Origin of the sequence: Paenibacillus suaedae (genome assembly GCF_032337355.1) — a bacterium.
Classification (GTDB): Bacteria; Bacillota; Bacilli; order Paenibacillales; family Paenibacillaceae; genus Paenibacillus_B; species Paenibacillus_B suaedae.
In genome coordinates this window covers 1,153,433-1,211,103 of sequence record NZ_JAVYAA010000002.1, presented here as the reverse complement: position 1 = coordinate 1,211,103, position 57,671 = coordinate 1,153,433, and the positions used below count along the sequence as shown (strand labels likewise).

59 protein-coding genes (2 of these 59 running past the window's edge) are annotated in these 57,671 nt (G+C 50.3%); 55 read left to right on the top strand and 4 right to left on the bottom strand.

The genetic code is table 11. From position 1 onward, the window contains the following. The 23 genes from pdhA to RQP50_RS12960 form a co-directional block, all read left to right on the top strand. Window positions 1-19, top strand: the final stretch of a protein-coding gene (gene pdhA / locus RQP50_RS13070) for a pyruvate dehydrogenase (acetyl-transferring) E1 component subunit alpha (RefSeq protein ID WP_394358396.1). The gene continues 1,088 nt to the left of window position 1, outside the view; the window shows 19 of its 1,107 coding nt (coding positions 1,089-1,107); the start codon falls outside the window, past its left edge; the stop codon is at window positions 17-19. Beyond that, window positions 16-999: an alpha-ketoacid dehydrogenase subunit beta gene (locus RQP50_RS13065; protein WP_072730403.1), complete on the top strand. Its 984-nt coding sequence runs from the start codon at window positions 16-18 to the stop codon at window positions 997-999. Before pdhA ends, RQP50_RS13065 begins: the two co-directional genes overlap by 4 nt. 22 nt (window positions 1,000-1,021) lie before the next feature. After that, window positions 1,022-2,371: a dihydrolipoamide acetyltransferase family protein gene (locus RQP50_RS13060; protein ID WP_315745704.1), complete on the top strand. Its 1,350-nt coding sequence runs from the start codon at window positions 1,022-1,024 to the stop codon at window positions 2,369-2,371. Next, entirely contained in the window at window positions 2,372-3,814 is a 1,443-nt protein-coding gene (gene lpdA, locus RQP50_RS13055; RefSeq protein ID WP_315745703.1) for a dihydrolipoyl dehydrogenase, read from the top strand. Further along, window positions 3,807-4,799: a 1,2-phenylacetyl-CoA epoxidase subunit PaaA gene (paaA, locus tag RQP50_RS13050; RefSeq protein WP_315745702.1), complete on the top strand. Its 993-nt coding sequence runs from the start codon at window positions 3,807-3,809 to the stop codon at window positions 4,797-4,799. The genes lpdA and paaA overlap by 8 nt, the downstream gene beginning before the upstream one ends. Next, on the top strand, window positions 4,796-5,140 hold the full coding sequence (gene paaB, locus RQP50_RS13045; protein ID WP_315745701.1) for a 1,2-phenylacetyl-CoA epoxidase subunit PaaB: 345 nt from the start codon (window positions 4,796-4,798) through the stop codon (window positions 5,138-5,140). The genes paaA and paaB overlap by 4 nt, the downstream gene beginning before the upstream one ends. Before the next feature lies 1 nt (window position 5,141). Next, complete coding sequence (gene paaC, locus RQP50_RS13040; protein ID WP_315745700.1) at window positions 5,142-5,975, top strand: 1,2-phenylacetyl-CoA epoxidase subunit PaaC; 834 nt, start codon at window positions 5,142-5,144, stop codon at window positions 5,973-5,975. A gap of 15 nt (window positions 5,976-5,990) precedes the next feature. Next, window positions 5,991-6,491, top strand: a complete 501-nt coding sequence (gene paaD, locus RQP50_RS13035) for a 1,2-phenylacetyl-CoA epoxidase subunit PaaD (protein ID WP_394358388.1) — start codon at window positions 5,991-5,993, stop codon at window positions 6,489-6,491. A 317-nt stretch (window positions 6,492-6,808) separates the two neighbouring features. Continuing rightward, window positions 6,809-8,269 carry an NAD-dependent succinate-semialdehyde dehydrogenase gene (locus RQP50_RS13030; RefSeq protein ID WP_315745699.1) on the top strand — a complete coding sequence of 487 codons (1,461 nt, stop codon included), beginning with the start codon at window positions 6,809-6,811 and terminating at the stop codon, window positions 8,267-8,269. A gap of 55 nt (window positions 8,270-8,324) precedes the next feature. Further along, window positions 8,325-8,627, top strand: a complete 303-nt coding sequence (locus tag RQP50_RS13025; protein ID WP_315745698.1) for an EthD family reductase — start codon at window positions 8,325-8,327, stop codon at window positions 8,625-8,627. Further along, on the top strand, window positions 8,624-9,055 hold the full coding sequence (locus RQP50_RS13020) for a PaaI family thioesterase (RefSeq protein ID WP_142543425.1): 432 nt from the start codon (window positions 8,624-8,626) through the stop codon (window positions 9,053-9,055). The genes RQP50_RS13025 and RQP50_RS13020 overlap by 4 nt, the downstream gene beginning before the upstream one ends. 240 nt (window positions 9,056-9,295) lie before the next feature. Next, window positions 9,296-10,066: an enoyl-CoA hydratase-related protein gene (locus tag RQP50_RS13015; RefSeq protein ID WP_394358395.1), complete on the top strand. Its 771-nt coding sequence runs from the start codon at window positions 9,296-9,298 to the stop codon at window positions 10,064-10,066. 11 nt (window positions 10,067-10,077) lie between these two features. After that, a complete protein-coding gene (locus tag RQP50_RS13010) occupies window positions 10,078-11,433 on the top strand; it encodes a phenylacetate--CoA ligase family protein (protein ID WP_315745697.1) in 1,356 nt (451 codons plus the stop codon). Next, on the top strand, window positions 11,430-12,212 hold the full coding sequence (locus tag RQP50_RS13005) for an enoyl-CoA hydratase-related protein (RefSeq protein WP_315745696.1): 783 nt from the start codon (window positions 11,430-11,432) through the stop codon (window positions 12,210-12,212). The genes RQP50_RS13010 and RQP50_RS13005 overlap by 4 nt, the downstream gene beginning before the upstream one ends. Window positions 12,213-12,226: 14 nt before the next feature. Further along, window positions 12,227-13,033 (top strand): enoyl-CoA hydratase-related protein, encoded by an 807-nt coding sequence (locus RQP50_RS13000; RefSeq protein WP_315745756.1) that lies wholly within the window; start codon window positions 12,227-12,229, stop codon window positions 13,031-13,033. Between the two features lie 3 nt (window positions 13,034-13,036). Continuing rightward, complete coding sequence (locus RQP50_RS12995) at window positions 13,037-13,915, top strand: 3-hydroxyacyl-CoA dehydrogenase family protein (protein WP_174810974.1); 879 nt, start codon at window positions 13,037-13,039, stop codon at window positions 13,913-13,915. After that, window positions 13,905-14,678, top strand: a complete 774-nt coding sequence (locus RQP50_RS12990) for a 3-hydroxyacyl-CoA dehydrogenase family protein (protein ID WP_315745695.1) — start codon at window positions 13,905-13,907, stop codon at window positions 14,676-14,678. Before RQP50_RS12995 ends, RQP50_RS12990 begins: the two co-directional genes overlap by 11 nt. Next, window positions 14,656-15,855: a thiolase family protein gene (locus RQP50_RS12985; RefSeq protein ID WP_315745694.1), complete on the top strand. Its 1,200-nt coding sequence runs from the start codon at window positions 14,656-14,658 to the stop codon at window positions 15,853-15,855. The genes RQP50_RS12990 and RQP50_RS12985 overlap by 23 nt, the downstream gene beginning before the upstream one ends. Before the next feature lie 55 nt (window positions 15,856-15,910). Beyond that, a complete protein-coding gene (locus tag RQP50_RS12980; RefSeq protein WP_072730415.1) occupies window positions 15,911-16,333 on the top strand; it encodes a thioesterase family protein in 423 nt (140 codons plus the stop codon). A 126-nt stretch (window positions 16,334-16,459) separates the two neighbouring features. After that, on the top strand, window positions 16,460-17,314 hold the full coding sequence (gene paaX, locus RQP50_RS12975) for a phenylacetic acid degradation operon negative regulatory protein PaaX (RefSeq protein ID WP_072730416.1): 855 nt from the start codon (window positions 16,460-16,462) through the stop codon (window positions 17,312-17,314). A 588-nt stretch (window positions 17,315-17,902) separates the two neighbouring features. Next, window positions 17,903-18,340 carry an Rrf2 family transcriptional regulator gene (locus tag RQP50_RS12970; protein WP_315745693.1) on the top strand — a complete coding sequence of 146 codons (438 nt, stop codon included), beginning with the start codon at window positions 17,903-17,905 and terminating at the stop codon, window positions 18,338-18,340. 195 nt (window positions 18,341-18,535) lie between these two features. After that, window positions 18,536-19,171: an NAD(P)-dependent oxidoreductase gene (locus tag RQP50_RS12965; RefSeq protein ID WP_044353956.1), complete on the top strand. Its 636-nt coding sequence runs from the start codon at window positions 18,536-18,538 to the stop codon at window positions 19,169-19,171. A 93-nt stretch (window positions 19,172-19,264) separates the two neighbouring features. Then, entirely contained in the window at window positions 19,265-20,032 is a 768-nt protein-coding gene (locus tag RQP50_RS12960) for a DODA-type extradiol aromatic ring-opening family dioxygenase (RefSeq protein ID WP_315745692.1), read from the top strand. 189 nt (window positions 20,033-20,221) lie between these two features. On the opposite strand, the gene RQP50_RS12955 is transcribed toward RQP50_RS12960, so the two are convergent. Together RQP50_RS12955 and RQP50_RS12950 are read right to left on the bottom strand one after the other, a co-directional pair. Beyond that, window positions 20,222-22,606, bottom strand: a complete 2,385-nt coding sequence (locus RQP50_RS12955; protein WP_315745691.1) for a TPM domain-containing protein — start codon at window positions 22,604-22,606, stop codon at window positions 20,222-20,224. 476 nt (window positions 22,607-23,082) lie between these two features. After that, a complete protein-coding gene (locus RQP50_RS12950) occupies window positions 23,083-23,667 on the bottom strand; it encodes a TetR/AcrR family transcriptional regulator (protein ID WP_315745690.1) in 585 nt (194 codons plus the stop codon). Between the two features lie 177 nt (window positions 23,668-23,844). On the opposite strand from RQP50_RS12950, the gene RQP50_RS12945 reads away from it, so the two are divergent. The 20 genes from RQP50_RS12945 (at window position 23,845) to RQP50_RS12850 (ending at window position 44,366) form a co-directional block, all read left to right on the top strand. Next, a complete protein-coding gene (locus RQP50_RS12945; protein WP_315745689.1) occupies window positions 23,845-24,195 on the top strand; it encodes a YrdB family protein in 351 nt (116 codons plus the stop codon). Between the two features lie 173 nt (window positions 24,196-24,368). Continuing rightward, window positions 24,369-25,091, top strand: a complete 723-nt coding sequence (locus tag RQP50_RS12940) for a 4'-phosphopantetheinyl transferase family protein (protein WP_315745688.1) — start codon at window positions 24,369-24,371, stop codon at window positions 25,089-25,091. Between the two features lie 174 nt (window positions 25,092-25,265). Then, window positions 25,266-26,111, top strand: coding sequence for a DUF4097 family beta strand repeat-containing protein (locus tag RQP50_RS12935; protein WP_315745687.1), 846 nt, complete (start codon window positions 25,266-25,268; stop codon window positions 26,109-26,111). Between the two features lie 352 nt (window positions 26,112-26,463). Beyond that, window positions 26,464-27,054, top strand: a complete 591-nt coding sequence (locus tag RQP50_RS12930; protein ID WP_072730423.1) for an RNA polymerase sigma factor — start codon at window positions 26,464-26,466, stop codon at window positions 27,052-27,054. Next, window positions 27,020-27,967 carry a DUF4367 domain-containing protein gene (locus tag RQP50_RS12925; protein ID WP_072730424.1) on the top strand — a complete coding sequence of 316 codons (948 nt, stop codon included), beginning with the start codon at window positions 27,020-27,022 and terminating at the stop codon, window positions 27,965-27,967. Before RQP50_RS12930 ends, RQP50_RS12925 begins: the two co-directional genes overlap by 35 nt. A 409-nt stretch (window positions 27,968-28,376) precedes the next feature. Next, the gene (locus RQP50_RS12920; RefSeq protein WP_072730425.1) at window positions 28,377-29,219 is read left to right on the top strand and encodes a DUF4367 domain-containing protein; all 843 of its coding nucleotides are present in this window, start codon (window positions 28,377-28,379) and stop codon (window positions 29,217-29,219) included. A gap of 271 nt (window positions 29,220-29,490) precedes the next feature. After that, window positions 29,491-31,026 (top strand): MDR family MFS transporter, encoded by a 1,536-nt coding sequence (locus RQP50_RS12915; RefSeq protein ID WP_315745686.1) that lies wholly within the window; start codon window positions 29,491-29,493, stop codon window positions 31,024-31,026. A 92-nt stretch (window positions 31,027-31,118) separates the two neighbouring features. Then, window positions 31,119-31,718, top strand: coding sequence for a TetR/AcrR family transcriptional regulator (locus tag RQP50_RS12910; protein WP_065294068.1), 600 nt, complete (start codon window positions 31,119-31,121; stop codon window positions 31,716-31,718). 257 nt (window positions 31,719-31,975) lie between these two features. Then, window positions 31,976-32,911 carry a sugar-binding transcriptional regulator gene (locus tag RQP50_RS12905; RefSeq protein WP_021256912.1) on the top strand — a complete coding sequence of 312 codons (936 nt, stop codon included), beginning with the start codon at window positions 31,976-31,978 and terminating at the stop codon, window positions 32,909-32,911. 248 nt (window positions 32,912-33,159) lie between these two features. Then, window positions 33,160-33,825 (top strand): deoxyribose-phosphate aldolase, encoded by a 666-nt coding sequence (deoC, locus tag RQP50_RS12900; protein ID WP_072730429.1) that lies wholly within the window; start codon window positions 33,160-33,162, stop codon window positions 33,823-33,825. Window positions 33,826-33,906: 81 nt separating this feature from the next. Beyond that, a complete protein-coding gene (locus RQP50_RS12895; RefSeq protein WP_021256910.1) occupies window positions 33,907-34,308 on the top strand; it encodes a cytidine deaminase in 402 nt (133 codons plus the stop codon). A 99-nt stretch (window positions 34,309-34,407) separates the two neighbouring features. Beyond that, window positions 34,408-35,586 carry a NupC/NupG family nucleoside CNT transporter gene (locus RQP50_RS12890; RefSeq protein WP_315745685.1) on the top strand — a complete coding sequence of 393 codons (1,179 nt, stop codon included), beginning with the start codon at window positions 34,408-34,410 and terminating at the stop codon, window positions 35,584-35,586. Between the two features lie 77 nt (window positions 35,587-35,663). Continuing rightward, entirely contained in the window at window positions 35,664-36,845 is a 1,182-nt protein-coding gene (gene deoB, locus RQP50_RS12885) for a phosphopentomutase (protein ID WP_072730430.1), read from the top strand. Between the two features lie 41 nt (window positions 36,846-36,886). Next, complete coding sequence (deoD, locus tag RQP50_RS12880; RefSeq protein ID WP_028531338.1) at window positions 36,887-37,594, top strand: purine-nucleoside phosphorylase; 708 nt, start codon at window positions 36,887-36,889, stop codon at window positions 37,592-37,594. A 130-nt stretch (window positions 37,595-37,724) separates the two neighbouring features. Then, the gene (locus RQP50_RS12875; protein WP_072730431.1) at window positions 37,725-39,026 is read left to right on the top strand and encodes a pyrimidine-nucleoside phosphorylase; all 1,302 of its coding nucleotides are present in this window, start codon (window positions 37,725-37,727) and stop codon (window positions 39,024-39,026) included. Window positions 39,027-39,207: 181 nt separating this feature from the next. Continuing rightward, entirely contained in the window at window positions 39,208-39,903 is a 696-nt protein-coding gene (pxpB, locus tag RQP50_RS12870) for a 5-oxoprolinase subunit PxpB (RefSeq protein WP_315745684.1), read from the top strand. Next, entirely contained in the window at window positions 39,888-40,865 is a 978-nt protein-coding gene (locus RQP50_RS12865; RefSeq protein WP_315745683.1) for a 5-oxoprolinase subunit C family protein, read from the top strand. The genes pxpB and RQP50_RS12865 overlap by 16 nt, the downstream gene beginning before the upstream one ends. Before the next feature lie 13 nt (window positions 40,866-40,878). Continuing rightward, window positions 40,879-41,643 (top strand): LamB/YcsF family protein, encoded by a 765-nt coding sequence (locus RQP50_RS12860; protein WP_315745682.1) that lies wholly within the window; start codon window positions 40,879-40,881, stop codon window positions 41,641-41,643. A 287-nt stretch (window positions 41,644-41,930) separates the two neighbouring features. Further along, complete coding sequence (pckA, locus tag RQP50_RS12855) at window positions 41,931-43,553, top strand: phosphoenolpyruvate carboxykinase (ATP) (protein ID WP_394358387.1); 1,623 nt, start codon at window positions 41,931-41,933, stop codon at window positions 43,551-43,553. Window positions 43,554-43,715: 162 nt separating this feature from the next. Then, window positions 43,716-44,366: a hypothetical protein gene (locus tag RQP50_RS12850; RefSeq protein ID WP_315745680.1), complete on the top strand. Its 651-nt coding sequence runs from the start codon at window positions 43,716-43,718 to the stop codon at window positions 44,364-44,366. 203 nt (window positions 44,367-44,569) lie between these two features. On the opposite strand, the gene RQP50_RS12845 is transcribed toward RQP50_RS12850, so the two are convergent. Then, window positions 44,570-44,866, bottom strand: coding sequence for a YerC/YecD family TrpR-related protein (locus RQP50_RS12845; protein ID WP_021256900.1), 297 nt, complete (start codon window positions 44,864-44,866; stop codon window positions 44,570-44,572). Window positions 44,867-45,188: 322 nt separating this feature from the next. Between RQP50_RS12845 and hppD the strand changes: the two genes are divergently transcribed. The 10 genes from hppD to RQP50_RS12795 all read left to right on the top strand — a co-directional run bounded on the left by hppD (window position 45,189) and on the right by RQP50_RS12795 (window position 54,822). Further along, the gene (hppD, locus tag RQP50_RS12840) at window positions 45,189-46,301 is read left to right on the top strand and encodes a 4-hydroxyphenylpyruvate dioxygenase (RefSeq protein WP_072730438.1); all 1,113 of its coding nucleotides are present in this window, start codon (window positions 45,189-45,191) and stop codon (window positions 46,299-46,301) included. 30 nt (window positions 46,302-46,331) lie between these two features. Continuing rightward, window positions 46,332-46,943, top strand: coding sequence for a flavin reductase family protein (locus RQP50_RS12835; protein WP_021256898.1), 612 nt, complete (start codon window positions 46,332-46,334; stop codon window positions 46,941-46,943). A gap of 25 nt (window positions 46,944-46,968) precedes the next feature. Further along, window positions 46,969-47,904, top strand: coding sequence for a fumarylacetoacetate hydrolase family protein (locus RQP50_RS12830; protein WP_315745679.1), 936 nt, complete (start codon window positions 46,969-46,971; stop codon window positions 47,902-47,904). Window positions 47,905-47,959: 55 nt separating this feature from the next. Next, window positions 47,960-49,147 (top strand): homogentisate 1,2-dioxygenase, encoded by a 1,188-nt coding sequence (locus tag RQP50_RS12825; protein ID WP_315745678.1) that lies wholly within the window; start codon window positions 47,960-47,962, stop codon window positions 49,145-49,147. Window positions 49,148-49,208: 61 nt separating this feature from the next. Continuing rightward, the gene (locus RQP50_RS12820) at window positions 49,209-49,937 is read left to right on the top strand and encodes a CoA transferase subunit A (protein WP_315745677.1); all 729 of its coding nucleotides are present in this window, start codon (window positions 49,209-49,211) and stop codon (window positions 49,935-49,937) included. Continuing rightward, entirely contained in the window at window positions 49,934-50,608 is a 675-nt protein-coding gene (locus RQP50_RS12815; protein WP_021256894.1) for a 3-oxoacid CoA-transferase subunit B, read from the top strand. The genes RQP50_RS12820 and RQP50_RS12815 overlap by 4 nt, the downstream gene beginning before the upstream one ends. A gap of 20 nt (window positions 50,609-50,628) precedes the next feature. Further along, complete coding sequence (gene hisC, locus RQP50_RS12810; RefSeq protein ID WP_072730444.1) at window positions 50,629-51,747, top strand: histidinol-phosphate transaminase; 1,119 nt, start codon at window positions 50,629-50,631, stop codon at window positions 51,745-51,747. Window positions 51,748-51,961: 214 nt separating this feature from the next. Continuing rightward, on the top strand, window positions 51,962-53,140 hold the full coding sequence (locus RQP50_RS12805; protein WP_315745755.1) for an acetyl-CoA C-acetyltransferase: 1,179 nt from the start codon (window positions 51,962-51,964) through the stop codon (window positions 53,138-53,140). 241 nt (window positions 53,141-53,381) lie between these two features. Continuing rightward, window positions 53,382-54,494: an NADH:flavin oxidoreductase gene (locus tag RQP50_RS12800; protein ID WP_315745676.1), complete on the top strand. Its 1,113-nt coding sequence runs from the start codon at window positions 53,382-53,384 to the stop codon at window positions 54,492-54,494. A gap of 118 nt (window positions 54,495-54,612) precedes the next feature. Beyond that, on the top strand, window positions 54,613-54,822 hold the full coding sequence (locus RQP50_RS12795) for a TetR/AcrR family transcriptional regulator (protein WP_227774885.1): 210 nt from the start codon (window positions 54,613-54,615) through the stop codon (window positions 54,820-54,822). A gap of 209 nt (window positions 54,823-55,031) precedes the next feature. Here RQP50_RS12795 and RQP50_RS12790 read toward each other — a convergent pair whose 3' ends face one another. Further along, the gene (locus RQP50_RS12790) at window positions 55,032-55,661 is read right to left on the bottom strand and encodes a pyridoxamine 5'-phosphate oxidase family protein (protein WP_072730447.1); all 630 of its coding nucleotides are present in this window, start codon (window positions 55,659-55,661) and stop codon (window positions 55,032-55,034) included. 131 nt (window positions 55,662-55,792) lie between these two features. Here RQP50_RS12790 and pdxR point away from each other — a divergent pair, with 131 nt between their 5' ends. Together pdxR and RQP50_RS12780 are read left to right on the top strand one after the other, a co-directional pair. Beyond that, window positions 55,793-57,277 carry a MocR-like pyridoxine biosynthesis transcription factor PdxR gene (gene pdxR, locus RQP50_RS12785; RefSeq protein ID WP_315745675.1) on the top strand — a complete coding sequence of 495 codons (1,485 nt, stop codon included), beginning with the start codon at window positions 55,793-55,795 and terminating at the stop codon, window positions 57,275-57,277. Between the two features lie 166 nt (window positions 57,278-57,443). Then, window positions 57,444-57,671: the 5' portion of a hypothetical protein gene (locus RQP50_RS12780; protein WP_315745674.1), read on the top strand. The gene runs 126 nt beyond the window's last position; 228 of the gene's 354 nt are visible here — the first part of the coding sequence; it begins with the start codon at window positions 57,444-57,446; its stop codon lies off the right edge, out of view.

The window sequence follows — 57,671 nt, the reverse complement described above, 5'->3', positions numbered from 1 at the left end:
AAGGCAGGGTGAAGCATGAGCCGGAACGTAACGATCTTGCAAGCGATTAATGAAGCACTTGATCAGAAGCTGGCGGACGATCAGCGCGTCATGCTGACAGGGGAAGACATTGGCGTCAACGGCGGTGTGTTTCGAGCAACGGAAGGACTATTCGAGAAGTACGGCCATGAACGGGTTGTGGATACGCCGCTGGCTGAAGCCGGCATTATTGGCTCGGCAATCGGGCTGGCGCTGAATGGTTTCATTCCAGTCGTTGAAATTCAGTTTTTGGCCTTCATTTATCCCGGCTTCGAGCAGATCGTCACACATGCGGCCCGCATGCGGTATCGGACGCGGGGACAGTACAATGTCCCTCTTGTTATTCGCACGCCTTACGGCGCGGGAATTAGAGGGCCAGAGCTTCATTCGGAGAGTGTGGAAGCATTCTTCGTTCATACGCCCGGGCTTAAGGTGGTCGTACCGAGCAATCCTTACGATGCCAAGGGTTTGCTTGTTAGCGCCATTGAGGATCCCGATCCGGTCGTATTTTTGGAACCGGCAAGGATTTACCGAGCCTTCAAGGCAGAAGTGCCGGAAGAGATGTACCGCATTCCGCTAGGGAAGGCGAACATTGTCCGGGAAGGCACAGATGTGACGCTGATTTCATGGGGGGCCATGATGCGGGTGGCGCTTGAAGCGGCGCGGCAGCTGGAGCAGGAGAAGGGCTGGTCTTGTGAGGTCATCGATCTCCGCTCGTTGTATCCGCTTGATCGGGATGCAATTGCCGCATCCGTGAAGAAAACAGGCCGCGCGATAATTGTTCATGAGGCGCAGAAAACGGCCGGCGTCGGAGCAGAAATTGTTTCGCTGATCAATGACGAAGCGCTGATGTATTTGCGGGCTCCGATTCAGCGAATTACTGGCTTTGATGTGCCAGTTCCGCAGTTCTCGCTCGAGGATGTCTATGTTCCGACGGTCGGGCGGGTAAGAGAAGGAATCGCTGCAGCGATACAGTTCTGACCGTTCAGGAGGAGGAACGCGAATGATAGAGTTCAAGCTTCCCGACGTAGGAGAAGGCATCCACGAAGGGGAGATCGGAAAATGGCTCATTAAGGAAGGGGAATGGGTGGCCTGCGATCAGCCGATCGTCGAGGTGCAGACGGACAAAGTGAACGCCGAGCTGACCGCTCCGGCGGCCGGCGTAGTGCGCAAGCTGATGTTCGCCGAGGGTGCTGGAGTTCGAGTAGGCGAGGTATTGTTCCTTCTCGAAGCGGAGGGGCGCATTCCTGCGATGGAAGCGGGCAAGGCGGAACAGGCGGCTTCAGTAGCAGCGGTTGTCAACGCTCCTTCGCCATCACCAGCAGTGGCCTTGCCATTGTCTGCAGCGACATCGCCGTCGGTGTCTGCTGAATTACCTGTGGGAAGAGTGCGCGCAGCTCCCTATGTTCGCCAGCTTGCGAGGCAGTTGAATGTCGACATCGAGCAGGTGAAGGGAAGCGGAGCCGCCGGACGGATATCCGAAGAGGACGTACGGCGCTATGCTGCTGCGGGCACGACTAAGGAAGCGGAAAGGGCAGGGGCAGACCTAATATGGGAAAATGCGGTTCAGCCTGCGCTGGAGCGGACGGCTTCCGCTGTCCGGCCGCAGAATGCCGCTGCCGGGTTGCATGGGGCCGCACCGACTTCTTGCGCCGAGGAGCGGCTTCCGTTGCGCGGCGTTCGCTTGAGGATCGCCGAAAGGCTGGTTAAGGCAGTGACCATCATCCCGCATGTCACGCAGGTGGATGAATTGGAAGCCGATGCCCTGCAGGCGCTGCGTGAGCGGCTTCGGCCGCTGGCGGCCGAACGGCAGGTGAAGTTGACATACTTGCCGTTTTTCATCAAGGCAATTGTCATCGCGCTTAAGGAGTTCCCATTCTTCAACGCTTCGCTTGACGACGAGACGAAGGAAATTGTATTGAAGCGTTATTATCACATTGGGATTGCGACCGATACATCGGACGGTCTTATCGTTCCGGTTATCCGGGACGCCGACCGGAAGACAGTATTTGAGCTGGCAGAAGAAATTGGGCGGTTGTCGGAGCGGGCGCGGGAAGGAAAACTGAAGCTTGAGGAAATTACTGGCGGTACCTTCACGATCAGCAATGTCGGTCCGATTGGCAGTCTGCTCGCAACGCCGATCATTAACCATCCAGAGGCGGCCATCCTGGCGCTGCACAAAATGGAGCCGCGCATGGTCGTCCGTAATGGGGAAGGTGTTATCCGCCTCATGATGAATATGGCGCTTTCCTTCGACCATCGGCTTATCGATGGGGCGGAGGCGATTCGATTCACGAATCGGATCAAGCGGCTGCTAGAGCAGCCTGACTTATTATGGGCGGAGATGGTATAGATGGTCGTCGGTGAAATTGCAGTAGAAACGGATGTTGTTGTCATTGGCGGCGGGCCCGGCGGCTATACGTCAGCGATCCGGCTGGGTCAGTTAGGCAAATCGGTCGTGTTGGTGGAAAAGGAGCAGCTCGGCGGAGTTTGTCTTCATTCGGGCTGCATTCCGTCCAAGGCGCTGATTCATGCGGCCGGATTGTATGACGAAGCCAGATCAGCTTCCAAGCTGGGACTGCGGATGGAGTCTGGGGCTCTTTCCTTCAATATGTCCGATTGGCAGTTGTGGAAGTCCGGCATTGTCGGCAGGCTGGGAAACGGAGTGGCGCAGCTCTGCGCCGCTAACGGGGTTACGGTCGTGAAGGGGAGCGCAGTCTTCCTGTCTGATGATCGCGTCGGGGTAGAGACGGAATTCGGCTTCGAGACCTACAAGTTCAAGCAGGCGGTTATCGCAACAGGATCGCGGCCGCATCTCCCAGCATTCGCTGCGGCAGGTGGTTCCCGCATCCTCACTTCCACGGGGGCGCTGGAATCGGACAGTATACCGGAGCATTTAGTCATTATCGGGAGCGGCTATATTGGCATCGAGTTGGGCATGGCATTCGCCAAGCTTGGATGCCGCGTCACACTTATTGAGTGCGAGGAGCGAATTCTCCCCCTTGTAGAAGGCAGCCTCGCTGCGGAAGTGAAGCGGCGCGCCAGCAAGCTAGGGATGGTCATCATGATGGGCACGGAAGTGCGCGCGGTTATTGAGCATGATGATTATGTCGAGCTGCGACTCGAATCGAGGCAGCAAGGGGAGGAAAGCGTCCTCTGCGACAAGGTACTTGTGACAGTCGGACGCATGCCGAACACAGAAGGACTCGGTCTCAGTCAGGCCGGGGTACGTATAGATGAGCGCGGCTATGTTCCGGTCGATGCGGAATGTCGAACCAATGTGCGCCACATTTTCGCCATCGGTGATATTACGCCAGGGCCTGCTCTTGCTCATCGCGCCGCGAGGCAGGGTACGGTCGCCGCGGAGGTGATCGGCGGATTGCCGAGTGCTTTCGACTCGCCGTATGTCCCGTACGTTATTTTTTCTGACCCGCAAATTGCTGGAGTGGGATTGACGCGGGCGGAAGCCGAGCGGCAGGGCATGAAGGTGAAGACGGGCCGCTTCCCTTTCCGTGCCAACGGATACGCACTGGCGGCTGGGAAGATAGACGGTTTTGCGGAAGTAGTCGCCGAAGAGGATACCGGTCTGCTGCTGGGCATGCATGCGGTGGGGGCAGATGCCGGCAGCTTGATTGGCCAGGGGGTCCTCGCCCTCGAAATGGCTGCGAGAGCGGAGGATGTGGCTATGACGGTGCATCCGCACCCGACGCTCAGTGAAGGCTGGCTGGAAGCCGCCGCCGCCGCTTTGGGGCATGCCATACACATTGTGAACGAGAGGAGGCTGGAAGATGAGTAATCGGAAGGGCCAGGATGGATCGCTGGACGACGAGCGTTTGGCGCATTTTCTGAACCGAATTGACCGGGGCGACAAGATTGAAGCGGACGATTGGATGCCAGACGATTACCGCAACCAGTTAATTAAGCTGATATCGATGCATGGCGTTAGTGAAATAATGGGGGCGCTTCCGGAGAAGGAATGGGTTCCGAAGGCGCCGACGCTGCGCCGCAAACTGGCGATTATGGCCAAGGTGCAGGATGAGATGGGGCATGGACAGCTGCTGCTGCGGGTCGTGGAGGATCTAATGGCGCCGCTCGGCCAGACTCGTGAGGATCTGCTGCGCAATCTGTTCTCGGGAAAGCTGAAATTCCACAACGTGTTCCATATGGAGGCGCCCACATGGGCTGATGCAGGCGTCATCGCCTGGCTCGTTGACGGAGCCGCGATCATTACCCAGTCTATGTCGCTCGAGACATCCTACGCGCCATATGCCCGCGCGCTCCAGCGCATATGCGCGGAGGAGAAATTCCATGCCCAGCACGGTGAAAGCATTGTATTGGGGCTGGCTGAAGGAACGCCGGCGCAGCGCCGGATGCTGCAGGAGGCTGTAAACCGCTGGTGGCCTTCCTTGCTGATGTTCTTTGGCCCGCCAGAAGGCGGAACCGTGTCCAGCAACCAGCAGATGAACATGCGTTACAAGATTCGCACGCAGACGAACGAGGAGCTGCGGCAGGCCTTTTTCCATAAATATGTGAACCGGATTTATCATTTGGGCTTGACGCTTCCGGACGACACGATTCGTTACGACGAAGCGGAGGGCGTCTGGCATTACCAGCAGCCCGATTGGGATCTCTTTGTACAAATTGTGCGTGGAAACGGGCCTTGCTCAGTACAGCGGCTGCGGCTGCGGAAAACGTCCTACGAAGAGGCGGAATGGGTGCGGGAAGCCATGGTGGCGCCTCCGCCCCGTACATCCTATGCGGCTGGAGGAGGGGCGATATGAGCAGCGAACGGAAAGAGAAATTTGCCGTCTATGAGGTATTCAGCCAAAAGAGCCCGTCTGCCGGCTTCGTGCACCAGTTCAGCTTGTTGGCGCCTAACCCGGAAGCCGCGCTCCTGATGGCGCGGGAGAACTTCATGCGCCGCGAGCCCTGCATCAACATCTGGGTTGTGAACCGCAATGATATTTACGGACTGACACCGGAGGAACGCGAGAGCCTCGAACGGCTGGACAACAAAAGCTACCGCGAAACAAAGGGATATGGCGACATCCAATCGAGGTGGCGGCGCCACAAGGAAGAGTATGAGGGCAAGGTGGATATCGCAGCACAGAAGGAGGGGTGAAATGTCGGAGCATATCGAAGTAGCGGCTGCGGAAGAGGCCAAGCGCCGCCCGGATTATACTCGGGCGTTGCAGGAGCTTTTGCTGCAGATTGCAGACGATGACTATATTTTGGCATACCGGGGATCGGAATGGCTTGGGCTGGCGCCTCACATCGAAGAAGATGTCGCTTTCTCCTCGATGGCGCAGGACATGATGGGGCATGCAGCGATGCTATACGAGATGCTGGAGGAATTAGGAGCTGGCAAGGCGGATGACCTGGCGCATTTGCGCAGCCCGGAGGCGTTCCGCAATGCCATACTGCTCGAGCGACCAAACGGACCAGGCGAGTATGCGAATGAGCCGCATTACGACTGGGCGTTCGCGATTGCCCGCTGCAGCCTATACGGCCTATTCAAGGAAATCCGGCTGGAAGTGCTGACCGATTCCTCGTATGTGCCGCTAAGGCAGGAGGCCAGCAAAATGCTGCGCGAGCATCAGTATCACAGCCGGTATTGGCGCTCCTGGTTCACGCGGCTGGCGGGCGGCACGAACGAGGCGCGTTCCCGATTGATTGCGGCTGTAGCCCAGGCGTGGAGCGATATTGGAAGCCTGTTCCCGCTAGGCAGCGAGGAGGAGGCGATCGTACGCTTCGGTCTGAGCATAGGTGGCGATGAATTGGCACGGCGCTGGAAGACATCGGCGCAGAGCTTGTTCGAAGCGAGTGGGCTCGCATGGCCAGGAGACTGGAATACTCCTGTCAGGACTGGACGCGACGGGCAGCATACCGACGATTTGACGCAAGTCGTCGGCATCTTGTCGGAGGTGTACCGGATTGACCCGGCGGCCAGCTGGTAAAGGAGGCGGTTCATCGTGACACAGATTATGCGACAGATGCCAACGGGGCTTGAGGAACGAATTTGGGCACTGCTGCAGGAGGTCAAGGATCCAGAAATCCCCGTCATCAGCATGATCGAGATGGGGATGATTCACAGGGTAGTTGTAGACGAGAGCGTGGTTGAGGTGGAGGTACTGCCGACCTTCATTGGCTGTCCTGCTCTGGAATTGATGAGGAGCGAAATTCAGGAGAAGCTGCTTTCCATCGAGGAAGTGCGCGAGGCGAACGTCCACTTCCTGCGGGAACCAGCCTGGATCTCGGATCGGATTAGCGACGAAGGCCGGGAGAAGCTGCGTTCATTCGGCATTGTTGCACCGCCGCGCGGTTGTACGCCGGGCGAAGAGTGGAAGGTGCGGTGCCCCTACTGCGATTCTCCGTACACACGCATGGACAATATGTTCGGTCCGGCGGCTTGCCGCAGCATTTTATATTGCAGGCACTGCAAAAATCCGTTCGAAGCTTTGAAAGTGTTGTGAGACTGGGATTGGGCTTGTATGGTTCGTAATGCCTTTAATGCTCTAGTGCTTAGTATTTAATGCTTAATGCTTAATCTCTAGTGCTCTAAGGCTTTAAGATTTTAAGGATTGATGCCTGTAGTTTAGCGGGAATGTGATGTTGTTAGACGTTTGGTTTGTTGCACTGCGTTTTTTGTGTGGTATTACAAGGTTCTGTAAGGGTTGATCAAGTTATTTTAAAGGCAACGTCATGAAAGGCAAGAAACACTATTGCGCACATTTGCGCCGCCTTTGGAGCGGAATAAGCTGCAGAGGCAGAGGGAGGGTATCCGATAACGATGGAAAAAAGCATGCAAACTGTTGAATTGAAGTCGATGTTCATCAACGGAGAATGGACGCAAGCACAAGGCGGCGGTATGCTCCGTGTCGTTAATCCAGCAACTGGAGAAGAGGTAGGGACGGTAAGCTATGGTGATCATTTGGACGCAAGAGCGGCCATCGATGCGGCTCATCTGGCATTTCCAAGCTGGTCCCGCTTGACTGCCCGTGAGCGCTCAAAATATTTGTACCAATTATATGAATTGGTGCGCAGCCATCGTGATGAATTGGCGAGCATTATCTCGGCCGAGATGGGCAAGCCGCTGCGGGAGGCCAAGGGCGAGGTGCTGGGAGCTGCCGACAACTTCATGTGGTATGCAGAGGAAGCGAAGCGGGTGTATGGCGAGACGGTTCCGTCCTCTGTGCCGAACAAGCGAATTATGGTCAGCCGCCATCCGGTCGGCGTCGTCGGAGCGATCACACCATGGAACTTCCCGGTTAATATGGTCGCGCGGAAGATTGCGCCCGCACTCGCCGCAGGGTGCACGGTCGTTTTGAAGCCAGCCGAGAGCACGCCGCTAAGCGCAATTAAGTTATTCGAGCTGATCGCACAAGCCGGGTTCCCAGCCGGTGTCGCTAATCTGGTCATCGGCCAGCCGGAGACGGTGGGCCAGGAACTTCTCGACAATCCAAAGGTTCGCAAAATTGCCTTCACTGGCTCGACGCGCGTCGGCAAGCTGTTGATGGAAGGGGCGGCCAAGCACGTGAAGCGGGTCAGTCTGGAATTGGGTGGGCATGCGCCGTTTATTGTGTTCGAGGATGCAGACTTGGACGCGGCGGTTGCAGGGCTGTTCGAGAGCAAGTTCCGCAATTCGGGGCAAATGTGCATCTGTACGAACCGCCTGTATGTGCATGAGTCTGTGGCGGAGGAATTCAGCGCCAAGCTGATCGAGCGGCTGAGCAAGGCGAAGGTTGGCGACGGCCGCAGCAAAGAGACGGAAATTGGCCCGCTCGTCAACCAACGGGCGCTTGATAAAGTGCTGCGCCATATTCAGGATGCACAGGACAAAGGCGGGAAAGTTGTATTTGGCGGCAAGCGCTTGATGGAGGGGGAATACGGCAAGGGCTTCTATTGTGAGCCGACCGTCATTACGGGTGTAACTAAGGAAATGGAGATTGCTGCTGAGGAAACATTCGGCCCAGTTGTGCCGATGATGACCTTCACGAATGAATCTGATGTTATCCAAATGGCGAACGACACATCATATGGCTTGGCTGCCTATGCCTATACGCGCGACAGCAGCCGCTGTTTCCGTCTGGCGGAGGCTTTGGAATACGGCATCGTAGGTATTAATGATGGTTCACCAACACAGACTCAGGCGCCATTCGGAGGCTGGAAGGAAAGCGGACTTGGCCTGGAGGGCGGACGCTACGGAATGGATGCATTTTTGGAAACGAAATTTGTTTCGTTCGGGTTGTAATCATCGTTTGATCGATTTAATGATTGAATATTGAGATATAAGGGAGGATTTATTCATGGTCAAATTAATAGCGATCTACCGCAAGCCTGAGGATGTCGAGGCGTTCAACGAGCATTATTTCAATACCCATTCTCCATTGGCAGCAAAAATGCCTGGACTCGTGAAGATGGAGGTGGGAACGATTTATGGAACGCCAATGGGGGAGAGCGATCTGCACCTGATTTGCGAGATGTATTTTGAATCGAGAGAGGCCTTGAAGGCAGCCCTGTCATCTGCTGAGGGCAAGGCGTCCGGTAAGGATTTGATGGGGTTTGCTGGCAAAGTGGTATCCATGCATATGGCGGAGGTTCATGAGTGAGCAAGCCGACGCATCGCAACCGGTTTAATGATTTGCTTGGAATCGAGATCGTTCGGCTGGATGAAGATGGCTGTGTTATGCAATTGCATACCCACCCTGATCTTCATAACAGCATCGAAGGCTTCGTACATGGCGGCGTGACGAACACGTTGGCTGACGCCGCCATGGGCCATGCGGCTGCACCCCCGATTGACGGGGTGCAGCAGTGTGTAACCGTGGAGAGCAAGATCAATTATTTGTCTCCGGCCATCGGCGAACTTCTCGTTGCGGAGTCTCGGGTGCTGAAGCGGGGGCGCAATTTAATTGTGACGGACGCGCGCATTACCTGCGATGGGAAGCTTGTCGCTGTCGCTTTGGGGACATACGCGCGCGTCAGTCCTAAACGAGGGGAACAAGGCACGGAATTGCCGTCCACGAAGCAGGAATAAGGCGATGGAGTAAAAGCAGTGGGAGGTTGTCGAGCAGACGGATCAGCGGAAAAGAGGGGGCTGAACGAATCGATGGAGATGCAGGAGCAGAGGCTGAGCAAGGTGTCGGTACAAAGTGAGGTACCAGTGCAGGATCAAGAACAGGGTCAGAATCAGAAAAATCTGAAACAGGTAAAAGACCAGGTAAAAGACCAGGTACAAGTTCAAGGTACGCTTCAGGAGCAAGGGACGGAACAGTCAGTGAAGCTGGATCGCCACGGTCATGTTGCCGTCATTACGCTGAATCGGCCTGCCGACTTAAATGCCCTCAATTATGAAACGCTGGTGCGCCTGGGAGAAATCGTCGTTGAAATCCGGGAGGATCGTCATCAGATTCGTGCCGTCATCGTGACAGGCGCGGGCCGAGCCTTCAGCGCAGGGGCTGATCTAAAGGAACGGCGCACGCTGAATGAACAACAGGTGAGACGCAACGTGCGTGCGATCCGGGATGTATTCACCGCCGTGGAGGAGCTTCCGCAGCCGACGATTGCAGCGGTGAATGGATATGCGTTCGGCGGCGGTTTCGAATTAATGCTGGCCTGCGATTTGCGCTTAGCTGTTCGGGATGCCCGTATGGGACTTACCGAGGTGAGTCTGGGCATCATTCCCGGTGCAGGTGGAACGCAGCGGCTGCCGCGGCTTATCGGGCCAACGCGGGCGAAGGAGCTTATCCTGACTGCGCGGAAGATGAACGCCCAAGATGCGCTGCAATACGGATTGCTGAACGGAATAGCCGATGACGCAGAGCAGCTCCACGCAATGACGCTTGATTTGGCGAATGAGATTGCATCTAATGCGCCGCTCGCGGTCTATCAGGCCAAATACGCCATAAACCGGGGAAGCCATGTTGGTTTGTATTCCGGACTAGAAGTTGAGGCACAAGCCTATGAGATGATTATTCCGACGAAGGATCGGGCGGAGGCATTAGAAGCCTTTGCGGACAAACGAAAGCCTGTCTTCCGTGGGGAGTAGGAGGGTAGCGCGTGATATTCAATGTCGAAATGGAAACGATGCCGCATGAACGGATGCGAGCGCTCCAATTGGAGAGGCTCCGCCACGCCGTCAAGCGGGCATATGACCGAGTACCTTTTCATCGTGCTGCGTTGGATCGGGCGGGCCTTGATCCGGAGGACATTCGCAGTTTGGAGGATATCCGCCGCCTGCCGTTCATGAAGAAATCCGATCTGCGCGATTATTATCCGTTCGGATTGTTCGCGACCGAGATGAGCGAAGTTGTACGTATCCATGGTTCATCCGGCACGAGAGGCAAGCCGATCGTTGTGGGGTACACGAAGCAGGATATTGAAGCTTGGGCGGAAATTGTTGCGCGCGCCATTTGCTGCGCAGGCGGTCGGCCCGGGGATATTTTTCACAACGCGTATGGGTATGGCTTGTTCACGGGCGGATTGGGCCTGCATTATGGCATCGAGTGTCTGGGCGCAGTCGCTGTGCCTGTGTCGGGAGGGAATACACCGCGCCAGATTACGCTTATTCAGGATTTCAAGCCGCGCGGGTTGTCAGGTACACCGTCTTATATTTTGAATCTGGTGGAGGAAATGCGCAAGCAGGGCATTGATACGCGATCAACGAGCATCGAGTACGGCATTTTTGGCGCGGAGCCTTGGTCGGAGGAAATGCGCCGCCATCTTGAGGATGCTCTTGGCATTAAGGCGATTGATATTTATGGATTGAGTGAGGTGCTTGGGCCAGGTATCGCTATCGAGTGCCAGGAAGCGCAGGATGGTCTGCATATTGCCGAAGATCATTTTCTGGCGGAGGTGGTCGATCGCCAGACGGGTGAACCGCTGCCGTACGGGCAGGAAGGCGAGCTGGTGTTTACTTCACTGACCAAGGAAGCATTCCCAGTCATCCGCTACCGGACGGGCGATATCGCTTCGCTTCACCCGGGTACCTGCAAATGCGGCCGCACGACGATGCGGATGTCCCGGATTAAAGGAAGAGTAGATGACATGCTGATTATACGCGGCGTCAACGTTTACCCAACCGAGCTCGAGGCTGTGCTGCTTAACTTCTCCCAACTTGCGCCCCATTATCAAGTCGTCATTGAGCGGGACAATGCACTTGACCGCTTCGAGATTCATTGTGAGATTACGCCGGAATTCTGGAATCGGGTAGGCAGCGTTCTGGAAAGCCAGGAGGTTGCCGAACTGGTAAAGGAGATCGGCAAGGCGATCAAATGCTCGCTCGGTGTCTCTGTTTTACTGCATGTGAATGAGCCGGATTCGATTGCGCGCAGCGAGGGAAAAGCAGTACGCATTGTTGATAACCGCAAGCGAGCGGCAGACGTTCAAGAAAGTGAAGGAGTGGGGGCGGGATGACGAAGATGGGCAGTAGGAATGTGACCGTGTCGGTGGACGGCGCTGTAGGTGTGCTTACCCTGAATCGGCCTGACGTGTTGAATGCTTTGAATCGCGAGCTGATGCAGGAACTGGTGGTCGAGCTGGAACGAATGGATCGGGACGATGCTGTGAAGGTGCTAGTTATTACAGGAAATGATAAGGCCTTCGCCGCCGGAGCGGATATTAGGGAAATGGCGGATGAATCCGCTGTATCGCTGCTATTGAAGCGGCAGTTCGATGTCTGGGATCGCATCGGCGGCATCGCTAAACCGATCATCGCCGCTGTGAGCGGATATGTGCTCGGTGGAGGCTGTGAGCTGATGATGAACTGTGATCTCGTTGTTGCCTCGGATACGGCGCGCTTCGGGCAGCCGGAAATTCGTATTGGCGTTATGCCTGGTGCTGGAGGAACGCAGCGGTTGACCAGAGCAGTGGGGCAGCGCAAGGCGATGGAACTGCTGCTGACCGGGGATACGATGCTCGCGGAAGAGGCTCTACGCTGTGGTCTAATTAACAAGGTAGCTCCAGTTGAGCTTTATTTGGAGGAAGCGCTGAAGCTTGCGCGGCGCATTGCCAACCAGCCGCCACTGGCTGTTTCCCTTATTAAGCAGGCCGTTCGCAAGGCGGAGGATCTTTCGCTGGTCGAAGGGCTTGATTTTGAGCGGCAATGTTTCCATCTGTTGTTTGCGAGCGAGGATCAGAAGGAAGGCATGCTTGCTTTTCAAGAGAAGCGAAGTCCCCAATTCAAGGGCAGATAGGAGGAATCATGGCTGTGTACGAGACGATTCTGTACGAAGTATCAGCAGGCGTAGCCCGGATCACGATGAATCGGCCGGATAAGTATAACGCCTTCACCGGGAAGATGATCGCCGAGATCATTGATGCGTTCCGTCAGGCAGGCAAAGATTCCGCGGCGCGCTGTATCGTCCTGACAGGAGCGGGCAAAGCATTCAACGCAGGGCAGGATCTGGGCGATGTGCCGGGTGTCGGCGGTGAGGGGGTAGCCGGGCAGGACGGAGCTGCAAACCACGGCGACATGCTGCGTTCGCGCTACAATCCGCTCATTATGCAAATTCGCAACACGGAGCTGCCGGTTATCGCGGCTGTGAACGGCGTAGCGGCAGGAGCAGGGATGAGCCTCGCCCTTGCTTGTGATATGCGTGTGATGTCTGAGCGGGCTTATTTTGTCAGTGCATTCATTAATATAGGGCTTGTTCCCGATTCAGGGGGATGCTACTTCCTGCCGCGCCTTGTCGGCTTGGCCAAGGCGATAGAAATTGCCACGATTCGGGATCGCGTTACGGCGAAGGAGGCGCATCGGATTGGCTTGGTCAATCGCGTATGCTCTGCCGAACGGCTGGACGAGGAAGCAGCTGAGCTTGCAGCCAAGCTAGCTCAGCTTCCGACGCGGGCGATCTGGCTGATGAAGCAGACAATGAACCGGGGACTGGAAAAGGGGCTGGCGGAGACACTGGAGCAGGAGGCATATGCCCAGGAGATTGCCGGACGCACGCAGGATCACCGGGAAGGCATGCAGGCTTTTCTAGAGAAGCGGCCGCCTATGTTCAAGGGGGTATAGCCGATGGAAGACTATGTTTCCGGAGGAAGCCTCGGCATGGTCGGTATTATCGGTGCTGGCACGATGGGAGCGGGGATCGCGCTCGTATGCGCTCGGCGGGGTCGCCGTGTTCGATTGCAGGATATTAAGCCAGAGGTGCTGGAAGCTGCGCAAACCTATATTGGTACGGTTCTGTCGAAGGATGTTGCGAAGGGGAAAATCTCGGCGGAAGAGAAACGGTCGACACATAATCTTATTGAGTTAGTGCAGGACATGGCAGCATTAAGCTCATGCTCGATCGTCATCGAGGCGATCCCCGAGAATCAGGAGTTGAAGCGCTCTGTGTTCGCCCGCTTAACAGAGCTTTGCAGCAGTGATGCTCTGCTGCTGAGCAATACGTCTTCCCTTTCCATTACGGAACTTGCAGCAGGCTTGCCTCATCCGGAGCGCATCATAGGCTTTCATTTCTTCAACCCTGCGCCGGTTATGCCGCTCGTAGAAGTCATCCGCGGCCACAAGTCGGCAGATGCCTGCGTCGCTACAGCTCGCAGGTTTGCGGAAGAACTTGGCAAGGTGCCTGTGTTGGCGGAGGACTCGCCCGGATTTATCGTCAACCGCGTCGCCCGACCTTATTATAATGAAGCGCTGCGCATCATAAGCGACCGAGTGGCTAAACCGGAGCAGATTGATCGCATTATGAAGCAGGCTGGCGGTTTCAAAATGGGGCCGTTCGAGCTGCAGGATCTAATTGGTCTCGACGTGAATCTGGCGACAACGGAATCGGTCTATACCCGGTTCAATCATGAGAGCCGCTTCAAGCCGAGCCGGATACAGCAGCGCATGGTGCAGGCAGGAAGCTTAGGCAGGAAGACAGGAGAGGGGTTTTATTCATATGACCAATAACACAATCCTGTTGGATGGGAACGGCCCACTGCGGGAAGGCCTTCATGTGCTGCTGAAACGAAGCGGATATCAGATTATTTCCTTGGCAGAGTCGGAGGAGTGCAGGGATGCCCTCTCCTCGGTTCGATACGGTATGGAAGTAACCAATGATGATGTGGTTGAAAAACAGGCGAATATCGTGAAAATGGATCGGCTATTGCCGCCAGAAATACCAATCGCGGCTACCTCGTTAGCTCTCTCTGCCACTGAGATCGCATCATGGGCATCTCAACCGAAGCGAATATGCGGATTCGGAACGCTCGCACCTCTGGAAGAACGCGAGTTGATTGAAGTGGCTCCTGCCTTGCAGACATCAAAGGAAACCCTTCATAGTGTGGAGGAGCTGTTCCACTCTTTGAGTAAACAGGTAGACATTGTGCAGGATGAGGCGGGACTTGTCTTCCCGCGCATTCTGGCCTTAATCGTAAATGAAGCTGCTTTCGCTCTAATGGAAGGAACGGCTTCCGCTACGGATATCGATACGGCTATGAAGCTGGGAACCGGTTATCCGTACGGTCCGCTTGAATGGGCAGACAGAATCGGGCTGGATGATGTGCTGGCGGTTCTGAGCGGGCTCCACCGCGATCTGGGTGAAGAGCGGTACCGCCCAGCTCCGCTACTGCGCAAGCTCGTGCTAGCAGGCCGGTTTGGCTCCCGCAGCGGCCAAGGCTTCTATTCCTATGATATTGGGGGGGAACAAGATGGCAACACCCGTAATTATTGATGCGATACGTACGCCGATCGGACGCTACGGCGGAGCGCTCAAGGATGTGCGCGCCGATGATCTGGGCGCGATCGTTATTCGCAGCCTGTTGGAGCGGAATCCGGTCGCCCCTGATCGGGTAGACGGCGTTATTGTCGGCTGTGCGAATCAGGCGGGGGAGGACTGCCGCAATGTGGCGCGCATGTCGCTGCTGCTGGCTGGAATGCCGGTCGAGGTGCCGGGCGTGACGGTAAATCGCCTATGCGGATCTGGCATGGAGGCCGTTCTGCAAAGCGCCTATGCCATTATGGCAGGGGCGGGACATATGTATATTGCCGCCGGAACGGAGAGCATGACGCGGGCACCTTATGTGATGATGAAGCCGGAGGCCGCTTTTCAGCGTGGGCACCAGCAGATCTACGATACGACTTTGGGCTGGAGGATGACCAATGACAAGCTGGCCACTCTCTATCCTCCCATCAGTCTAGGGGAGACAGCGGAGAACGTGGCGGAGCAATACGGCGTCAGCCGGGAGGAGCAGGATGAGTTTGCGCTCTCCAGCCAACGGAAGTATGCTGAAGCCCAAGCAGCCGGGAAGTTTGCAGCCGAGCTTGTTCCGGTGGAGGTGACCGGGCGCAAGGGCCAGATCATGAAGATCGAGCAGGATGAACATCCTCGTCCTGAGACGACGCTGGAACAGTTGCAGAAGTTGAAGCCGGCCTTCAAGCAAGGGGGAACTGTGACGGCCGGGAACTCGTCGGGACTGAACGACGGGGCAGCGGCGTTGCTCATTATGGAACAGGAGGCCGCACATTCGCTCGGACTTCGCCCACGCGCCCGCGTAGTTGCTGCTGCATCTGCTGGCGTCGATCCGTCCGTGATGGGAATCGGCCCCGTGCCGGCCGCGCGCAAAGCACTTCAGCAGGCTGGACTGAGTATTGAGGACATTGATCTGTTCGAGCTGAATGAAGCATTTGCTGCACAGGCAATTGCCAGCATGCGGGAGTTGGATATCGACCCGGTTCGGGTGAATGTGAACGGCGGGGCGATTGCGATTGGCCATCCGCTCGGGTGCAGCGGGGCTCGGATATTAACGACACTGCTCAATGAGATGGAGCGCCGAGAGGTGCGTTACGGCTTGGCTGCGATGTGCATCGGCGTCGGTCAAGGCATCGCCACTATAATTGAGCGAATATGACCAGGCCGGCAGCCTGAATGGGCATGGTTGATTTTTTTGGCGAGGAGGAATCGACGTGAAGCAAGGATTGGTTCCAGGCGCTGAAATAGCTTTTGCTGTGACTGTTACACCGGATATGTATCCTGCTTTTGACGGCACGACCATTCACGAAGTGATGTCTACCGTCACCATGATTTACTATATGGAGAAGGCTGGTCGAGAGATGATCGTTTCTTTTTTGGACGAAGAGGAAGAAGCTTCGGGGCTAGCTCTTGATATCAAGCATGTAGGGCCTGCGGTCGCCGGACAGGAGGTAACGTTTCGAGCTGTATGTGTCGAGGTGGGAGCGAAGCGCATGGTGTGCGAGGTGACAGCAGAGACGCGAATCAATCTAGTCGGCAAAGGAACGTTTACGCAGGCGGTTTTCTATAAAAATACGATGGCAGAGCGGCTCACGGCTTTGCGCCGCAAGGCGGAAGAAGAGCAGAAGCTGTCTTGACAAGCTGAGCGGTGGTTCCTCCACTCCGATATGCCCTCCATTTTGCTTGAGCTATGGAGAATCAAGTGATACAATTTGACGAGATACAACATTTGGAAATCACGTGATTGACTAGGAGTGGTGAACATGAGGCCGCAATCGATGCTGTTTACCATATACGGCGAATATGTACGTCATTATGGTAGCGAAATCTGGGTTGGGAGCCTGACCGCCCTGATGGGGGAGTTCGGTTTGACCGACCAGGCCGTACGGGCCGCTATCTCGCGCATGCTTCGCCAAGGGTGGCTGGAGTCGCGCAAGGTGGGAAATCGCAGCTATTATTCAATGTCCCCGCGCGGCAAGCGGCGCTTGGATGAGGCGGCGGCCCGCATTTATAAGCAAGAGACAGATGTGTGGGATGGCAAATGGTGCATTGCGAGCTACAACATTCCCGAAAAGGATCGGGGCATACGGGATCAATTGCGCAAGGAACTGGCATGGCTCGGCTTCGGCATGTTGACGACGAGCACCTGGATCAGCCCTAACGATCTGACTGACAAGGTGAGGGACATCGTGGAATCACGCGGGATATCCGGATATGTGGAAATTTTTAAGGCGGATCATATCGCTTGGAGCAAATCTAGGCAGTTGGTGCAGAAGTGCTGGAACATCGATGAGATTAATGCGGCTTATGCTGAATTTATTGAGGTATACCGCCCAAGTTATGAAAAATTGCTCACGATGATGCAGCAGGGGGATGCCATACCTGACGGCTACTGCTTCGTAGAGAAGAGCAAACTGGTTCACTGGTACCGGAAGTTCTTATTCATTGATCCGGACTTCCCTGAAGAACTGTTGCCAGATGTGTGGTTAGGCAAGGAAGCGGATCAATTGTTCCACAACTACTATGATTTGCTTCATACAGGGGCCAGTCGTTTTTTTGAACAAGTATATGAACCTTCTCCTGATGCGCTTCCGCTTCGCAATATCGAGCATGCATAACTCTTTTGGAACATTGGCATAGGTACATATCTCGGGAAAATGAATCTCTATGATTTTTGATTTATAAGGGCTCTTTGCAGCCTTTTTGCTTCCGTGCTTTAACGTAGGGTCGTATTACCGTTGAATATTTTTAATGAAAGCTTGTGCGAGTCATAAGACATGGAGTGAGCAGCATTTCGATGATTCCAACGGTACGTTTTGCGGTTAATCACGTGTCTCCTCCTGTATGAATACTTGTCCTTATTCTGCATGTTTGTGTAAAAGAAGTTCTGATGATAGCTCTCTTGTTTGTGGAATCATTTGGTTGAATCCGAATTTAGTTACTAGGGAAACGTACAAATGTGCTTCATTTCAATTGCACATAAAGATAAGCGCTTTGCTTCTGTAATTTATGCCAAATTGCAAAATAGGCAGCTAGGACATATAGGGAATTGCGAGGAATGAGTGTGTTATCACTATTAAGTGAGAAAGCGGTGTGCGCCAATGTATCGAACGGCGGGGCCGCTTTTCCTTTGCAGGTGGAAAAAAAGGAAGCTTGACAATTCAAACTGGTTGTAACTATAATGGTTACACGAAAGGGTGAGCAGCATGAAGATAAGCAGCCGCTTTAGTGTAGCCGTCCACATTCTATCCTTGCTGGCGCTTGAACCGAACGCCCATCATACGTCGGAGTGGATGGCGGGCAGCGTCAACACGAATCCTGTTGTTATCCGGCGGGTAACGTCTCAATTGAAGAAGGCTGGGCTCGTCGATGTACGACCTGGAACTGGTGGGGCAACGTTAAGCAAGCCGGCAGGCGATATTACGCTTCTTGATGTATATCGTGCTGTAGAGGCTGTTGAAGAGGGGGAGTTGTTCGGGTTCCATGATCATCCGAATCCGAAGTGTCCAATCGGAGCCAATATAGAATCGGTGTTACAACTGGTTATGCTGCGTGCGCAATCCGCCATGGAGCAGGTGCTGGAAGAAATGACCTTGGATCATCTGGCAGTTGACCTGAAGGATCGAATGGAAGAGAATGAGTAAATCGTTCTAGGATGCAGGCGGTTATCAATTCGAATTAGAAATACTCCAGTGAATAATGGAGTTTTTCGCGGGCGAGTTGTAACTACCTTTATTACATTAAAGTTCTATTGTGGTTGTGAGCGTGCACTGCTTACTTGAAGGTACTTACTTGAAGGCAATAACGAATATTGAATATAGAAGGGAAGATCGATGATTATGAAAATTGCAGTATATGGTGCTACAGGTACAATTGGACAACGTATTGTGAACGAGGCTTTGACTAGAGGACATGAGGTAACGGCAGTTGTTCGTGATGCTTCACGTGTTGCACAGTCGCATGCGAATTTGACAGTGGTAACCGGAGATATTCTGAATTCTGCAAGTGTTGCGGAGCGTACAGCAGGCCATGATGTTGTGATTAGTTCCATCGGTCCTAAGATGGGTGAAGAATCTGCGCTTGTCGAAGCTACTCGCGCCTTGATTAACGGGGTGAAACAGGCAGGAGTTGAGCGCTTGATTTCCGTTGGCGGAGCGGGCAGTCTTGAAGTGGCTCCAGGCGTTCAAGTGGTAGATACTCCGGACTTCCCGGATGCATGGAAACCAATTGCACTCGCACACCGTGATGCACTTGATGTATATCGTCATGAATCCACATTGGCATGGACGAATGTAAGTCCTGCTGCCTTGATCGAGCCAGGAGAGCGTACTGGACAATATCGTACTGGTACTGACCAATTGGTTGTAGACGCAGAAGGCAACAGCCGCATCTCAGCAGAAGATTTCTCCGTGGCCATCTTGGATGAAGTGGAGAACCCGCAATTTACAGGCCGTCGCTTCACAGCAGCTTATTAATCGTTACGATTTACAATTCAAACGCATGAATGGATGCCTAGCTGCGGCTAGGCTCCAGCATACAGCATAGTTGAACAATAAAGGAGAATCGAGATGCCAAAATCAATCTTTCTTAGTCACGGTTCGCCGATGATTGCCATATTGGATAATGAATATACTCGATTTCTAACTGAGCTCGGAGCAAGCATGCAGCCGAAGGCGATTGTTCTGTTCAGTGCCCATTGGGAAACCGAAGAGACTACAATATCGTTCCAAACTGGAACGTATGAGACGATCTATGATTTCTATGGTTTTCCAGATGAACTGTTTCAGGTGAAGTATCCGGCTACAGGTTCCATCGAAATTGCCACTGAAGTAGAACGCTGCTTGTCCGCACGTGGGATTGCCGTAAACCGTGATGAATCTCGCGGTCTAGATCATGGTTCATGGTCGTTGTTGAAGCATTTGTACCCGAATGCGAATATTCCGGTCGTACAAATCTCGGTAAACCCATTCCTCCCTGCAGAGCAGCAGCTGCTAATCGGTGAGGCGCTAAGTGAATTGGATGAGGATATTCTTCTCATAGGCAGCGGAGCGACCGTGCATAATTTGCGGATGTTGAAGTGGGAGCAGACAGAGCCGGAAGCTTGGGCCATTCAGTTCGATGACTGGCTCATTGAGAAGCTGGAGAAGAAGCAATGGAGTGAGCTGGCTGCTTATCGGGATCATGCTCCCCATGCTGCATTAGCAGTACCGCGGGCAGAACATTTTGTCCCATTCTTCATTGCGCTTGGAAGTGCAGGAGCTGCCTATGATCCGAAGGTCATTCATCGCAGCTATGAGATGGGGACACTCAGCTACATGTGCATGTCCTTTACGTAATGCTTCTACAATCGAAAGAGAGCTATCCTTCACAGGATTACTGTGACTGAGATAGCTTTCTTCTTGCTATGCAGCACTTGCGAGGTAGCAATGGTTACCCTGTTATAACCTAAGATAACCTAAGGTAACTAGATGAGCAAAGTTACCTACAGTTGTGTTATCCAATTGTGTTATCCTTCAACATGTTGCTTACCAGCTTGATCCGCCTGAGGAATTAGAATTATTGTTGTTGCCCCAGCTTGATCCCCCTGATGAGTTGCTGCTCGTATTGCGATTAGCTGCTTGCCGTGCGGCAGCTTCCTCTTGCTGTCTTTCTTGTCTTATGATCGATTCGTAAGCTTGCTCCATTGCTGTAAGGATACCTGCTAAGGCAGCTGCCTTGCGGGCGGCTTCGTCGTAAGCGCCATTATGCATTAATCGATCAACATCAGTGCTAATGGATGAGAACTGTGAGCCATATTGGTGGACATTCAGCCTGCTGCCGTATTTGGCGCTGGATGAATGATATCGCTGCTCCATTCTAGCCAGTTCCTGTTCCACATTTTGTTTCTGAATCGCGGCACGTTCGACTGCACTCAAGAATTGATTTGCTTCATTCATGAATCGTGTTCCCGTATCTGTAAGCAAATCCATATCATATGGCTGCTGTGCCAGGAGCTGGCGTATGCTGGATTGCATGGCTGCCAAGCTCTTCTCCTGCTGCTGCCAGTTCGAGTAGATACGATGGCGCGTGATCGTATGCAAGCCTTGAACGAAGCTGTCTTCAGCAGATGCCTGCATCTGCTTCGCTTCTTCCAGCTTGTGATCGAGCTTGCGAATTAAGCCGCTGTAATGCTCAGCCGCTTGATCAAGCTTCTGAAGGATCGTAAGGATGTGATCAAGTTCGGTCCTTGCTTGTTCATATTCCTGCACGTCCTCATCGCACCATTGAGTCACTCGACGAAGTGCGGATTGTACGGCATCTACAGCCTGAAGCTCCTCACGATACTGCCTCCATGCCTGTTCCCAGTGCTTGCCTCGATATTGCGTCTGTGCACGGGCAGCCAATGCAGACAGTTCCTTATCCTGGGCTGCATATTGGGACAGCTTCGTCACTATCGACTGGATATCGCGAGCATTCTTCAACTTCAAGTCCGCTAGACGCTGCGTGATCTGGACAGCTTCAGCGAGCAGTAGGCTTGCGCGGTCGGCGTGTTGTGCCGCGACAGGAATGTCTCCATGCTTCAGGCGATCAAGCATCTGCTCATTACTCTGCTGTGCTTCTTCAATCTTGCCGTATGGATCGATACGCACGAGCTTCAAGCGATGCTCCTCGACAATCTGGGAGACGGAATTTCTAGACTGATTCATCTGCTCGGGAAAGCGCTGATACTGTTCTGCGTACTTAGATACCGATTGCTGATCCTGTTCCAATCGTTGAATTTCTTCATTCACATGAATCACGCGCTGCTCGGATTGAATCGGATCGAACACTTCCAGCTGCTTGCTGCTCAGCAATTCAGCGGATATCGCTTCTTGTCTTCGCAGCAGTTCCTCCAGCGGCCAACCGCGGCTCGCTTGGTCCGCTTGGATGGAAGTAGAAACATGCTCTATCCGCTGTGCAGCATCCGCTATTGTTCGCTTCAAGTTGAGATCGAGCTGTTGAATATGTTCGATTTGAGCGGTTAGCTGCTGCGTCTCTTGTGTCATTGCCTGCAGTTCTGTATTCAGTCGCTTCAGCTCGGAACGAGTGCGTGGTTGAAGGCATTGCTGCCATCCTATGCTAGCTGCATACTGCTTCATTTCATGTAAGCGAATAATGGATTTCTCGGATTTAGCGCCTGCTTCTGTAGCCTGTTGAAGCGTTGCCCCCTGGGACAAATCTCGAATGGTGCGAATGCTCTCCAAGGCATGATTCGTCTGCACCATCAAGCTCGGTATGTCCGTTTGCAGTCGTTTCACCGTTTGCATCATGCGAACGAGATACAGGATGATGAGTGAGAGCAAACCAATTGCAATGACTAAAACAATCCACAGCCATGAGGAACTGGATTGCTGACCATGAGGTTGCCCAACCGGTGTCAGTCCGTTATTCATATTTCCGATGTTTGCTGCCAGTGCATTAGACGCACTCATCAGCTCTGATACTGCCTTCGCAAAATCGCCCTTCTTCGCATAAGGAATAAAGTGTGTATCTATGAATTGTTTCAATGCGGCACTGCCGCTTGCGCGGGAGGCTGCTGCATCCACTAGCTCCTGCAGGGCAGGATTGTTGAAGTTCATCTCAATACGCTGATCTTGTTGCGAAATCAAAATCAGCACCTCATCGCTTCCCAGCTTCCATTGTTGATAAATGGCGGTAGCTGCTTGGGAAGGGGAGTCGCCATTCAAGCTGTTCAACGTAACAATATAAAAGCCGAGCGGACCTTGGGCAGCTTCATGCTCAAGACTGGATATCGCAGTTGAGGACAGCATGCTGGCTGTATCTAGCACATGACCATCCTTGCCGGGAATATGTATGGCATATGATGTCATCGCAGGCAAGCTGATCAATAAGATCATGAAGATAAGGAAAAGGCGAAGCGGATGTTTCACGTATGAACCTCCTTCTAGGCGTTATTTACTAGCATTCAATCATATGGTATCAGTATACCGGAAATGATGAAGCTTCTGAATCATTTGTAAAAATATGGTTCCTATTTATGGGTATGTGTCCCTATCCGTCATAAGATCTTCTCTTCTCGAAGGAAAGGAGATAAAGCTGGGGACATTCAAACTTGTTATTGATCCCGGTACATGTAAATTGCTTCTACATGATTACGAATGTGCGGGAAAAGGGACGTGTTGGATTCTTAGCAACCAGTGGATGACTATTACTGTAGTAGGCTATTAGAATGGAACAGGCGGATATGTGCGTAGGGGGAGTGGTCAAAATTTCGTCAGCAGTATACACGGATGAACAAATGCCGATCACATTTGATCGGCATTTACGCGTCCTACTGGTATCGAATAATAAGTTGCTAGTCTAAACGATGTTTCAATTATTGATTTTGGTCGAGTGGGATTGCTGTCTATTGAGGCCCTGCAGATTCCTTGATCGTGTGAATGCCGGCAATAAAAGCATTGATTAGCAGTTCTAGGCTGACATCGAGGTCGAGGGGAATGCCGAAGCCTCCCTTTTGCTCCAATGATGCGAACCCGTGCAGTAAGCTGCGAAGACCGCGTGCAGCATGAATCGCAGCATCGCCAGTAAGTTCATATGCATGCAGGACTTGAACGACCAGTTCAACAATTTCCGTACTGACACGCTGCACATCCGCGTTTTGTGGATCAGGGGCTAGGAGTGTTGCATCATAGAGTCCAGGGTGATTGCGGACGAAGGCAACATATGCTTTGCCTATCGAGCGAACAGCCTCATCGCCTGAACGTCCAATAGCTGCACGTGTCAAGGCGTGGTTTAAATGCTCCAGGCCATGAATAGACAACAAAAGTCGTATTCCCTGCAAACCGTCAACGTGATTATATAGGGACGGGGGGCGTACCTTCAGCTGCTGTGCTAATGAAGCCAGCGTAACTGCTTCGATCCCCTGTTTGTCCGCAATTAGGGTAGCTGCTTCTAGTATCATTGCGGGAGTCAAACCAACTCTTGGTGACATGTTCATTTCTCCTCTGTTGTTAAGTCATTCAGTTCATTCACTGTTAGTTAATTGTAAATAGCCAATGCCCAATAGACAATTGACCCCATCTAGATATATTATAACTAATGTAATTAGTTAATTCAATAACATCGTTTGTTTTTTGGTGTGGATTCCTATCAGATGGAGGGAGAGAGCATGGATACGTTCATCAACGTGTTGCAAATGTGTAATTTAGGATTGCGGTTCGTGTTGGAGCTTTGTACATTGGCAGCTTTTGCGTATTGGGGAATACAGAGGGGCAACAGTACTCTAACGAAGGTTTTGCTCGGTGGTGGTTCCGTTATCGTGGCGATGTTGATATGGGGGACATTTGGCTCTCCCAAGGCAACGATACCGCTTGAAGGCTGGATCCGAGCGCTGTTCGAGGCCGCTTTTTTTGGTCTGGCTGCATTATCGCTGTACGTGGTAGGAAAGCATGTGTGGGCTGCTATCTTTCTCATTGTTCTGGTGGGGAATTGGTTGTTGATGTATATGTGGAATCAGTAAACATCGTACTAAATAGAATGTTGCAGTGAGGCACCCAACTCGTGTGGTTGGGTGTTTATTTGTTTTACCATTACGGGCGTATGTAGAGGAAATAAAGGAAAATATTGTAGTATGATTGGGGCGGGTGTATAATTTTTGTCATATATCAGGAATGTATGGCAGAAGGAGGCATCATGAAAGTAATTGCCGTTCGAATCGACAGCATGATCAGGCTGAACGACTGGCTGCCTTTTCTATCGCCAGAGCGAAGAGAGAGGGTAGGCCATTTCTATCGAGAGATGGACTCTATTCGTTGTGTGCTAAGTGAGCTCGTTGCCAAGAGCTTAATAATAGAGATGACAGGCTGTTCATCTGATCAAATTGCGATTCAAGCGGATCAGTTCGGCAAGCCTTATATGAGTGGGCCTTATAATCACATTCAATTCAATATCTCGCATTCGGGAACATGGGTTGTCGGTATTGCAAACGATCAGGATCACCCAGTAGGGATTGATATAGAACAGATTGATGAAGATATGGAGCTTGGTAGCTTTGCGAGCATTTTGTCAATCGATGAGAAGCGGGTGCTTGACTCTGTACCAGTAAACGAACGGATGGAGCGCTTTATTGAGCTGTGGACCTATAAGGAAAGCTATGTAAAAGCTGATGGCAAAGGGTTATCCATGCCTATTGACTTGTGTTCATTCACCCCTAGTCTGACTGGCGAGGCTGCATGGCAATTAGCGTCACCTAGCGACATCCCGTATTATTGGAAGTCTTATTCCGTTCATCCTAATTATAAGATGACTGCTTGCTCGGCGTATAAGCGGCTGCCGGAGACCTGTGCCGTGAGTAAAGCCTCCGATTTTTTACAACGATATGTTGATCTGCAAGCCCATGCTGTGTCTTCGATCTGACAGGCAAAGTTATTGTAGATGAGATGCAGTATAAATGATGATTCATTGATGAGGAAATAAGGATTCAAAGATTTCACAAGTTGAAGTAGCGATGATCCTAATCAGCGTCATACGGATAACTCATTCCAATATCATTTAAATTATGATGTAGTTTCATAAAGGAGATTAATCAAATTGAATGACAAAAGATGGATAACTGCTCTGTTGATGATCCCTATTCTACTCGGCCTAAGTGCATGTAAGCAAGGAATATCAAATGTGCTTTCTACGAAAGATATCCCTGTTCATGTAGAGCGATCTTTGGACGCTGGGAATGTATCTCGCATATCGATTAAGACGAAGAGTTCCAACATCCAATATAAGATTGGAACTAGCGATCAGATTCAAGTTCAATTAAAAGGCACATTCGATGGCAGCGAAGAAGAGAAAGAACAACTCCTGGCCACGGAAATGGATCAAGATCAGCTAGCGATCAAGGTGGGGCCAATAATGGGAAAGTTATATTCCAACATGTCTCTATCGCTGGAAGTTGAGGTTCCCGCGAAGGTCTATGAGGAATTAAAGATAGAAGCTTCGAGCGGTAATATTACGACAGGTGAGATTGAAGCTGGTCAATTGTCTGTCGAAGCTTCGTCCGGAAACATATCTGTTGAAGGATATGCGGGGAAGGAATATAAGGTGGAAGCTAGTTCGGGCAACATTGAACTCGGAAGAATGGCGGGAAAAGGCAGTATAGAGGCCTCCTCTGGCAACGTAGATGTGGCTATTGATCCATTCCATGAATCGGTTCGCGTTCATACAAGTTCGGGCAATGCGACCATTCGAGTCCAGCCGGACGCAGTATTCCGAATTGTAGGCGATACGAAGCTGGAACGTGCCGATTTGAAAATTCCGGTAACGCTCGAGCATAAGGAAAGCAAGAGAAATTTCGAGGCAAGTGTCAATCAGGCCACATCGGAGTCGCCTGTTCTGGATGTAACGACTTCGTCTGGGAAAATGATATTGGAAAAAATCAAATAATGTCGGAAAGGGGCCGCTTCTTCAATGCTACAGGGGGAAACCCGGCCTCTTTTTCTATCGAAATTTGCGTAGCGTGGGTTTTTTCGAAATGCTGGCGGCCTCCCATTCTTCAGTTTCCTTTTTGGAACGAGGAAAGGTTGAACCCTACATATGGACAGATTACGTCCCCATTTTCATCCCCTCATTAAGTGCTGGGAACGAATTGATCGTTGCGTGCCCTTTTATCCTCAATTTACCTTAATCCGCAGGTCGTTTATTGTCGTCATATCCTATAGTTGCCGAAATTATTTTTTCATGTTGTCACATTCTTAGCCCAGTTGTTCGTTATACAGAGTGGAAGGGGGAGTAGGGCTTGGATGACGCGGAGTTAAGTCAGATCATCGCAGAGGTTCTGGATGGGAACACAGCAAAATTTGAGATGATTATGGAAAAATACCAAAAACCGATTTTTCTCTATTGTTATCACATGCTCGGCAATTATACCGAAGCGGAGGATAACGCACAGGAAGTATTTTTAAAGACATTTCGCAATTTGCGGAAATATCAGAGTGAGGTCCCCTTTCGAGCCTGGTTGTACAAGATTGCTTATCATCAATGCATTGATATGATCCGCAAGCGGAAGCTGGTGAAATATTTGCCGTTTTTTTACCGGGACGAGAAGGAAAATAACGATGTCGATTTGCAGATTGAAGCCAACTATTTTGATGAATCCGTGCATCAAGCCTTGTCAAAATTAACGGCCGAAGAACGGAACTTATTAATTTTACGCTGCGTCGAGGATAAGAGCTATCAAGAGATCGGTTTGATTTTGGGTAAAAACAGCGCAAGCCTGCGTAAAAAATACGAACGTACGGCTGCAAAATTCCGAGAGCATTATGCTCATGTAAAGGGGCTGGGAGTGGATGAATATGGACAAGGATCGGGATTTGAAAAAATTATTTAATGACCCGCGCATTCCCAACGCTGACTTGACAGGAAAGGTCATGAGAATTTTGCATGCTGAACCCCAAAAAAAAGAGAGGTTTTTTGTGAAAAATAAAGTTTCTTTGACTGTGATTGTAGGGCTGATGTTAATGGCTTCGACGGGTTACGCGGCCGTTCAGTATAATTCATTGTCGAATAAGGATGGCGAAGTCGTATATGAGACTAAATCAGCGAAAGAGATGGGACCAGCAGAAACGAAAGATGTACAAGAGCATTTCAAGGCATTTCATGAACTCAAGGAGAAGATGTTAAAGAGCGGTGAAGCTGGACTGTTCTATCTGGTTGCCAATAACCCGGATCATCAAACAAATCTTGGAACGAAGGCGATGCCATTCCAAAATCTCTCTCAATTACGCGAAAAGATTACGGATAAATCCATCAAGATTCCAGACAGTGTCAATGGAAATTATAAATTCAAAGAAGCGGATGTACTCTTTAGAAATGCTCAGGAAGTAAATCCACCTTCTCCGGAAGAACAAAAGGCGATGGCGGAAAAACTGAGAAAGCAGGCAGAAGAATCCAATCAGGGATATGCCATGATGCCAGTTGAAATGACAAATCAGTTTTTCATTCTCAATGCTACGTATCAAAATGGAGAGGATAAAATCGGGGTTAATGTCACTAATCTGAGTGGAAAGGGCATGAACGCTGGATTGTATATTGACGAGAAAGTAGAGTTTAAGCAGGAGAAGGTTCAAGTGAAGGGAGTAGAAATGCTGTATACAGATTGGGGTCGTTCAAAGTGGCATGAGCTGAAATGGGTATACGAGAGCCCGGACAAAAAGGTGAAATACGTCTATACGATAGATGGAGATATAAATAAGGTAAGTAAAGAAGCCTTGATGAAAATTGCTGAAAGCTATTTGGAATAATAAACGACTAAAAAATGAGGGCTGCTCCAAAGCGAATTGGAGCGGATTCCCGCCGGCCATATTGCGGCGGATCAAATCGCATGAGCCGCATAGGAATTACGCTCAAGAGCAAAATCGGATGCAGGTTTTTTGTCGTCAGATCCCATGATTACCGGAATGATTTTTTTATGTTGTCACATTTTTGGCCTAGCTGTTCGTTGTATAGAGTGAAAGGGGGGGGGAAGGGATTGAATGACGTGGAGTTAAGTCAGATCATCGCAGAGATGCCGGATGGAATACGGCAAATTCGAGATCGATTTGCAGATTGAAGCGGGCTAATTTGATGAATCCGTGCATTCCCGATGCCGACTTGACATGAAAGGTTATGCAAATATTACGTACTGAGCCAAAAGAAAAGGAGAGATTTTTCATGAAATATAAAGTTGCTTTGACTGCGGTTGTAGGGATGATGTTGATGGCCTCCACGAGTTACGCGGCCGTACAGTATCATTCTTTGAAGAATAAGGATGGCGAAGTCGTATATGAGACGAAATCGACGAAGACGCTAGAGGCCGGAAAAACAGAATCGAAGGATGAAAGAAAGCGTTACGATGCATTTTTTGAACTTAAGGAGAAGGTGCTAAAGAACGGGGAAGCTGGGTTGTTCTATGTGGTTGCCAATAACAAGAATCATCAAACAGACCTTGGAACGAAGTTGGCTCCATTCCAAAATCTCTCTCAATTGCGCGATAAGATTACGGATAAAACCGTTAAGATTGCAGACAGTGTCAATGGAAATTATAAATTCAAAGAAGCGCAAGTGCTCTTTAAAAATGCTCAGGAAGTAAATCCTCCTTCTCCGGAAGAAAAAAAGGCGATGACGGAAAAGCTGAGAAAACAGGCAGAAAAGTCCAAAAAAGGATATGCCATGATGCCGGTCGAAATGACAGATCAATTTCATAGTATTTGGGTCACTTATCGAAATGGAGAGGATACAATCCAGGTTACGATCACTAATCTGAACAAAAAGAATGGAGGAATGTATATTGACGAGCAAAGTGAGTTTAAACAGGACAAGGTTCAAGTGAAGGGGGTAGAAATGCTGCTTACAGAATATGGTCCTGCGCATGTGCACAATCTGACATGGGTATACGAGAGTCCGGACAAAAAGAAAAGATACGTCTATAATGTCCAGGGCAAGATGGATAAAATCAGCAAAGAAAGCTTGATGAAAATTGCCGAAAGCTATTTGGAACTTATAAATAGTAAATAAAAAAACGGGAATCCCCTCCAAAGCGAATTGGAGCGGGTTCTCGTTTTTGTTATTTAGGCTTTAGCCAGTTGAGAGCGTAAAACGCGAGAAACAAAAAACCACCTTTGAGGCGGTTATTTGATGATCTTGTTCATGAATACAAAAAAAGAGAGGGTGAATTCCGAATATTAACTTGATTATTTGTGAGGGTGGTTCTACAATATTTTTGATTGAATAATTAGTCAATGTAAAAACCCGCGCAAATTACCGCATTGCAGAAAGGAACATTCGTATGGAAATGAACCGAAGCAAACGAAATTGGACGATAGCAGCGCTGCTGTTAAGCATATTCCTGTCGTCCTTGGATCAAACAATTGTATCTACTGCACTGCCTTCCATTGTTCAGAAAATTGGTGGGCTAGATGTTGTATCATGGGTATTCACGATTTACATGCTGGCATCAACAGCGATCATGCCGGTAGTGGGAAAGCTGTCCGATATGTACGGGCGCAAGCGATTTTATATAGCAGGATTGGCCCTGTTCACGGGAGGCTCACTGCTATGTGGGCTCGCAACTTCAATGACGCAGCTTATCGTCTTTCGAGGAATTCAGGGACTAGGAGCTGGTTTCCTCATGCCGATTACGTTCACGCTTATTTTTACGATTATTCCGCAGGAACGTGCAGGCAAATTCCAAGCTCTCTTCATGGGGGTATTTGCGCTCTCTTCTGTCGTTGGGCCGACAATTGGCGCTTTTATTACGGACCAACTCAACTGGCATTGGAACTTCTTCGTGAATATTCCGTTTGGTATCGCAGCCATCTTCATCATGTGCTGGTCATTGGTTGAATCACGCGCTAATTCAGGCAAGCCGAAGGTGGATTATGCTGGCGCGCTGCTTCTTATTGTGACAACTGTGATTCTCTTGTTAGCATTCAAGCTGGCGGGTGAGGATTATGCTTGGGGGTCGTGGGAAGTACTGCTTATGCTGCTAGGTGGGGCACTGGCACTGATTCTATTTATCGGGATCGAGCTGCGGGCATCTGAGGCCATTATCCCTCTTCACTTATTCCGCAATCGGACGATTGCTGGCGTTTCGCTAGCTTCCTTTGTTCAAGGGATGATTATGTATGGTGCTTTGCTCTACATTCCATTTTTCATTCAGGCGGGGCTTGGGGGAAACGTGAAGGATGCGGGGAATGCGCTAACGCCGATGATGTTCTCGGTTATGATTGGTACTGTACTGGGAACAATGCTGATGAAGCGGCTCAGTTGGAGGGGATCGGTGCTGCTCGCGTCAAGTCTTATGGGAATGAGTGCATTCTTATTTACGACTCTGCCGCTTGACGTAAATATGTGGTATGTTAGGGGAAATACAGCCTTAATAGGTGTCGGGATTGGAATCCTTATGCCGAATGCGCAGACGGCTGCAACACTTACTGCACCTGAACGATACAGAGGAGTCGCCACCTCGATGGTTACCTTCTTTCGTACGATTGGCGGCGTGCTGGGAGCATCCATTATGGCGGCCATTGTAAATCAGCATCTGGCAACAGAAATTCAGCGTCAGGCTTCGGTTTTGCAGCTGGATTCGGCAGTACTGGATAAGTTGAGCAATGCGCAAATGCTGATTGGGTCGACAACGCTGTTACCAGACCATGTGGCTGCAGCATTAAGAGCATCGCTCGTCGCATCTATTCATTCCGGCTTCTGGCTGTTGGGTATAGCCGCCGCCCTAGTTCTGCCGATGGGTATCTTGATGGGGAATGAACGGTTTCATGCGGCAAATGCTGTGCAGTCGAAGTATTCGGATCATACATCTGTATAGGCATTCGTAGAATGATTCATTGTGTAAAGGAGGGGGCTCTGCCGTGCGGTTGCTAGTTCCATTAGCTGCTGTTCGTGCAGAGCTGTATGTATATGTCACCTAGAAATGCGGATCAAAATAAGTTGATTCGGGACGAGCGTAAGGAACAGATTTTAAGCAGCGCTTTAAAGGTATTTTCCAATAGAGGATTCGTAGCTACCAAGATTAGCGACATTGCGAAGGAAGCTTCTTTGAGTCATGGTCTTGTCTATCATTATTTTGAGTCGAAGGATGAGATATTCGCAACCTTAGTGGAACGGGCACTGCAATCTTCCGATCAATTGATGCTGATGACGGTGTCGGTTCAAGGGAACAGCTTGGATCAGATTGCATGGATGACGCAGCAAATTTTAAGTGCGTTCGCGGAGCGCGAAGAGGCCGTGTATTATCATCACATTATGCTGCAAGCCTCTACGTATCAATCGATGCCGGATTCCGTGAAGTCACAAATGCAGCAATTAACCAGTCCAATGAAGCATATGGTAGGGATAATAGAGGAAGGTCAGCGCAGGGGTGAGATTCACGGCGGGGATGCCAAGCGGCTGACTACGCTGTATTGGTCCATGATTCAAGGTCTGGCGCTTATGAAGATTGAAGCGGGTGAATATTTCAGCATGCCTGATTGTGACATGATTGTTCGCATGTTCAAGTAATTTCCCCGCTTGTGATTGGTAATTACTGAATTATTGAATAATAGAATAAGGCTTCATAAAGTGATGGAAATATAGGATTTGGAGCTAATGTTTTCACGATTGTTCACAATTGGACAGAAGTCTCTGATTCGTTCGTGAGCGTTTACATATCTGCAGATTATGATAGTATAGGTTCAATGAAGTAAGATTGCGGCTGTCTTGCCTATGCGTGTTGACGGCATATTCATAGAATCATTTCACAAAAGTGGGTTGTAGACATGGATCATGACAAACAGCGATTGAGTATTGAAGCGGCAAGATTATATTATTTATCGGATTATAGCCAGATGGACATTGCAGCCAAGTTAGGGGTATCCCGTCCGACTGTATCCCGGCTGCTGCAATATGCGAAGGAGCAAGGGTTCGTACGGATCGATATTGTCGATCCGCTTGAGGATCTGGACGCATTGGGAGCACGACTTAGACATCGGTATGGACTGGATACGGCACTCGTCTGCTATTCGCCGGCGAACGAATACAAGGAAATTCAGAAACATATTAGCAAGCGAGCAGCTGAGTATTTAGCCGAAACGGTTCAAGATACAGATATTATCGGTGTAACATGGGGACGTACGATGCATGCAGTTGCACAGCAGCTTCAACAGAAGCAGGTTCGAGGCGTTGAGGTCGTACAGCTCAAGGGAGGCATTAGCCACTCGCATGTGAATACTTATGCGGCGGAGACGGTGAATCTGTTTGCATCAGCCTTTCATACGATTGCCCGTTATTTGCCGTTGCCCGTTATATTTGACAGCGTCGCCTTGAAGCAAATGGTTGAGGAGGATCGGCATATCCGCCGAATCATTCAGCTTGGCAAGCAGGCCAATATTGCGGTGTTCACCGTGGGTACGGTGAATGATGATGCATTGTTGTTCCAGCTTGGCTACTTCAGCAGTGAAGAGAAGAAGCTGCTGCAGAGCAGAGGTGTTGGTGATATATGCTCGCGATTCTTCGATGCGGAGGGCCGCATTTGCAGTGAAGGAATTAATGATCGAACCGTAGGAATTGATTTGTCGGATTTGCGAGAGAAGGACAAGTCGATACTTGTAGCAGGGGGACAGCGCAAGATTGATGCGATCCGTGCAGCGCTTGTTGGTAAATATGCCAATATACTCGTAACCGATCAATTTACGGCGCAAGCATTATTGCAATAATTACCGCTATGCAGCGACAATGAAAGCCCTTAGAGTAGGTACGTGGAGGCGAAGCCCCATATTCTATTCTGAGGGATTTTTTATGCGCTTTTTGTTCAAAATATTGTAAGAAAGCTGTTCATAATATTGTAATGAACAAAATTTCTGAGCAAGCTTTACATCTGTTCAAACCGCATGATATGATACCCATGAAATCAATATTACATTTGTTAAATGGATATGACACAAGAATATAAGGGGTGTGCAGCATGAGCATAGCACGTATGATTGACCATACGATGTTGAAGGCAGACGCTGTTCAAGCGGATATTGCCAAGCTGGTTGAGGAAGCGAAGCAGTATCAATTCGCTTCAGTGTGCGTTAACCCGACTTGGGTGGCTTACTGTGCAGAGCAGCTTGCTGGTACAGAAGTTAAGGTATGTACGGTTATTGGATTCCCACTCGGTGCATCTACATCTGCCGTTAAGGCATTGGAGACGCAAGATGCGATTGCTAATGGTGCAACCGAAGTCGATATGGTTATTAATATTGGAGAGCTGAAGGCCGGCAACGATGAATTCGTACTGAAGGACATCGAGGCGGTTGTGAAAGCGGCTTCAGGCAAAGCGCTCGTTAAGGTCATTATTGAGACTTGCCTGCTTACTGATGAGCAGAAGGTTCGCGCTTGTGAACTGGCTGTGAAGGCAGGAGCTGACTTCGTGAAGACATCTACAGGCTTCTCGACAGGCGGTGCGACTCGTGAAGATGTAGCACTTATGCGCAAGACGGTTGGCCAGCAGACAGGTGTGAAGGCTTCTGGCGGTGTTCGCAGCTTGGAAGATGTGAACAACATGATTGAAGCGGGAGCAACTCGAATTGGAGCAAGCTCTGGCGTCAGCATCATGAATGGCATTACATCGACATCTTCTTATTAAAATAGAGACGTGAATCATTCCTTCGGTAGGCGAGTCGCTTATGGAAGGGATGATTCACTGTCCAATGAGGAGGATCAGCCCATGAAAGAACAGTTGATTCAAGAAGCGTTGGAGGCGCGCAAGCAGGCTTACGCACCATATTCTCATTTCCAGGTTGGGGCGGCTATTTTAGCGGATGGAACCATTTATCGTGGCTGCAACGTAGAGAACGCATCCTATGGCTTGACGAACTGTGCGGAACGAACGGCTGTATTCAAGGCTGTATCGGAAGGCAAACGTAAGGTAGAAGCTGTTGCTGTAGTTGCGGATACGGAAGGTCCTGTATCTCCGTGTGGAGCTTGTCGCCAAGTGTTGGCAGAGTTCTGCGATGGTGATACGAAGATTTACTTGACGAATCTTAAGGGTGACACAGAGGAATGGACAATGTCCCAACTGCTTCCTGGCGCGTTTTCAGGTGCCGATATGGAAAAGGATAGCGAGTAAATCAAAGATAGAAATCACGTTCGATTTGAAAGCGGTAACAAGGTGCTCTAAATCATTTTTAAGAAATCGATGCATGCTCTAGCATGGGGGGAACTTTACATGAAATTTTTAATTGCGATCATTGGTCTGCTGGCTGTATTCGGACTCACATATATCGCAAGTAAGGATCGACGCAACATTCGCTATCGTCCATTGGCCATAATGGTCGTGTTGCAGGCAATTCTGGCATTTGTGTTGTTGAATACAAGTGTCGGGGAAGTGATAATCGGCAAATTTGCTAAAGTTTTTGAATCATTGCTCGGTTATGCAGCCGAAGGCATTAACTTTGTGTTTGGCGGAATCGTGAATGATATTCAAGGAACTCAATTTTTCTTAAACGTTTTGCTGCCGATTGTTTTTATTTCCGCCTTGATTGGTATTTTGCAATACACGAAAATCTTGCCGTTCATTATTAAGTACATCGGTCTTGGATTGAGCAAGGTTAACGGTATGGGTAAGCTGGAATCATACAACGCAGTAGCATCTGCAATTCTGGGTCAGTCCGAAGTATTTATTTCGGTGAAAAAGCAAATTGGATTGCTGCCGGAGCGCCGTTTATATACACTTTGTGCTTCTGCGATGTCGACAGTATCGATGTCCATTGTCGGTGCTTATATGACAATGATTCAGCCTAAATATGTAGTAACTGCGCTTGTATTGAACCTATTTGGCGGATTTATTATCGCTTCGATTTTGAATCCATATAAGGTATCGAAGGAAGAAGATATCTTGGAAGTACAAGAAGAGCATAAGCAATCGTTCTTCGAAATGCTGGGCGAATACATTATGGACGGCTTCAAGGTCGCGATTACTGTTGCTGCGATGCTGATCGGTTTCGTTGCCTTGATTGCACTTATCAACGGCATCTTCGGCAGTATCTTCGGAATTTCATTCCAAGAAGTGCTTGGGTATGTGTTCGCACCATTCGCATTCCTGATGGGGGTACCTTGGAAGGAAGCGGTCGATGCGGGAAGCATTATGGCAACGAAGATGGTAGCGAACGAATTCGTCGCGATGCTGGATCTTGGCAAGCTAGCTCTGTCTGAGCGTACTACAGGTATCGTATCTGTATTCTTGGTATCGTTCGCGAACTTCTCCTCGATCGGCATCATTTCTGGTGCGGTGAAGGGACTTCATGAAAAGCAAGGCAACGTGGTAGCGCGATTCGGTCTTCGCTTGCTGTACGGCGCTACGATGGTAAGCGTATTGTCTGCGATTGTTGCAGGTATTTTCCTATAACTATATTCACAACGTCCACTTCTGGTTAAGTGGACGTTGTAAGCATCTAAATCAGCTTGGGAAAGGGGAACGACATGATGACAACATTCAAAAGGATTCATCTTATCGTTATGGACTCGGTAGGCATCGGTGAAGCACCTGATGCGGCACAATTCGATGATGTAGGCTCAGATACACTCGGGCATATCGCACAGGAATGCGGAGGGCTGAACATGCCTAATATGGCTGCACTCGGCTTGTCCAATATTCGTTCGATTCCTGGCATAGAGGTGGCCGAACGTCCCCTAGGCTATTATGGCAAAATGCAAGAAACTTCCCGCGGCAAAGATACAATGACTGGACATTGGGAGATCATGGGGCTGTATATTGATACTCCATTCCGCGTGTTTCCGGATGGATTCCCAGCGGAACTGATTGAACGCATTGAGGCGAAGACGGGACGCAAGGTAATCGGCAACAAGCCGGCAAGCGGAACTGAAATTATCGATGAGCTCGGTGAAGAGCATGTGAAGACAGGCGCTCTCATTATTTATACTTCTGCGGATTCTGTTCTACAAATTGCAGCGCATGAAGAGGTAGTTCCATTGAAGGAACTGTACGAGATTTGTGAGTTCTGTCGCGAAATTACTCGAGATGACCCTTATATGCTTGGACGGATTATTGCACGTCCATTTGTAGGGGAGCCTGGGAACTTTACGCGTACGTCGAACAGACATGATTATGCCTTGAAGCCATTTGGCCGCACAACAATGAATGAGCTGCAGGATCAAGGCTACGATGTGATCGCATTAGGCAAAATTTCAGATATTTATGATGGCGAAGGAATTACACAAGCAATTCGAACAAAGTCTAATATGGACGGCATGGATAAATTTATCGCGACACTGGATGAGCCATTCAAGGGATTAAGTTTCATAAATCTCGTTGACTTCGATGCATTGTACGGACATCGCCGCGATCCAGCGGGTTACGGACGTGCGCTAGAGGAATATGATGCTCGGCTGCCTGAAGTATTTGCGAAGATGACGGATGAGGATCTGCTCCTCATTACAGCAGACCATGGCAATGATCCAACGTACAAAGGCACTGACCATACGAGGGAGTACGTTCCACTGATTGCATATTCTCCGCGCTTTGTAGATGGAGGCAAGGAGCTTCCACTTCGTGGAACATTTGCAGATATCGCGGCAACGGTTGCCGAGAACTTTGCAGTTGCGGCACCAGCGTATGGCAAGAGCTTTTTATCTGACTTGAAATAATTCGGATTTGAAATAATTCATCATACTGGAGGAACATAACTATGAGTGTACACATTGGAGCGAAACAAGGCGACGTTGCAGAAACGATATTGTTGCCAGGAGATCCATTGCGTGCGAAATATATCGCAGAAACGTACTTGGAGGATATTACTTGCTACAACGAGGTTCGCGGGATGCTCGGCTTCACGGGAACTTACAAAGGCAAGCGCATCTCCGTACAAGGTACGGGCATGGGGGTTCCGACAACAAGCATTTATGTAAATGAGCTGATCAATGAGTACGGTGTGAAGAACTTGTTCCGTGTAGGTACTTGCGGTGCGATGCAGAAGGACGTTCATGTGCGTGATGTCGTGCTTGCTCAAGCAACTTGTACAGATTCCAGCATGAACCGTCATGTCTTCGGTGGATATGACTACTCTCCAATCGCCAGCTTCTCCTTGCTGAAGGGGGCTTATGAGAATGCGGTTGCGAAGGGAATGAACGTTCATGTCGGCAACATCTTCACTTCCGACATGTTCTACCGCGATGACAAGTCTGTTGTTCAGAAGCTGATGGATTATGGCGTATTGGCCGTGGAAATGGAAACAACGGCTCTGTACACACTGGCTGCGAAATATGGTGTGAATGCATTGACAATCTTAACAGTTAGTGACCACTTGCTGACAGGTGAGGAAACGACATCGCAAGAGCGTCAAACAACGTTCAATGACATGATGGAAGTGGCACTGGAGACAGCTATTTCGCTGTAAGTAGTTTTGTCATTAGCAACAAGCAAAGGCGTTTATAGGGTTGGCATTATAGTGAATTCGTTTTTGGTTAAGAATGATGAACGAACCTGCGTTCAAGCATATATCCAATGGAGAGCGAGGAGAATCAACGATGAGAATGGTGGATCTGATTGCGAAGAAGCGTGACGGCAAGGAACTGACGACAGAGGAAATTAACTTTGTTATTGATGGCTATACCAAGGGTGATATCCCGGATTATCAAGTCAGTGCATTTGCGATGGCCATTTATTTTCAAGATATGACGGAGCGGGAACGGGCTGATTTGACGATGGCCATGGTCAACTCCGGTGAAACGATTGATCTCTCAGCAATTGAGGGCGTTAAGGTGGATAAGCATTCAACTGGCGGTGTTGGCGATACGACGACGCTTGTACTCGCCCCTCTAGTTGCTGCATTGGATATTCCGGTAGCCAAGATGTCAGGCCGCGGGCTTGGCCATACAGGCGGCACGATTGATAAGCTCGAGGCAATCGAAGGCTTCCATGTGGAAATTACGAAGGACGAGTTCGTAAACTTGGTTAATAACCATAAGATTGCGGTAATTGGTCAGACAGGCAACTTAACGCCTGCGGACAAGAAGCTGTATGCCCTGCGTGACGTTACAGCAACTGTCAATTCCATTCCGCTTATTGCAAGCTCCATTATGAGCAAGAAGATTGCGGCAGGTTCCGATGCCATCGTACTCGATGTAAAGACTGGGGCAGGAGCCTTCATGAAGACGGCTGAGGATGCGAAGGAATTGGCGCATGCGATGGTCAGCATCGGCAACAATGTTGGTCGCAAGACGATGGCTGTTATATCCGATATGAGCCAACCGCTCGGACGTGCAATCGGCAACTCGCTTGAAGTACAGGAAGCGATTGATACGCTGCGTGGACATGGCCCTGAGGATCTGGAAGAGCTGTGCTTCGCGCTTGGCAGACAGATGGTATTCCTTGCTGGCAAGGCGTCCTCCTTGGAAGAGGCGGAAGAGAAGCTGAAGGAAGTCATTACGAATGGCAAGGCGTTGGAGAAGTTCAAGGAATTCATCGCGAACCAAGGCGGCAATCCAGAGGTCGTCGACGATCCGAACAAGCTGCCGCAGGCTGCTTATAAGATCGAAGTTCCTGCTAAGGAAGACGGCGTAGTGGCAGAAATCGTCGCTGACGAGATTGGTACAGCAGCGATGCTGCTTGGCGCTGGCCGCGCAACGAAGGAGTCCGAGATCGATCTTGCTGTAGGCTTGATGCTGAACAAGAAGGTTGGGGATGCGGTTAAGGCAGGCGAGTCCTTGGTAACGATTCATGCAAATCGTGAGAACGTGGATGACGTCATTGCGAAGATTTATGAGAACATTCGGATTAGCGACCATGCAGAGGCACCAGTGCTTGTCCATGATATCGTAACGGAATAAATTTAGGTTCAGTGGAGAGCAGGATGCAGGCGGATGCCTTGCAGCTTGCTCTTTTTCTTTTTCATGCAGATTTTCCTATATGGATGATCAGAAATAATGGGGGTGTACATCTTACCTGGCATGGATAGAGGAATTGAAATCATGCTATCATGAACTCAACAATATCGTAAGGGGGAGCTGCATGAGATATTTTCCGCTCGGGGATTCGGCAGTTGTCGTGGAATTTGATACCCTCATCGGGCAGGCTGCACATGAGCAGGTTCGGTTGTTGTCACACTACCTTGACGAACAACCGATACAAGGGATGATTGAATATGTTCCTTCTTATACGACTGTAACCGTATTTTATAATCCGGGTCTGCTGCGGTTTGATGAGGCACAAGCGCGGCTGGAAATTGCTGTTGCTCAATCGTTACATATGAAGCTTGAATGCAATATTAGAACTGTCGATATACCGGTATGCTATGGTGGGAGCTTCGGTCCTGATTTGAATGAAGTCGCCGCGATTAACCAGCTGTCACCGGATGAGGTTGTTCACATTCATAGCAGCGGGGAATATATAGTCTATTTGCTAGGGTTTGCGCCAGGTTTTCCGTTTCTAGGAGGAATGTCGAAGCGGATTGCCGCACCAAGGCGTTCCACTCCACGGCTTGCGATTCCATCAGGTACAGTAGGGATTGCCGGCATGCAAACGGGAGTATATCCAATCGTCACGCCCGGCGGCTGGCAGTTGATCGGTCGGACACCCGTGCCGTTATTTCGTCCGGATATGAATCCTCCAACCCTGCTAAGAGCAGGGGATAGAATACGTTTTTTGCCTATTACAGAAGAAGAATACGCGAAATGGGAGGAGCGCGGGTCATGTGTATCCGGGTAAAATCGGCGGGCATGCTGACAACGGTTCAGGATCTCGGTCGCTTTGGGTTACAAAAGTACGGTGTACTAACAAGTGGCGCAATGGATGGGATCGCACTCAGGCTGGCGAACTTGCTGGCAGGCAATGAAGAGGCCGCAGCAGCTTTAGAGATTACGTTGCTTGGGCCGCAGCTTATATTTGAAAAGGGCGCCGTAATCGCTCTAGCGGGGGGCAACTTGTCTCCTAGCATTGATGGAATGAGCATTCCGCTATGGCGTCCCGTATATGTTCCTGCAGGAAGCACATTACAATTCGGGAGAACTGTATCGGGCTGCAGAACCTATCTGGCAATAAGCGGCGGGATATCCGTCCCGGAAGCGATGGGTAGTCGCAGCACTTATTTACGGGCAGGAATAGGTGGATTGCATGGTCGAGCGCTTGAAGCTGGAGATGTACTGGAGATGGGAGAAGCTGCTGAACCGTTCAAGTTATGTTCTCTTGAAACGATTGTAATGCCATGGGGGGCCAGCTTTGCGATTCGTCCTGCTTACAAAGAAAATCCGGTGCTTCGTGTCGTCCGTGGTCCTGAATTCGATACATTCAGTGAAGAAAGCAAGCATCGATTATGGACGGAGCCATTCCGCGTCACGACGCAGTCGGACAGAATGGGCTACCGGCTCGCAGATGTGCCGTTGACAGTGGCAGAACCTGTTGACATGATCTCGTCTGCCGTTAGCACAGGCACGATTCAAGTACCGCCGGAAGGCAATCCGATCGTGTTGTTGGCGGATCGACAAACGGTCGGTGGATATCCGCGAATCGCTCATGTAATTAGTGTGGATTTGCCGCTCATCGCCCAAGTGAGACCAGGCGGGTACATTCGATTTGCAGAGGTTACACTGGAAGAAGCACAGGATTTGTATGTGAAGCGGGAACAAGAAATCGCCCAATTCGGGCAGGGACTATCCCTGCGGATTCGTTAGGAGGGAAAGTACTATGTATCAAATCGATATAAACTGTGATATGGGAGAGAGCTTTGGCGCATATCGGCTCGGCTCGGATGAAGCAATTTTGCCGTTCGTAACATCCGTGAATATTGCTTGTGGTTTCCATGCTGGCGATCCATCCGTCATGAAGCGAACTGTAGCAGCAGCACTTGAGCGTGGGGCTATGATTGGGGCCCATCCCGGACTACCAGATCTAGCTGGATTCGGACGGCGCAACCTCGCAATCACTCCTGAGGAAGCCTATGATATGGTCGTCTATCAGGTGGGGGCGCTATACGGATTTGTCACAGCGGCTGGCGGCAAGATGCAGCATGTGAAGCCGCACGGTGCCTTGTATAACATGGCTGCAAGCAACTACGCTCTGGCTGAGGCGATTGCCCGAGCTGTCCATGATATGAATCCAGAGCTGGTGTTATTCGGACTATCGGGAAGTGAACTGGTAAAGGCGGGTCAAGCCGTTGGACTTCGTTGTGCGTATGAAGTATTCGCAGACCGGACGTACCAAGCGGATGGTTCTTTGACGCCGCGTCGGGAGTCCAATGCGCTGATCACGGATACAGAAGAAGCGGTACAGCAGGTCATTCGCATGGTAAAAGAAGGGGTTGTCCACGCTGTCCAGGGTGTTGATGTGGCGATTCAAGCCGATACGGTATGCATTCATGGCGATGGCACACATGCGCTTGCCTTTGCCCAAAGCTTGCGGCAACGGTTGAGTGATGAAGGAATTGTTGTGCGATCCGTTTGGGCGAAGTAGGAGTTAATCCTATTTTCTGACTTATATATAGAAGAGATAGCGTCAAGGAAGCTGAGGGAAGTAAGCCAGAAATGGGGAAAAAGGTGTTATGCTTTTTTAAAAGAGAGTTCATCTCTAGAGAAGCATTGACACCTTTTTTATTTGTCTATTGTGAAAACATTTTCAAAATGACGTAATAAATAATTGGATTCACCCAATTCGCTTTTATATATTGCGTATTATTTATTTATAGTATACATTAAATGAAAAAGGATAAAATATACATTTTCTTAGTTGTTGGAGACGGGATGAAACAAGAACTCGGTAACAGTGGAATAGGGAGGATAACCGTGATCGCGAAAAATAAGGAAAGCACTCAATTGGCTGGTCTGTATGTAGATGAATCTCAGAGGAACCTGGCGGTTGCCAAGCTGGTGGAATCCGCTCTCTGCAACGGAGAAGGTCATCTGACTTCGACTGGCGCTTTGCAAGTCACAACGGGCAAATATACGGGACGTTCCCCGAAGGATAAGTTCATCGTCAGAGAGTCGGACACAGCAGACCATGTCGCTTGGGGCGAGGTGAATCAGGCTATCACCTCTGAGCAATTCGACTCGTTGTATAACAAAACGATCAACTATATGAAGAACCGCAAGCTCTTTGTATTCGACGGTTATGCAGGGGCAGACCTGGCTTATCGTTTGCCTGTCCGCTTTATTAATGAATACGCGTGGCAAAATTTATTCGTTCAGCAATTGTTTATACGTCCAACAACGAATGAGCTGTTAACTCATGAACCTGATTTTACTGTGATTGCAATGCCTGGCATGAAGGCGGATCCCGCTGTCGACGGGACGAATTCCGAGACGTTCATTGCGATCTCATTCGAGAGAAAGACTGTGCTCATCGGCGGTACCCATTACGCAGGCGAGATAAAAAAATCGATTTTCAGCGTGCTGAACTATTTGCTTCCCTTCCGTGGCGTTATGCCGATGCACTGCTCGGCGAATGTCGGGGAGGATGGAGACACGGCATTGTTTTTTGGATTATCGGGCACAGGGAAGACGACTTTGTCGGCTGATCCGGATCGCGGCTTAGTCGGCGATGATGAGCATGGCTGGTCCGATGCGGGCGTGTTTAATTTCGAGGGCGGATGCTATGCCAAATGCATCGGGCTGTCGCAGGAGAAGGAGCCGCAAATCTGGAATGCGATCCGGTTCGGCTCTGTCCTGGAAAACGTGTGGATTGACACCGTAACCGGTGAGGCAGATTACCATAGTAATATACTGACGGAGAACACGCGGGCCGCTTATCCGGTTGATTATATTCATAACTCGATCATTCCCGGTACCGCAGGCCATCCGAATGTCATTATCTTTTTGACCGCCGATGCCTTTGGCGTACTGCCTCCTGTATCCAAGCTGACGAAGGAGCAGGCGATGTATCACTTCCTGTCCGGCTATACCTCCAAGATGGTAGGTACGGAACGCGGCGTAGTTGAGCCGGAAGCGACATTCTCGGCATGCTTTGGAGCTCCCTTCCTCCCATTGAGACCGGATGTGTACGCAGAAATGCTCGGCGACAAAATCACGAAGCACGGCGTAAAGGTTTATTTGGTCAATACAGGATGGAGCGGCGGTCCCTACGGGATTGGCGAGCGGATGAATCTGTCGTACACAAGAGCGATGGTCAAGGCGATTATGAATGGAAGTATCGAGAAGGCAGCCTTCACTTCTCATCCTGTATTCGGCATGCTTATCCCTGATGCGGTACCATTTATTCCCCATGAACTGCTCGATCCGAGGAACATGTGGGCGGATAAATCGGCCTATGATTGTAAGGCGAAGCAGCTGGCGGAGATCTTTGCTCGCAATTTCGAAAAATTCAGCGATGTAGCGGAATCAATCAAGCTTGCCGGTCCGCAGGTATAATTGCTGTGAGGAGAGGGGCTGCCTCTGCGTTGTGTTCATAACGCAGAGGCAGCCCTTATTCATTTTGTGCGGGGAGACAGGGAGTCATGCAGCGAAGGAAGATTGTATGGGGAGGGAGGCGAAATCTCTTATTTAGATAAATTAGGAGGTGTGAAGGAACTAATGGCGAGCATCATGGAGATTGAGCAAAGGCTTTCGCAAATAAAAAGCATTTTAAATAAAAAGAGAAACAAAATAGATCAAGAAATGTGTGACCTAATTGATGAGCGCAGAATATTGAACAGGAAAGTATCCTTAATGAAGGGTGAAGAAACAGCTATACCCATTAAAACAACATTTCCGCAGGATGTTGGAGCTCCGCTTCCTCATGTTGTTTCAAATGGATACAAAACCTATTTATTATACTATATAGGCACTAGTAACCCCGATTGGGATGAAAGTACAAACATCATTCACGTACTTGATCCGCAATCGAAAGATTATGTTGCACTTATCCAATTTGAAAGGTGTTACAGCATTAGATTCGGTGGAGTTAATGATGAAGTGCTGCATGGACATCCGCTCTATGAGCATGGGCTTGAAGGTTATGAGATGCACGAAATAAAAAATTCTTCCTGGATAAATGAACAAAAGAAAATCAATTCAGTACACTCTAATTTTAAGCAAGAGTTATGGGACGCGAGAAAACACTATATTTTTACTTTTCATGATGATATTTTCGAGTGTATAGCTAATGAATATGTTGTTCAGGTTTTTAGAGGAAAATTAAGCAGTGTAATGCTGCTTGCAAATGAAATGTTGTTTTCTGGCTGATGCGGAAAATAAGCATACTGTCATATTCAGCATTTGTCCCCCACGCTGAAAACAAAATGCGGGGCGCGACAGTTGCACCGCACTTCAGCCAATTTGGCTCGAAAAGTTAAGCAAGACGGGTAGAGAGGCCGACATGTGCTAACTCCCCCGCTTAACATGTGTCGGCTTTGACGAGCCCGTAACACTGTAAGCACCGAATTTTATTACGATTGCTGCTCAAGTCTGCTGAGCATGAGCCGGTAACTTCCGTTTCCATTGTGCAGGATACGCTTGACGCGCGAAATAATGGCCGTGCTTGCGCCAGTCTCCGCTTCGATTTCCATATACGTGTTGCCGTTCAACAGCAATTTGGCGACTTCCAACCGTTGGGACAGTGCCTGCAATTCTTTGGGTGTCGTCAATTCCTCAAAAAAATCATAACATTCCTCAATGCTTTGCAGCTTCATAATGGCCTCCAGCAATTGCTCAATCGCCGGGTCGCCGGAACGCTTGGCACACATATCGTCGATCAACTCCAATTCGAAATGAATACCACGAATGCGCTTACGCTTTACTTTTTGACAAGAAGACGTCTATTTCCTTCTATTTGTTCAAAAAACATTCACATTCAATTCAATGAAGATACGCTCCACTTGTTTGCTTCCTCACTGCGATAGTGCGTCGATGCGGTTCCTCCCCGCCGAATTCATGCGCGTCTGTCCAGCCGCGGTTCCTCCGCCGTGCGTTGGAGCATGGGCGCGTTCAAGTACACTTTTGCTAGATATTGGTATCCATCATATACTCTCAGTGGAAGCAATCCATGTGAGTGTAGGAGGATGTTGAATGAAGAGACAAGAGGTTTTCGAATTAACGGAGAAAGAGATTTTCCCAATTCAAGAAATCGACTACATTGAACTTTATACAGGGAACGCCAAGCAAGCGATGCACTATTTCGTCAAAGGGTATGGATTCCGTCCAATTGCCTATTCTGGTTTAGAAACTGGCAACCGAGAGCAAGTATCGTATGTAATCGAGCAGAATAAAATTCGGTTCGTACTCTCCGGTGCTCTCTCTGACGACCATCCAATTGCCGAGTTCGTCAAATTGCACGGGGACGGGGTCAAAGATGTTGCATTGCGGGTTAGTAATGTTGAAAAGGCTTACAAGGATGCGGTCTCACGCGGCGGAATTCCCATTATGGAGCCGGTCGAATATTCGGATGAGCACGGCAAGGTCAAAAAAGCAATCATCGGCACATATGGAGATACGATTCATACGCTGATCGAGCGGGATAATTACGAAGGATTGTTCCTTCCTGGCTATCAATCCATCGAAGATACCCTTCCACATCAATCGTCCGGTCTGATCGGCATCGATCATGTCGTCGGCAACGTGGAGCAAATGGAGGAATGGGTAGCTTACTATGAAAATGTGATGGGCTTCAAGCAAATGATTCATTTCGATGACAAGGACATTAGCACGGAATATTCGGCCTTGATGTCCAAAGTTATGCATAACGGCGGTAGAATTAAATTCCCGATCAACGAGCCAGCGACTGCCAAGCGCAAATCACAGATTCAGGAGTATCTGGAATATTATAAAGGAGCAGGCGTGCAGCATCTAGCCCTGCTGACGAACGATATTGTCTCTACGGTTACGGCACTCCGCGAGAACGGGGTCGAGTTCCTGAGCACGCCGGACTCCTACTATGAAATGCTGACGGAACGGGTTGGAAGCATTGATGAAGATATTGCCAAGCTTCAGGAACTGAAAATTTTGGTGGATCGCGATGATGAGGGCTATTTGCTGCAAATCTTCACGAAGCCACTTGTCGATAGACCGACGTTGTTTTTCGAGATTATTCAACGCAAAGGAGCTATTGGCTTCGGCGAAGGCAATTTCAAGGCATTGTTCGAATCGATCGAACGGGAGCAGGAGCGCCGCGGCAACTTGTAGCCCCGCGCCGCAGGAAGGAGTAGAAGCCGCATGAATATTACACCGCATGATCTGCATTGGAGAGACGCTTATAAGCTGATGATAGGCTCCATCCTGCCGCGACCGATTGCTTTTGTGTCCACGATCGATTCGAACGGTATGGCGAACCTGGCGCCGTTCAGTTTTTTCACAGCAATCTGCGCGGATCCGCTTATGATCTGCTTCGCCCCGATGCGCCGAGGGACGGACGGATGCAAGAAGGACACGCTCGTCAATATTGAAGCAACCGGCGAATTCGTGGTCAACATTGTTGGGGAACAGATTGTCGAGCCGATGAATGAGACAGCTGCTGAATTCGATCCTGAGGTGGATGAGTTCCAAGTCACGGGCTTGACCCCGATCCCTAGCGAGCTCATTCGCCCCTACCGGGTTCAGGAAAGTGCCATTCACATGGAGTGCGTTCTCCATGATATCCTGCATTTCGGCGATCAGCCGGGCGCTGGCAGCCTTGTTATCGGCAAGGTCGTAATGATGCATATCAGCGACGAGCTGTATGCCGATGGCAAAATCGACATGGAGAAGCTGCTTCCGATTGGACGCATGGCCGGCCAAGTTTACACCCGTGCCGCTTCTGACACCTTCATATTGGAAAGAAAAAAGTAGTGGTATACGGAAAGCGGGAGGTTCTATGAAGTTCGTGACATTTGACACTGGAACCGGCTCGCCGCGTTCCGGTTGGCTGCGGGAAGGCTGCGTCGTCGACATGCATGAGGTCAGTGCAGGGCGGCTGCCGAGCGAATTGCTGGAATTTGTGCGCCGCCATGAGGATTATATGGAGGAGGCCGAGCGAATCGACAGCCGCCTTGGCTCTGATGCGAAGGCAATGCTCGCGCTTAAGGGCATCTATCCGGCATCCGATGTCGCCTTGCTCGCGCCGCTTCCGAAGCCGCCGAGTGTCCGCGATTTCTACGCCTTCGAAGCACATGTGATCGGGGCGAGGCGGAGACGGGGACTTGATATCATGCCGGAATGGTACCAGTTCCCGGTGTTTTATTTTAGCAACCATCAGGCCATTGTAGGCCCGAACGCGCTTATCCGCAAACCGACCGCCACCTCCGCTCTGGATTACGAGCTGGAGGTGGCCTGCGTCATCGGCAAGGAAGGACGCGATATTACTGCCGAAGAGGCTGATTCCTATATATTCGGCTATTGCATCATGAACGACTGGAGTGCGCGCGATATCCAGCGGGAAGAAGTGAAGGTCGGCCTCGGCCCAGCCAAGGGCAAGGATTTTGCCACCTCGCTTGGGCCGTATCTGGTCACCAAGGACGAGCTCGAACAGTATCAGGCAGGCGTGCGCTACGACTTGGAGATGACGGCTCGAGTCAATGGCGCCGAGTTGTCACGAGGGAATATGCGCGACCTCCACTATACGTTCGGAGACATGCTTGCTCGGGCATCATCGGACGCCACATTGTATCCTGGGGATATTATCGGATCGGGCACGGTCGGAACCGGCTGCCTTCTCGAACTGGGGCCTGAGGTTCACCGCTGGCTGGAGCCCGGCGATGTCGTCGAATTAGAGGTCACGGGACTTGGCTTGCTGCGTAACACCATCGGTTGAAGCGGCGAAGAAGCCGCTCAACCGGTATTGAATTGGAAAGAGGAGGATTCGTGTCATGGCCTATTACCGCCGCATGGGAGACATCCCTGGAAAGAGGCATACGATGTTCCGCAAGCCGGACGGCACCCTGTACCGTGAGCAAGTGATGGGAACGAAGGGGTTCTCTGGCATTCAGTCGATCTTGTATCACCATTATCCGCCGACGGCTATCAGCAAGGCGGAAGTGCATGCCGTCTTCGATATTGAGTTCGAAGAGCAGGGGGCGCTTCGCCACCGTCATCTATTGACTGGCGATTGCATGGATGCGGACGACGCTGTCGCTGGCAGACGCTATATGCTTGGCAATGAGGATCTGCTTATCGCGACTGCGAACGTCAATCAGCCGATGGATTATTTCTACCGGAACGGGGACGGGGATGAACTGTTGTTCGTACATGAAGGAGAGGGTGCCGTGGAGACGATGTTCGGCACGCTCCATTACCGTCCAGGGGATTATATCAACATACCGATCGGCACGATCTATCGCGTCATACCGGAGCTGGGGGGCGGACGTACAAAGCTCCTGGTCGTGGAAACGAACAGTTGGATTACAACGCCGAAGCGCTATCGTAACCCGCATGGTCAGCTTTTGGAGCATAGTCCGTTCTGCGAACGGGATTTCCGCGGGCCGGATAAGCTGGAGACTTACGCTCAGCTTGGTGAATTCGAAGTAAGAACGAAGTCTAGGGGATATATCCATCTGCATATATTCAACCATCATCCTTTTGATGTTGTAGGCTGGGATGGGTATTTGTACCCGTGGATTTTCAATATTGCCGATTTCGAGCCGATAACGGGCCGCATTCATATGCCGCCGCCGATTCACCAGACCTTCGAGGGGAATAACTTTGTCATTTGCTCCTTCGTGCCTCGATTATACGATTATCATCCCGATGGAATTCCTGCCCCCTATTTTCACAGCAATGTAGACAGCGACGAGGTGCTCTATTATGTCAGGGGCAACTTCATGAGCCGCAAGGGAGTGAAGGAAGGCTCCATTACCTTACATCCATCAGGCATCCCGCACGGTCCGCATCCTGGCAAGATTGAAGACAGCATCGGCAAAAAGGAAACGACAGAGCTTGCGGTCATGATCGACACGTTCCGTCCGCTGCGCGTTGTCAAGCAAGCGCTGTCCTACGAGGATAGTCAATACATGTACAGCTGGTGCGCGGGTTCGCCGGAAGCGTCGCGAACCGTGTAAGCCCGTTTATGACTGCAAGATGTATGAGCTTCAAGTTACGCTGATGAAAGGAGCGCATCGCATGAAGGATAGGAAAGTCGTGCATTCCGCCGCTGAGGCGATACAGGGAATTCAGGACGGCGCTACCTTGATCGTGGGTGGATTCGGCCTATGTGGAATCCCCGAGCTGGCTATTGCGGCGCTGAGAGACTGCGGTGTGAAGAATCTGACCGTTGTGAGCAACAATTGCGGCGTGGATGATTGGGGGCTCGGTCTCCTGCTCGCGAACCGCCAGATTAAGAAGATGATCTCTTCGTATGTTGGGGAGAACAAAATATTCGAACGCCAGCTTCTGAACGGTGAGCTGGAGGTTGAGCTCGTTCCGCAGGGCACACTGGCTGAGCGCATTCGCGCGGGCGGAGCCGGTATCCCGGCCTTCTATACGGCTACCGGTGTCGGCACGCCGATAGCGGAAGGCAAGGAGCTTAAAGAGTTCAACGGCCGCACATACCTGATGGAAGAGGCGATTGTCGGCGATTTTGCGTTCGTGAAGGCGTGGAAGGGGGATACGCTCGGAAATCTGATCTACCGGAAGACAGCCCAGAACTTCAATCCGCTGGCAGCAGCAGCAGGTAAAATTACGATTGCCGAGGTGGAGGAGCTGGTTGAGCCGGGACAATTGGATCCGAATCATATTCATACGCCTGGTATCTATGTGCAGCGGATACTTCACGGAACCGGATATGAAAAGCGGGTGGAACGGCGCGTTGTCCAGTCGGCGGCGCAGCAAGGAACGGAGGGATTCGCATGAGTGATGCACGTCAAGCCATCGTGCGGCGAGCAGTGCTGGAGATTGCGGACGGGATGACAGTCAATCTCGGCATCGGCATGCCGACCCTCATTGCAGGCATCATTCCGCCAGAGTTCGATGTGATGCTCCATTCGGAGAACGGCCTGCTCGGCATCGGGCCATACCCATTGGAGGGGAGCGAGGATCCGGATCTGATTAACGCAGGCAAGGAGACGGTTAGCGCTGTGGAGGGGGCGTCCTACTTCGACAGTGCCGAATCGTTCGCCATGATCCGCGGTGGTCATATCGATCTCGCCATTCTGGGCGGGATGGAAGTATCGGAACAGGGCGATCTGGCGAATTGGATGATTCCCGGCAAAATGATTAAAGGCATGGGAGGCGCCATGGATCTGGTGAATGGTGCCCGGCGCATCGTCGTCATTATGGAGCATGTGAACAAGCATGGTGAATCTAAAATCAAGCGCGAGTGCAGTTTGCCGCTGACAGGCAAACGAGTCGTCGATCGGTTAATTACCGATTTGGCCGTATTTGATTTTACCGAAGAAGGCATGGTCTTGATCGAGACACAGCAAGGAGCTGACGTAGAAGAGATTCGTCACAAAACCGAGGCGACGTTCCGAATAAGCCCAGCGTTGAACGCGGCGAACGCAACGCCTCGGGCATCGGAGTAAAGGGCTAAGGAGGAGCGTGTATGCAAGTGTCTGTCAAGATCCCGACAAGAAAAGAAATCGAGCCGCTCGGCGTGTACGTGCCTGGAAAACCGATTGAAGAGGTAAAAAGGGAGTTCGGCCTTACGGAGATCATCAAGCTCGCGTCCAATGAAAATCCGTACGGCTGTTCGGAATTGGCCGCCCAGGCTATTGTACGCGAAATGGAGAAGTGCGCCTTGTATCCGGAAGGAACCGCTCCCGAATTGGCGGCGAAGCTGTCAGCTCATCTGGGCGTGGAGCCTGAATATTTCATTGTCGGCAATGGTTCCGACGAAATTATCCGTTTACTAACGCGGAGTTATATCGCCGCAGGGGACGAGGCGATCATGGCCGATGTCACATTCCCTCGTTACGATACGAACGTTCGTATTGAGGGAGGCGTTCCCGTTGCGGTGCCGCTCATCGAGGGCGTTCATGATCTGGACGGCATGCTGAAGGCGATCGGCAGCAGGACGAAGATGATCTTCATATGCAACCCGAACAATCCAACAGGGACAATTGTGGGGCGAAGCGAGCTGCTTGCCTTCATCGAACAGGTACCACGACATATTTTGCTGGTCATCGACGAGGCATATTACGAGTATGTGTCCGACCCGGACAACTTACAGACCATACCTCTGCTTGCCAGCTATCCAAATCTGGTCATCTTGCGTACGTTCTCTAAGATTTATGGCTTAGCTGCGCTGCGAGCAGGCTACGGTATGATGCATCCGAGCATCGTGCAGGAGCTGATCAAGGTAAAGGAGCCGTTCAATTCGAATCGAATGGCGCAAGCTGCGGCTCTTGCCTCACTGGACGATACGACGTTCGCCGAAGACTGTGCCCGGCGGAATGAGGCGGAGAGAACCAAGCTGGTTGCGGAATTGAAGCAGTTGGGTTTGTCCTGCTATCCATCGCACGCCAACTTCCTGATGGTGAAGCTGAATTGTTCTGGTGACGATGTATTCCGCTCGTTACTGGAGCGGGGCGTGGTGGTGCGCGCGGGCAGTTTGCTCGGCTATCCAGATACGATTCGTGTATCCATAGGAACGGAGCAGGAAAATCAGGTGTTCATCGAGGCGCTTCGGCATATTCTTGGTCCTTGCGTCAAATCGGTTTGACCAATCGGGCGCTTCTTTATTGCTGACCTATGTTCGAACGGTTGGTATTGGGATATAACGAGCTATGTTTGCATAGCGATGACTTGAATGATTATCTATTGCATATTAGTGACTATTGATGGTTATCAGTGGATATCAATGTCTATCAGTGACTATCAGTGACTATCGGTGACTATCAGTGACTAAATAATGCATTGCAGATGGGGGTGACGGTCTGTCGGACGTTGTAATTGCAAGCGCTGTGCGAACGCCGATCGGTGCGTTCATGGGCGGATTGAGCGAAGTACCGGCTGTTGAACTGGGAGCGCGGGTTATCGCAGAAGCACTGGGGCGAGCCGGGGTACAGCCGGGATCAGTGCACGAAGTGATTATGGGCAATGTACTGCAGGCGGGCAGCGGCCAAGGGCCAGCACGTCTGGCCGCAATGAAGGCAGGGCTTCCCTGTGAGGTGCCGGCCGTCACGATTAATAAAATATGCGGCTCAGGTTTGAAGGCGGTCATTATGGCTGCGCAGGCCATCAAGGCTGATGATGCGGATCTCATTGTCGCGGGCGGCATGGAAAATATGTCGCTTGCACCTTATGTATTGGCGCAAGGCAGAACGGGATACCGGCTTGGGAATGGGGTAATTGAGGACAGCATCCTCAAAGACGGACTTACCTGCTCGATATGTGACATTCATATGGGCAAAACTGCGGAAAATATTGCGGCGAAATATGGCATTGCGAGAGAAGAGCAAGATGCCTTCGCTCTGACGAGTCAACAGCGGGCTCGCGAGGCATGGGAGCGCAGTGAGTTCTCCGCTGAAATCGTGCCGGTGGAGATTCGAACCAAGAAGGGGCTGGCGACAATTGAAGCCGATGAGCATTTCCGTCCTGATGTGACGGCTGCTGCCCTGGCCCGACTCAAGCCTGCATTCCAGCCAGACGGCACGGTAACAGCCGGAAATGCTTCCGGCATTAACGATGGGGCGGCAGCGCTAGTGGTCTGCTCTAGGCGTATGGCGAAGCAGCTTGGGCTGTCCGTGCTGGCGCGCGTCCGCGGCTATGCCTGCACCGGCGTGGATCCAGCCTTTATGGGCATGGGCCCTGTATCAGCCGCGCAGGCGGCGGTAAAGAAGGCGGGCATGTCGCTGGCGGATATTGACCTGGCGGAAATAAATGAAGCTTTCGCCGCCCAATCGATTGCCGTCATCAATGAGCTTGGGATCGATCCAGCGATCGTCAATGTGAACGGCGGCGCCATTGCACTCGGGCATCCGATTGGCGCCAGCGGCGCGCGTATCCTCGTGACGCTGTTGCATGCCATGAAGCGCAGGCAAGCAGCCACTGGGCTCGCCACCTTGTGTGTCGGCGGCGGCCACGGCGTCGCTGTCATTGTCGAGCAAGTGTAAAATATCAAACACGAAGCACCTCCGATACTCCTTGAGTCGGAGGTGTTGTCGTCTGATAGAGCTAAGGAAGAATAAACATGAATGAAGTCGTGAAGGGCCTAAGATGATATGGCTTTATCCTGTATCCGATGATGTGGACAAAATGGATCCATCGTGGTCAAGTTTAAATGTGAAATATTGTATAATGATAAAAGGCAGTATATTTCAAGCAGTATATTTCAAAGAAAAAAGGAGGAAAAGCATGAAGCAAACCCCATCAGTTGAAGCTTTGTTTAAACCTTTCTCGATTGGCCCACTAGAACTGAGCAATCGCATTGTCATGGCGCCTATGACGCGCATGTTCTCTCCAGAGGGTATCCCAGGGGAGAATGTGGAGTCGTACTATAGACGTCGTGCAGAGAATGGTGTTGGGCTTATTATAACGGAAGGTACAGTCATTAATCATCCTGCAGCAGCGTCACACCCGAATATTCCGAGATTTTATGGAGAAGACGCCCTAGATGGCTGGTCTAGGATCGTTCAGTCGGTACATAAGGCAGGGGGAAGAATTATTCCACAGCTATGGCATGTCGGAACCCAGCGCGCAGTTGGGCAAGCGCCGAATCCAGAGGCTTTGCCTATTGGCCCATCGGGTATAACAGCTGATGGCTTGAAGGTGAATGAACCGATGACGAAGAACGAAATTGACATGGTAGTGGATGCATTTGCTCAAGGTGCAGCAGATGCGCAAAGACTTGGTTTTGACGGTATTGAGCTCCATGGGGCACATGGTTATCTTATCGACCAATTTTTCTGGGAACAAACGAATCAACGAAAGGACGAGTATGGAGGCGGGATCGTAGAACGGACGCGTTTTGCAGTTGAGATTGTGAAAGCTTGCAGAGATGCCGTTGGTCCAGACTTCCCGATCATATTCCGTTTCTCTCAATGGAAAATAAGACCCTTTACGGCTAAATTGGCCTATACACCAGATGAGCTGGCTCAATTTTTATCTCCATTGGTAGATGCAGGGGTAGATGTATTTCATTGCTCGACTCGACGTTTTTGGGAACCTGAATTCGAAGGTTCTTCTCTTAATTTAGCTGGATGGACGAAGAAGATTACAGGAAAACCTGTCATAACTGTAGGCTCTGTGGGATTAGACAGTGAATTTTTAAGTTTCTTTGCGGAGGGTAAAGGGGCCCAGAATGTAAACATTGACGGCTTGATCGAGAGACTTGAGCAAGATGAATTTGATTTGGTAGCGATAGGCCGGGCTTTGCTCGCCGATCCCGCATGGGCTGCAAAAATACGTGATGGAAGAGTGGATGAGCTGCTTCCTTTTACCAAGGAAGCGTCAAAGGTATTATTCTAATATGTTCGTTTCCTACGTCTAAAGAAGCCACTCTTGGAAACATCCTCTACGTTGATGGTTATTATGAATACTTGTATAACTTTGGATGACATGAATGGTAATGAAGAGAGGGTTACTCTTGTCTCCACGTACAAAGGAACAGGACGAAGAAATTCGAAAACAGCGAAAACAAGAAATATTGCAAGCAGCCATGCTTGTGTATGCAGATAAAGGATATTCAGCTGCCGAGGTTGGTGATATCGCAGCAAGGGCCGGACTGGCGCGCGGTTTGATGTACCATTATGTTGATTTTCCACTTCTAGATACGACCGTATCGAGTTCCCAATAGAAAAAACTACTACACATCTATCTCTTCTAGTCGTTGGCTGTTAGACACCCACTGATAAATCATCTTGAAGCTGTGCACTCTAATAATGAAAAATTGTGAATAGCCCTGTTGGTTTATTCTGTACAAATGGTGTCGCGAAGACTTCCATTTTACATAAAATCCAACAGGGCTTTATTTCTAGTGTCTTACTTCGTATTAGAATTCGTCATCTAATCGCCGTCATTCATCCGATGATACGGACAGAGTGCTTCCATCATGGCTACGGTTTCCTTGTCTAAGTCTTTATCTCGTTCCAGCAGACCATTCGACACGATTTCAAATTTCTCTTCTTTCATATTTTGCCCGAATTTATACTTGGCTGATAACTCATGCACGTTGATGCGGACAACGGAGGTGCTTTTGATCTGACCCGTATAGTCTGGATCCTCCGGATCAATCGGAGCATAGCCTCCCTCTGGCTGAAGCTTCTGCATAAAGGCGGTCAATGCTTCCGCTTTCTCTGTTAGATCCGACACCTTTTCCGCATGGCCTTTGATCAGAACCGATTTGAAGAAGGCTGTTGCAGGGCAGGCCAGCTTCGCTTCAGTGAAATAGGAGGGAATGATTGCGTACTCCTTCGCCACAGAGAATGTAACACGCTGATCTGCCTTGATGTTCTTCATCTTGCGTCCTGATACGCTGCCGTGAAAATAAATAAAGCCGTTGTGATATACAAAATTAAGCGGGGTAAGCTCTGGCCATCCATCCTCATTGATCGTCCCGAGAATGCCAAAGCTCATTTCTTGCATAAATTGCTCGGTTTCCACTGTGTCCATGACTTCGAATTCTTTTCTTCGCATTAACAAAGACCTCCTCCGATTACTCCATTCGATCTTGTTTGTGTAGTATTTAGCTTACCTCACGAATTGACAATGAAAAAGATCCAATTTAGATTAGTTTTACTAGACCATTGGTGACGGAGGATGAGTTTATGCAATTCCACATTCCTTACCATTCCTATCTGGATCAATATCCATCCAAACGCCTCGCACTATATCATGCCATCCGAGATTCCATTGCCGCACAAGTATTTGTAAAGGATACAAGACTGCCATCGAGCCGGGAAATGGCTGCCCTGTTCGGGCTATCTCGGGGAACTGTCAATGAGGTGTACGATATGTTGTCTGCTGAAGGTTATATTTCAAGCGGGGTGGGAAAGGGAACCTTTGTTGCGTTCCAGCCCTCAACCAAGAGAGGAACTGATACTCCCTGTCAAGAGCTGAACGTATTGTCCGACTGGGGGATGCGTCTGAAGGAGATCGAGGAACGGCGGGATGAAAATAGCGGAATGCGCATCAAGGCCGGCTTGAGAGTAGCGAATTTCAAAGAGTTCGGTTCTGGTACACAATGGTTTCCGGATAAAGAGTGGAATCGCAGCTTGTATGCGCAGGCCAGATTGCTGCACAGCAGTGACCGAATGAACCGATTGGTGTCCACATTAGGCGATGATAGGCTTAGAGACAGTATTGCCCAATATATAAGACGAGCACGGGGCATAGCTGCTGATCCGAGTCAGGTGATTGTGTTCAATGGTTCGAAGCAGGCACTCGCTTTGACGGCACAGTTGTTCATTAATCCTGGGGATCGCGTAGTTGTTGAGAATCCGGGATATACGGGAGCCATACATATCTTCCAGACGCTAGGGGCGAGCTGTGTTCATGCACCTATTGATGGACAGGGGATAATACCGCATGATTGGCAGGCTAAGCTGCTTCTTGTGACGCCTAACCGCCAGTTTCCGACAGGGGCTGTGTTGACAATGGAGCGCCGTCAGCAACTGCTCGCTTGGGCTTCGGAGAACAATGCGCTCATTCTAGAAGACGATTATGACAGCGTGTTCCGTCATCGGGGCAAATCGCTGGAGCCGTTGAAAGTGTTAGATAGTGAGGGTCGAGTCATCTATATCGGAAGCTTCAGCAACACGCTGCTCCCACATATGCGCATCGGTTTTGCGGTTGTGCCGACATCGCTCGTCTCCGTGTTCGCTAAAGCGAAGGGGGTATTCGAGCCGAATCCGAGCAACTTGCTGGAGCAGCGCACGTTGGCTTCTTGGATGCACAATGGCCAATATGAACGGCATCTACGAAGAATGAAGCGGGTGTATGGGAAGAAGTTCAAGCTGCTGCAGGATCTGTTGACGGCACATGTATCGCATTTGTTCCATTGGATCGAAGCGGATGCCGGATTAAGCATTTTCGGATGGTGGCGAGGCAGCATAGAGCAATATGTCACGTTTCGTACAAAGTGCTCGGAAGAAGGCATTTACTGGTCTGATACCTGCATTCAGGAAGAAACTGGTGAAGGTATGAATCAGTATGGTGCGTACTTTTATTTCCCTCGAATGTCTGAAGACGACATAATTTATGGGGTTATGAAGATGAAGGAGGTTTGGGCGAGTCTGGTGGTGGAAGGATGAAGGCAAGTGAAGTGTCAGTTTAGCAGACAGAATAGATAGCGCAAAGTATTGAGGGGAACGAACAGATTGTCTTCCCTTGTGTGCGAATCGAATTTTACGCTTTCCGGGTTACACGGTCTTAGATCGGCTTCACCCTGCATACAGTGCAAGGAGGGAGCGTGATCCAATGATCGAGAATGAGAAGATAAAGAGATATTATAAGCTGAAGCAGCAGCAAAAGGAAATTGAGGATGAGCTGTCGGCGCTGCGAAGCGATATTATTCAATACTGTGAAGAGCAGGGAGAGTCAGAGATAGACGTGGGCAATTACCATGTGAAGCTGGTTCAGCAACAGTATAGACAATATGATGATGCCAAGCTGTATGCGGCTCTGCCTGACCCGGAAGTATGGCGC

Bases quoted from the DNA above. Each gene is read 5' to 3' on its own strand.
- RQP50_RS13065 (WP_072730403.1), top strand. From the start codon at position 16: ATGAGCCGGAACGTAACGATCTTGCAAGCGATTAATGAAGCACTTGAT.
- RQP50_RS13060 (WP_315745704.1), top strand. From the start codon at position 1,022: ATGATAGAGTTCAAGCTTCCCGACGTAGGAGAAGGCATCCACGAAGGG.
- lpdA (WP_315745703.1), top strand. From the start codon at position 2,372: ATGGTCGTCGGTGAAATTGCAGTAGAAACGGATGTTGTTGTCATTGGC.
- paaA (WP_315745702.1), top strand. From the start codon at position 3,807: ATGAGTAATCGGAAGGGCCAGGATGGATCGCTGGACGACGAGCGTTTG.
- paaB (WP_315745701.1), top strand. From the start codon at position 4,796: ATGAGCAGCGAACGGAAAGAGAAATTTGCCGTCTATGAGGTATTCAGC.
- paaC (WP_315745700.1), top strand. From the start codon at position 5,142: ATGTCGGAGCATATCGAAGTAGCGGCTGCGGAAGAGGCCAAGCGCCGC.
- RQP50_RS13030 (WP_315745699.1), top strand. From the start codon at position 6,809: ATGGAAAAAAGCATGCAAACTGTTGAATTGAAGTCGATGTTCATCAAC.
- RQP50_RS13025 (WP_315745698.1), top strand. From the start codon at position 8,325: ATGGTCAAATTAATAGCGATCTACCGCAAGCCTGAGGATGTCGAGGCG.
- RQP50_RS13005 (WP_315745696.1), top strand. From the start codon at position 11,430: ATGACGAAGATGGGCAGTAGGAATGTGACCGTGTCGGTGGACGGCGCT.
- RQP50_RS12995 (WP_174810974.1), top strand. From the start codon at position 13,037: ATGGAAGACTATGTTTCCGGAGGAAGCCTCGGCATGGTCGGTATTATC.
- RQP50_RS12990 (WP_315745695.1), top strand. From the start codon at position 13,905: ATGACCAATAACACAATCCTGTTGGATGGGAACGGCCCACTGCGGGAA.
- RQP50_RS12985 (WP_315745694.1), top strand. From the start codon at position 14,656: ATGGCAACACCCGTAATTATTGATGCGATACGTACGCCGATCGGACGC.
- paaX (WP_072730416.1), top strand. From the start codon at position 16,460: ATGAGGCCGCAATCGATGCTGTTTACCATATACGGCGAATATGTACGT.
- RQP50_RS12970 (WP_315745693.1), top strand. From the start codon at position 17,903: ATGAAGATAAGCAGCCGCTTTAGTGTAGCCGTCCACATTCTATCCTTG.
- RQP50_RS12965 (WP_044353956.1), top strand. From the start codon at position 18,536: ATGAAAATTGCAGTATATGGTGCTACAGGTACAATTGGACAACGTATT.
- RQP50_RS12960 (WP_315745692.1), top strand. From the start codon at position 19,265: ATGCCAAAATCAATCTTTCTTAGTCACGGTTCGCCGATGATTGCCATA.
- RQP50_RS12950 (WP_315745690.1), bottom strand. From the start codon at position 23,667: ATGTCACCAAGAGTTGGTTTGACTCCCGCAATGATACTAGAAGCAGCT.
- RQP50_RS12945 (WP_315745689.1), top strand. From the start codon at position 23,845: ATGGATACGTTCATCAACGTGTTGCAAATGTGTAATTTAGGATTGCGG.
- RQP50_RS12940 (WP_315745688.1), top strand. From the start codon at position 24,369: ATGAAAGTAATTGCCGTTCGAATCGACAGCATGATCAGGCTGAACGAC.
- RQP50_RS12925 (WP_072730424.1), top strand. From the start codon at position 27,020: ATGGACAAGGATCGGGATTTGAAAAAATTATTTAATGACCCGCGCATT.
- RQP50_RS12920 (WP_072730425.1), top strand. From the start codon at position 28,377: ATGAAATATAAAGTTGCTTTGACTGCGGTTGTAGGGATGATGTTGATG.
- RQP50_RS12915 (WP_315745686.1), top strand. From the start codon at position 29,491: ATGGAAATGAACCGAAGCAAACGAAATTGGACGATAGCAGCGCTGCTG.
- RQP50_RS12910 (WP_065294068.1), top strand. From the start codon at position 31,119: ATGTCACCTAGAAATGCGGATCAAAATAAGTTGATTCGGGACGAGCGT.
- RQP50_RS12905 (WP_021256912.1), top strand. From the start codon at position 31,976: ATGGATCATGACAAACAGCGATTGAGTATTGAAGCGGCAAGATTATAT.
- deoC (WP_072730429.1), top strand. From the start codon at position 33,160: ATGAGCATAGCACGTATGATTGACCATACGATGTTGAAGGCAGACGCT.
- RQP50_RS12895 (WP_021256910.1), top strand. From the start codon at position 33,907: ATGAAAGAACAGTTGATTCAAGAAGCGTTGGAGGCGCGCAAGCAGGCT.
- RQP50_RS12890 (WP_315745685.1), top strand. From the start codon at position 34,408: ATGAAATTTTTAATTGCGATCATTGGTCTGCTGGCTGTATTCGGACTC.
- deoB (WP_072730430.1), top strand. From the start codon at position 35,664: ATGACAACATTCAAAAGGATTCATCTTATCGTTATGGACTCGGTAGGC.
- deoD (WP_028531338.1), top strand. From the start codon at position 36,887: ATGAGTGTACACATTGGAGCGAAACAAGGCGACGTTGCAGAAACGATA.
- RQP50_RS12875 (WP_072730431.1), top strand. From the start codon at position 37,725: ATGAGAATGGTGGATCTGATTGCGAAGAAGCGTGACGGCAAGGAACTG.
- pxpB (WP_315745684.1), top strand. From the start codon at position 39,208: ATGAGATATTTTCCGCTCGGGGATTCGGCAGTTGTCGTGGAATTTGAT.
- RQP50_RS12865 (WP_315745683.1), top strand. From the start codon at position 39,888: ATGTGTATCCGGGTAAAATCGGCGGGCATGCTGACAACGGTTCAGGAT.
- RQP50_RS12860 (WP_315745682.1), top strand. From the start codon at position 40,879: ATGTATCAAATCGATATAAACTGTGATATGGGAGAGAGCTTTGGCGCA.
- pckA (WP_394358387.1), top strand. From the start codon at position 41,931: ATGAAACAAGAACTCGGTAACAGTGGAATAGGGAGGATAACCGTGATC.
- RQP50_RS12850 (WP_315745680.1), top strand. From the start codon at position 43,716: ATGGCGAGCATCATGGAGATTGAGCAAAGGCTTTCGCAAATAAAAAGC.
- RQP50_RS12845 (WP_021256900.1), bottom strand. From the start codon at position 44,866: ATGTGTGCCAAGCGTTCCGGCGACCCGGCGATTGAGCAATTGCTGGAG.
- hppD (WP_072730438.1), top strand. From the start codon at position 45,189: ATGAAGAGACAAGAGGTTTTCGAATTAACGGAGAAAGAGATTTTCCCA.
- RQP50_RS12835 (WP_021256898.1), top strand. From the start codon at position 46,332: ATGAATATTACACCGCATGATCTGCATTGGAGAGACGCTTATAAGCTG.
- RQP50_RS12830 (WP_315745679.1), top strand. From the start codon at position 46,969: ATGAAGTTCGTGACATTTGACACTGGAACCGGCTCGCCGCGTTCCGGT.
- RQP50_RS12825 (WP_315745678.1), top strand. From the start codon at position 47,960: ATGGCCTATTACCGCCGCATGGGAGACATCCCTGGAAAGAGGCATACG.
- RQP50_RS12820 (WP_315745677.1), top strand. From the start codon at position 49,209: ATGAAGGATAGGAAAGTCGTGCATTCCGCCGCTGAGGCGATACAGGGA.
- RQP50_RS12815 (WP_021256894.1), top strand. From the start codon at position 49,934: ATGAGTGATGCACGTCAAGCCATCGTGCGGCGAGCAGTGCTGGAGATT.
- hisC (WP_072730444.1), top strand. From the start codon at position 50,629: ATGCAAGTGTCTGTCAAGATCCCGACAAGAAAAGAAATCGAGCCGCTC.
- RQP50_RS12800 (WP_315745676.1), top strand. From the start codon at position 53,382: ATGAAGCAAACCCCATCAGTTGAAGCTTTGTTTAAACCTTTCTCGATT.
- RQP50_RS12790 (WP_072730447.1), bottom strand. From the start codon at position 55,661: ATGCGAAGAAAAGAATTCGAAGTCATGGACACAGTGGAAACCGAGCAA.
- pdxR (WP_315745675.1), top strand. From the start codon at position 55,793: ATGCAATTCCACATTCCTTACCATTCCTATCTGGATCAATATCCATCC.